This window comes from Roseateles sp. 22389, from assembly GCF_052044995.1.
In the GTDB taxonomy this organism is placed as follows: domain Bacteria; phylum Pseudomonadota; class Gammaproteobacteria; order Burkholderiales; family Burkholderiaceae_C; genus Roseateles.
Genome location: NZ_JBQEOF010000004.1, coordinates 55,271 through 105,592, shown reverse-complemented (window position 1 = coordinate 105,592; position 50,322 = coordinate 55,271). Strand labels below are relative to the sequence as shown.

At 70.2% G+C, this 50,322-nt stretch carries 48 protein-coding genes and 3 tRNA genes (2 of these 51 only partly in view); 10 read left to right on the top strand and 41 right to left on the bottom strand.

What is annotated here, in order from left to right; translation table 11 throughout:
• From ACTJKJ_RS07345 to ACTJKJ_RS07250, 20 genes are all read right to left on the bottom strand, one after another.
• Positions 1-46, bottom strand: a tRNA-Asp gene (locus tag ACTJKJ_RS07345); it reaches 105 nt to the left of the window's first position.
• Between the two features lie 190 nt (positions 47-236).
• Positions 237-312: transfer RNA gene (locus ACTJKJ_RS07340), tRNA-Glu, on the bottom strand.
• Between the two features lie 42 nt (positions 313-354).
• Positions 355-430 (bottom strand) — tRNA-Ala (locus tag ACTJKJ_RS07335).
• A gap of 145 nt (positions 431-575) precedes the next feature.
• Positions 576-1,967, bottom strand: coding sequence for a glutamate--tRNA ligase (gene gltX / locus ACTJKJ_RS07330; protein ID WP_297382787.1), 1,392 nt, complete (start codon positions 1,965-1,967; stop codon positions 576-578).
• Positions 1,964-3,208, bottom strand: coding sequence for an O-succinylhomoserine sulfhydrylase (locus ACTJKJ_RS07325; protein WP_091724327.1), 1,245 nt, complete (start codon positions 3,206-3,208; stop codon positions 1,964-1,966). The genes gltX and ACTJKJ_RS07325 overlap by 4 nt, the downstream gene beginning before the upstream one ends.
• Complete coding sequence (gene purF, locus ACTJKJ_RS07320) at positions 3,208-4,719, bottom strand: amidophosphoribosyltransferase (RefSeq protein ID WP_297382788.1); 1,512 nt, start codon at positions 4,717-4,719, stop codon at positions 3,208-3,210. The genes ACTJKJ_RS07325 and purF overlap by 1 nt, the downstream gene beginning before the upstream one ends.
• A 60-nt stretch (positions 4,720-4,779) precedes the next feature.
• The gene (locus ACTJKJ_RS07315; protein WP_297382789.1) at positions 4,780-5,268 is read right to left on the bottom strand and encodes a CvpA family protein; all 489 of its coding nucleotides are present in this window, start codon (positions 5,266-5,268) and stop codon (positions 4,780-4,782) included.
• A gap of 83 nt (positions 5,269-5,351) precedes the next feature.
• Positions 5,352-6,338, bottom strand: a complete 987-nt coding sequence (locus ACTJKJ_RS07310; protein ID WP_297382790.1) for an SPOR domain-containing protein — start codon at positions 6,336-6,338, stop codon at positions 5,352-5,354.
• Positions 6,339-6,490: 152 nt separating this feature from the next.
• A complete protein-coding gene (gene folC, locus ACTJKJ_RS07305; protein WP_440820017.1) occupies positions 6,491-7,870 on the bottom strand; it encodes a bifunctional tetrahydrofolate synthase/dihydrofolate synthase in 1,380 nt (459 codons plus the stop codon).
• 95 nt (positions 7,871-7,965) lie between these two features.
• Positions 7,966-8,838, bottom strand: coding sequence for an acetyl-CoA carboxylase, carboxyltransferase subunit beta (gene accD, locus ACTJKJ_RS07300; RefSeq protein ID WP_297382792.1), 873 nt, complete (start codon positions 8,836-8,838; stop codon positions 7,966-7,968).
• Positions 8,839-8,890: 52 nt separating this feature from the next.
• Positions 8,891-9,688, bottom strand: a complete 798-nt coding sequence (trpA, locus tag ACTJKJ_RS07295) for a tryptophan synthase subunit alpha (protein WP_440820016.1) — start codon at positions 9,686-9,688, stop codon at positions 8,891-8,893.
• The gene (gene trpB, locus ACTJKJ_RS07290) at positions 9,688-10,959 is read right to left on the bottom strand and encodes a tryptophan synthase subunit beta (protein ID WP_440820169.1); all 1,272 of its coding nucleotides are present in this window, start codon (positions 10,957-10,959) and stop codon (positions 9,688-9,690) included. Before trpB ends, trpA begins: the two co-directional genes overlap by 1 nt.
• 89 nt (positions 10,960-11,048) lie before the next feature.
• Complete coding sequence (locus tag ACTJKJ_RS07285; protein WP_440820015.1) at positions 11,049-11,684, bottom strand: phosphoribosylanthranilate isomerase; 636 nt, start codon at positions 11,682-11,684, stop codon at positions 11,049-11,051.
• Between the two features lie 43 nt (positions 11,685-11,727).
• Positions 11,728-12,510, bottom strand: coding sequence for a tRNA pseudouridine(38-40) synthase TruA (gene truA / locus ACTJKJ_RS07280; protein WP_091724318.1), 783 nt, complete (start codon positions 12,508-12,510; stop codon positions 11,728-11,730).
• An 84-nt stretch (positions 12,511-12,594) separates the two neighbouring features.
• On the bottom strand, positions 12,595-15,297 hold the full coding sequence (locus ACTJKJ_RS07275) for a FimV/HubP family polar landmark protein (protein WP_440820014.1): 2,703 nt from the start codon (positions 15,295-15,297) through the stop codon (positions 12,595-12,597).
• A gap of 295 nt (positions 15,298-15,592) precedes the next feature.
• Positions 15,593-16,723, bottom strand: a complete 1,131-nt coding sequence (gene asd / locus ACTJKJ_RS07270) for an aspartate-semialdehyde dehydrogenase (protein WP_440820013.1) — start codon at positions 16,721-16,723, stop codon at positions 15,593-15,595.
• A gap of 128 nt (positions 16,724-16,851) precedes the next feature.
• Entirely contained in the window at positions 16,852-17,970 is a 1,119-nt protein-coding gene (gene leuB / locus ACTJKJ_RS07265) for a 3-isopropylmalate dehydrogenase (RefSeq protein ID WP_440820012.1), read from the bottom strand.
• A gap of 7 nt (positions 17,971-17,977) precedes the next feature.
• On the bottom strand, positions 17,978-18,628 hold the full coding sequence (gene leuD / locus ACTJKJ_RS07260; RefSeq protein WP_183479104.1) for a 3-isopropylmalate dehydratase small subunit: 651 nt from the start codon (positions 18,626-18,628) through the stop codon (positions 17,978-17,980).
• 23 nt (positions 18,629-18,651) lie between these two features.
• The gene (gene leuC / locus ACTJKJ_RS07255; protein WP_147241613.1) at positions 18,652-20,088 is read right to left on the bottom strand and encodes a 3-isopropylmalate dehydratase large subunit; all 1,437 of its coding nucleotides are present in this window, start codon (positions 20,086-20,088) and stop codon (positions 18,652-18,654) included.
• Positions 20,089-20,121: 33 nt separating this feature from the next.
• Entirely contained in the window at positions 20,122-21,096 is a 975-nt protein-coding gene (locus tag ACTJKJ_RS07250; RefSeq protein WP_440820011.1) for a LysR family transcriptional regulator, read from the bottom strand.
• Between the two features lie 224 nt (positions 21,097-21,320).
• Here ACTJKJ_RS07250 and ACTJKJ_RS07245 point away from each other — a divergent pair, with 224 nt between their 5' ends.
• Positions 21,321-22,478 carry a lytic polysaccharide monooxygenase gene (locus ACTJKJ_RS07245; RefSeq protein ID WP_440820010.1) on the top strand — a complete coding sequence of 386 codons (1,158 nt, stop codon included), beginning with the start codon at positions 21,321-21,323 and terminating at the stop codon, positions 22,476-22,478.
• 78 nt (positions 22,479-22,556) lie between these two features.
• Here the strand turns inward: ACTJKJ_RS07245 and ACTJKJ_RS07240 are convergent, their stop codons facing one another.
• From ACTJKJ_RS07240 to ACTJKJ_RS07220, 5 genes are all read right to left on the bottom strand, one after another.
• A complete protein-coding gene (locus tag ACTJKJ_RS07240; RefSeq protein WP_440820009.1) occupies positions 22,557-23,246 on the bottom strand; it encodes a toxin in 690 nt (229 codons plus the stop codon).
• Between the two features lie 65 nt (positions 23,247-23,311).
• Entirely contained in the window at positions 23,312-23,686 is a 375-nt protein-coding gene (locus ACTJKJ_RS07235; RefSeq protein WP_297382801.1) for a hypothetical protein, read from the bottom strand.
• Positions 23,687-23,751: 65 nt separating this feature from the next.
• Complete coding sequence (locus tag ACTJKJ_RS07230) at positions 23,752-25,428, bottom strand: NAD(P)/FAD-dependent oxidoreductase (RefSeq protein WP_440820008.1); 1,677 nt, start codon at positions 25,426-25,428, stop codon at positions 23,752-23,754.
• Between the two features lie 123 nt (positions 25,429-25,551).
• The gene (locus ACTJKJ_RS07225; RefSeq protein WP_175538227.1) at positions 25,552-25,716 is read right to left on the bottom strand and encodes a hypothetical protein; all 165 of its coding nucleotides are present in this window, start codon (positions 25,714-25,716) and stop codon (positions 25,552-25,554) included.
• Positions 25,717-25,880: 164 nt separating this feature from the next.
• Positions 25,881-26,102 carry a hypothetical protein gene (locus ACTJKJ_RS07220; protein WP_440820007.1) on the bottom strand — a complete coding sequence of 74 codons (222 nt, stop codon included), beginning with the start codon at positions 26,100-26,102 and terminating at the stop codon, positions 25,881-25,883.
• 227 nt (positions 26,103-26,329) lie between these two features.
• Here ACTJKJ_RS07220 and ACTJKJ_RS07215 point away from each other — a divergent pair, with 227 nt between their 5' ends.
• Both ACTJKJ_RS07215 and ACTJKJ_RS07210 read left to right on the top strand, forming a co-directional pair.
• Positions 26,330-26,710, top strand: a complete 381-nt coding sequence (locus ACTJKJ_RS07215) for a hypothetical protein (protein ID WP_440820006.1) — start codon at positions 26,330-26,332, stop codon at positions 26,708-26,710.
• A gap of 230 nt (positions 26,711-26,940) precedes the next feature.
• Entirely contained in the window at positions 26,941-27,381 is a 441-nt protein-coding gene (locus tag ACTJKJ_RS07210) for a hypothetical protein (protein ID WP_254783400.1), read from the top strand.
• Between the two features lie 49 nt (positions 27,382-27,430).
• On the opposite strand, the gene ACTJKJ_RS07205 is transcribed toward ACTJKJ_RS07210, so the two are convergent.
• The 4 genes from ACTJKJ_RS07205 to ACTJKJ_RS07190 form a co-directional block, all read right to left on the bottom strand.
• The gene (locus tag ACTJKJ_RS07205; RefSeq protein WP_091724306.1) at positions 27,431-28,027 is read right to left on the bottom strand and encodes a GAF domain-containing protein; all 597 of its coding nucleotides are present in this window, start codon (positions 28,025-28,027) and stop codon (positions 27,431-27,433) included.
• Positions 28,028-28,093: 66 nt separating this feature from the next.
• A complete protein-coding gene (locus tag ACTJKJ_RS07200) occupies positions 28,094-29,398 on the bottom strand; it encodes a class I SAM-dependent methyltransferase (RefSeq protein WP_440820005.1) in 1,305 nt (434 codons plus the stop codon).
• 32 nt (positions 29,399-29,430) lie between these two features.
• Positions 29,431-30,267, bottom strand: coding sequence for a DUF1365 domain-containing protein (locus ACTJKJ_RS07195; RefSeq protein ID WP_440820004.1), 837 nt, complete (start codon positions 30,265-30,267; stop codon positions 29,431-29,433).
• Positions 30,264-31,673: an NAD(P)/FAD-dependent oxidoreductase gene (locus ACTJKJ_RS07190; protein ID WP_440820003.1), complete on the bottom strand. Its 1,410-nt coding sequence runs from the start codon at positions 31,671-31,673 to the stop codon at positions 30,264-30,266. Before ACTJKJ_RS07190 ends, ACTJKJ_RS07195 begins: the two co-directional genes overlap by 4 nt.
• Positions 31,674-31,935: 262 nt before the next feature.
• Between ACTJKJ_RS07190 and ACTJKJ_RS07185 the strand changes: the two genes are divergently transcribed.
• Entirely contained in the window at positions 31,936-32,529 is a 594-nt protein-coding gene (locus ACTJKJ_RS07185) for a sigma-70 family RNA polymerase sigma factor (protein ID WP_440820002.1), read from the top strand.
• Positions 32,530-32,628: 99 nt separating this feature from the next.
• Complete coding sequence (locus tag ACTJKJ_RS07180; protein ID WP_091724302.1) at positions 32,629-33,318, top strand: ChrR family anti-sigma-E factor; 690 nt, start codon at positions 32,629-32,631, stop codon at positions 33,316-33,318.
• Here ACTJKJ_RS07180 and ACTJKJ_RS07175 read toward each other — a convergent pair.
• The 4 genes from ACTJKJ_RS07175 to ACTJKJ_RS07160 are packed head-to-tail and all read right to left on the bottom strand — an operon-like array spanning position 33,281 to position 36,483.
• On the bottom strand, positions 33,281-33,760 hold the full coding sequence (locus tag ACTJKJ_RS07175) for a DUF2177 family protein (RefSeq protein WP_440820001.1): 480 nt from the start codon (positions 33,758-33,760) through the stop codon (positions 33,281-33,283). The two genes, ACTJKJ_RS07180 and ACTJKJ_RS07175, sit on opposite strands and share 38 nt — an antisense overlap.
• A gap of 22 nt (positions 33,761-33,782) precedes the next feature.
• Positions 33,783-34,601, bottom strand: a complete 819-nt coding sequence (locus ACTJKJ_RS07170; protein ID WP_440820000.1) for a DUF6134 family protein — start codon at positions 34,599-34,601, stop codon at positions 33,783-33,785.
• Positions 34,598-35,407, bottom strand: coding sequence for a DUF1295 domain-containing protein (locus tag ACTJKJ_RS07165; protein WP_440819999.1), 810 nt, complete (start codon positions 35,405-35,407; stop codon positions 34,598-34,600). The genes ACTJKJ_RS07170 and ACTJKJ_RS07165 overlap by 4 nt, the downstream gene beginning before the upstream one ends.
• Positions 35,408-35,421: 14 nt before the next feature.
• Complete coding sequence (locus ACTJKJ_RS07160) at positions 35,422-36,483, bottom strand: SAM-dependent methyltransferase (protein WP_440819998.1); 1,062 nt, start codon at positions 36,481-36,483, stop codon at positions 35,422-35,424.
• A 142-nt stretch (positions 36,484-36,625) separates the two neighbouring features.
• Between ACTJKJ_RS07160 and ACTJKJ_RS07155 the strand changes: the two genes are divergently transcribed.
• Positions 36,626-37,003 (top strand): nuclear transport factor 2 family protein, encoded by a 378-nt coding sequence (locus ACTJKJ_RS07155; protein WP_343603430.1) that lies wholly within the window; start codon positions 36,626-36,628, stop codon positions 37,001-37,003.
• Between the two features lie 38 nt (positions 37,004-37,041).
• Here ACTJKJ_RS07155 and ACTJKJ_RS07150 read toward each other — a convergent pair whose 3' ends face one another.
• Both ACTJKJ_RS07150 and ACTJKJ_RS07145 read right to left on the bottom strand, forming a co-directional pair.
• Positions 37,042-38,979 (bottom strand): diguanylate cyclase domain-containing protein, encoded by a 1,938-nt coding sequence (locus ACTJKJ_RS07150; RefSeq protein WP_440820168.1) that lies wholly within the window; start codon positions 38,977-38,979, stop codon positions 37,042-37,044.
• Between the two features lie 429 nt (positions 38,980-39,408).
• Complete coding sequence (locus tag ACTJKJ_RS07145; protein ID WP_440819997.1) at positions 39,409-39,837, bottom strand: hypothetical protein; 429 nt, start codon at positions 39,835-39,837, stop codon at positions 39,409-39,411.
• Between the two features lie 435 nt (positions 39,838-40,272).
• Here ACTJKJ_RS07145 and chrA point away from each other — a divergent pair, with 435 nt between their 5' ends.
• Positions 40,273-41,646 carry a chromate efflux transporter gene (gene chrA / locus ACTJKJ_RS07140; protein WP_440819996.1) on the top strand — a complete coding sequence of 458 codons (1,374 nt, stop codon included), beginning with the start codon at positions 40,273-40,275 and terminating at the stop codon, positions 41,644-41,646.
• Here the strand turns inward: chrA and ACTJKJ_RS07135 are convergent.
• On the bottom strand, positions 41,591-42,064 hold the full coding sequence (locus tag ACTJKJ_RS07135) for a MerR family transcriptional regulator (RefSeq protein ID WP_440819995.1): 474 nt from the start codon (positions 42,062-42,064) through the stop codon (positions 41,591-41,593). The two genes, chrA and ACTJKJ_RS07135, sit on opposite strands and share 56 nt — an antisense overlap.
• 92 nt (positions 42,065-42,156) lie before the next feature.
• Here ACTJKJ_RS07135 and ACTJKJ_RS07130 point away from each other — a divergent pair, with 92 nt between their 5' ends.
• From ACTJKJ_RS07130 to ACTJKJ_RS07120, 3 genes are all read left to right on the top strand, one after another.
• Positions 42,157-43,413 carry an NADH:flavin oxidoreductase/NADH oxidase family protein gene (locus ACTJKJ_RS07130; protein ID WP_440819994.1) on the top strand — a complete coding sequence of 419 codons (1,257 nt, stop codon included), beginning with the start codon at positions 42,157-42,159 and terminating at the stop codon, positions 43,411-43,413.
• A 228-nt stretch (positions 43,414-43,641) separates the two neighbouring features.
• Positions 43,642-44,982 carry a 3-deoxy-D-arabino-heptulosonate 7-phosphate synthase gene (locus ACTJKJ_RS07125; RefSeq protein ID WP_440819993.1) on the top strand — a complete coding sequence of 447 codons (1,341 nt, stop codon included), beginning with the start codon at positions 43,642-43,644 and terminating at the stop codon, positions 44,980-44,982.
• A 151-nt stretch (positions 44,983-45,133) separates the two neighbouring features.
• A complete protein-coding gene (locus ACTJKJ_RS07120; RefSeq protein ID WP_440819992.1) occupies positions 45,134-46,150 on the top strand; it encodes a 5'-nucleotidase, lipoprotein e(P4) family in 1,017 nt (338 codons plus the stop codon).
• Between the two features lie 58 nt (positions 46,151-46,208).
• Here ACTJKJ_RS07120 and ggt read toward each other — a convergent pair whose 3' ends face one another.
• The 5 genes from ggt to nuoN form a co-directional block, all read right to left on the bottom strand.
• On the bottom strand, positions 46,209-47,828 hold the full coding sequence (ggt, locus tag ACTJKJ_RS07115; protein WP_440820167.1) for a gamma-glutamyltransferase: 1,620 nt from the start codon (positions 47,826-47,828) through the stop codon (positions 46,209-46,211).
• A 196-nt stretch (positions 47,829-48,024) separates the two neighbouring features.
• The gene (locus ACTJKJ_RS07110; RefSeq protein WP_440819991.1) at positions 48,025-48,513 is read right to left on the bottom strand and encodes a DUF1178 family protein; all 489 of its coding nucleotides are present in this window, start codon (positions 48,511-48,513) and stop codon (positions 48,025-48,027) included.
• A gap of 12 nt (positions 48,514-48,525) precedes the next feature.
• Positions 48,526-49,185, bottom strand: a complete 660-nt coding sequence (locus ACTJKJ_RS07105) for an NUDIX domain-containing protein (RefSeq protein ID WP_440819990.1) — start codon at positions 49,183-49,185, stop codon at positions 48,526-48,528.
• The gene (locus tag ACTJKJ_RS07100) at positions 49,166-49,501 is read right to left on the bottom strand and encodes a DUF2818 family protein (protein ID WP_091724290.1); all 336 of its coding nucleotides are present in this window, start codon (positions 49,499-49,501) and stop codon (positions 49,166-49,168) included. Before ACTJKJ_RS07100 ends, ACTJKJ_RS07105 begins: the two co-directional genes overlap by 20 nt.
• 22 nt (positions 49,502-49,523) lie before the next feature.
• Positions 49,524-50,322, bottom strand: partial view of an NADH-quinone oxidoreductase subunit NuoN gene (gene nuoN / locus ACTJKJ_RS07095; RefSeq protein WP_147240855.1) — the 3' portion only. The gene runs 683 nt beyond the window's last position; only the last 799 of its 1,482 coding nucleotides appear in the window; its start codon lies off the right edge, out of view; its stop codon occupies positions 49,524-49,526.

The window sequence follows — 50,322 nt, the reverse complement described above, 5'->3', positions numbered from 1 at the left end:
CCCGCGACCCCCGGCGTGACAGGCCGGTATTCTAACCAACTGAACTACCACTCCAGATACTCAGAATCTTTCGATTCCTTCGCATCAAACTGGTCTCGCTTTGATTCGATCAATGACTTGATCGCTTCTCCGCGTCGATTTCGTTACTATACCTGATTTTGACAACGCTTAAATCGAGTTCCGAAGAATTTTCGATTTTCACGTTCAATCTCGGTCAGTAACCAAGCTCGAAAACTTGGCGTCCCCTAGGGGATTCGAACCCCTGTAATCACCGTGAAAGGGTGGTGTCCTAGGCCTCTAGACGAAGGGGACTGAACCTTCTTCCTTGAACCGCGCGCCACGCAAACCGAAGTTTGGTGGAGGTAAGCGGGATCGAACCGCTGACCTCTTGCATGCCATGCAAGCGCTCTCCCAGCTGAGCTATACCCCCTTTGGGGATTCGAACCGATTCGTTTCAGCGGCTTTTGAATCTCATCGGGGAGCTCGCGCTCCCCGTTTTGATTCGCCATCTGCTGCTTCGAAGTTCGTTTCGAACAACGCGCTGTTCAAGCGAGAACGAGAGTATAGAACGAGTTTTAAACGGAACGCAAGCGGTTCAACAAAATTTCTTTGTCGAAGAGTTCCAGCACCGCATCGACCGACGGCGTCTGCGCGCGGCCGCAGGCCAGCACGCGTACCGGGATGGCCAGTTGCGGCATCTTCAGGCCGTGCGCCGCGATCGTTTCCTTGATGGCGGCGCTGATGGAAGCCTTGTCCCAGCTGGCCAGCGCCTCGAGCTTGTCGGCGAACGCGAGCACGGCCGGCTTGACCGCATCGGTCAGGTGCTGCGCGCGGTCGGCCTCGCTGGGCGTCACCGGCGACACATACATCGCCAGCCAGTCGGCCAACGCGATGGTCGTGCTGCAGCGGTCCTTGAACAGGCCGCACATCGCCTCCAGCCGCTGCGGCGCGCTCAGGCCGCGCTTGGCCAGTTGAGCGCTCACCAGTTCCGCAAGGCGGGCGTCATCGGCCAGCTTGATGTAGTGCGCATTGACCCATTCCAGCTTGGCCGGGTCCCACTGCGCAGGGCTCTTGGAAATGTGGCTGCCGTCGAACCACGACACCAGCTGCTCGCGCGAGAACAGCTCGTCGTCACCGTGGCTCCAGCCCAGGCGCGACAGGTAGTTCAGCATCGCCTCGGGCAGATAACCGTTGTCCTCGTAGGCGGTCACGCTGACCGCGCCGCGGCGCTTGGACAGCTTCAGGCCGTCGTCGCCCAGGATCACCGGGATGTGCCCGAAGGCCGGCAAGGGCGCGCCCAGCGCATTGAACAGGTTGATCTGCCAGGGCGTGTTGTTGATGTGCTCGTCACCGCGGAAGACATGGGTGATCTTCATGTCCCAGTCGTCGACCACCACCGCGAAGTTGTAGGTCGGCACACCGTCCGGACGCAGCAGGATCAGGTCGTCGATCTCGCGGTTGTTGATGGTGATGGTGCCCTTGACCAAGTCGTCCCAGCTCACGTCGCCGTCGATCGGATTCTTGAATCGGACCACCGGCGACACGCCGGCCGGGATCGCCGGCAGCGTCTTGCCCGGCTCCGGGCGCCAGGTGCCGTCGTAGCGGCGCTTCTCGCCGCGCCCTTCCTGGCCGGCCTTCATCGCGGCCAGCTCCTCGGGCGAGCAGTAGCAGCGGTAGGCGGTGCCCGCGGCGATCATCTGCTCGATCACCGCGTGGTAGCGCTCCAGGCGCTGCATCTGGTAGACCGGACCCTCGTCGTAGTCGAGCCCCAGCCACTTCATCGACGCCAGGATCTGGTCGACCGAATCCTGCGTCGAACGCGCGACATCGGTGTCCTCGATGCGCAGCACGAATTCGCCACCGTGGTGACGCGCATAGGCCCACGAGAACAGCGCGGTGCGGGCCGTGCCCAGGTGCAGGAAGCCCGTCGGCGACGGCGCGATGCGGGTGCGGATGGGAGAGGTCATAGCGAGTTCAAACCACGGGCCAGGTCGGCCTTGATGTCTTCGATGTCTTCGAGGCCCACCGCGACGCGGATCAGCCCCTGCGTGATGCCGGCCGCCTGGCGTTGCGGCTCGGTGAGCCGGCCGTGCGAGGTGCTGGCCGGATGGGTGATGGTGGTCTTGGTGTCGCCGAGGTTGGCGGTGATGGAGCAGATGCGTGTCTGGTCGATCACGTGGAAGGCGGCGGCGCGACCGCCGTCCTCGGCCGCCCGGGCGCCGCCCTTGACGATGAAGGACACCACCGCCCCGCCCTGCCCGCCTTGCTGGCGCATCGCAAGCTCATGCTGCGGGTGCGACTTCAGGCCCGGGTAATAGACACGCTCGACGCCGGGATGGGCCTCCAGCCATTCGGCCAGCCGCGCGGCGCTGGCGGTCTGCGCCTTCATGCGCACCGACAGCGTCTCCATGCCCTTGAGCACGACCCAGGCGTTGAACGGCGAGAGCGACATGCCCACCGAGCGCATCACCGGCGTGAACACCTCGTCCACATGTTTCGACGACGCGCAGATCGCGCCGGCGATCACGCGGCCCTGGCCATCGAGGTACTTGGTGCCGGAATGGATGATGAAGTCCGCGCCCATCTTCGCCGGCTGCTGCAGCGCGGGGGATGCGAAGCAGTTGTCGACCGCGAGCAGCGCACCGTGGCCGTGCGCGATGTCCGCCAGCGCGGCGACGTCGCAGACCTCGGTCAGCGGATTGGTCGGGGTCTCGGCGAACAGCAGCCTGGTGTTGGGCTGCAGCGCGTTCTTCCATTCCGTCAGGTCGGTCTGCGAGACGAAGGTCGTCTGGACGCCGAACTTGCCGAACTCGCCCTGCAGCAGCTTGATCGTCGAGCCGAAGACCGAGCGCGAGCACACGACGTGATCGCCGGCCTTCAGCAGGCCCATCACGAGCAGCATGATCGCGGACATGCCCGAGGACGTCGCGATGCAGGCCTCGGTGCCCTCCAGCGCCGCGAGCCGGCGCTCCATCATCATCACCGTCGGGTTGGAGAAGCGGCTGTAGACGAAGGCCTCCTCCTCGTTGGCGAAGCGGCGCGCGGCGGTGGCCGCGTCCGGATGCACGAAGGAGCTGGTCAGGTACAGCGCCTCGGAGTTCTCGCCCCAGGGCGACGGCGGCAGCCCCTCGCGGACCGCGAGCGTGTCCAGGCGCGCGTCGGCCGGCAGGTCCACGCGCGGGATGCCCCCTTGCTTTTCGTTGGCCATCACTGGTCTCCACCGCTCTGCAGCGCGAGGCGGCTGCGCGCCGGCAGGTCCTCCTCCTCGGGCTGCGACTTGCGCTGCGCCTGCAGCGTCGCGAAGTCCTCGGCCGACACGTCGCCGGTGATGTACTGGCCGTCGAAGCAGGAGGCCTCGAAGCCGTTCAGACCCGGACGCAGCTGGGCGACGACGCGTTTCATCGCGTCGACGTCCTGGTAGATCAGCGCATCGGCGCCGATGAACTGGCGGATCTCCTCGATCGAGCGGCCATGGGCGATCAGCTCCTCCTTGGTCGGCATGTCGATGCCGTAGACGTTGGGGAAGCGCACCGGCGGCGCGGCCGAGGCCAGGTAGACCTTGTTGGCGCCGGCCTCGCGGGCCATCTGGACGATCTCCTTGGAGGTCGTGCCGCGCACGATGGAATCGTCGACCAGCAGCACGTTGCGGCCCTTGAACTCCAGGCCGATCGCGTTGAGCTTCTGGCGCACCGACTTCTTGCGCGTGGACTGGCCCGGCATGATGAAGGTCCGGCCGACGTAGCGGTTCTTGACGAAGCCCTCGCGGTACGGCTTGCCGATGCGGTGCGCGAGCTGCATCGCCGACGGGCGGCTCGATTCCGGGATCGGGATGACGACGTCGATCTCGCTGGGCGGGATCGTCGAGATCAGGCGCTGGGCCAGCGTCTCGCCCATGTTCAGGCGCGCCTGGTAGACCGAGATGCCGTCCATCACCGAGTCCGGGCGCGCCAGGTAGACGAACTCGAACATGCAGGGATTCAGCGTCGGATGCTCGGCGCACTGCTGCGTGTGGAGGGTGCCGCTGGTGTCGATGAACAGGGCCTCGCCGGGCGCGAGGTCGCGCGTCAACGTGTGGCCGGTGCCCTCGAGCGCGACGCTCTCGCTGGCCACCATCACCTCGCCGTCGCCCGACTGGCCGAAGCACAACGGCCGGATGCCGTAGGGATCGCGGAAGGCGAGCAGGCCATGACCGGCGATCAGCGCGATCACGCCGTAGGAGCCCTTGATGCGCTTGTGCACCGTGCCCACGGCCTTGAAGATCTGTGCCGGCGTCAGCGGCAGGTCGCGGCCGGCCATCTCCAGCTCATGGGCCAGCACGTTGATCAGCACCTCGGTGTCGCTCTCGGTGTTGATGTGGCGGCGATCGACCTCGAACAGCTCGTCCTTCAGCGCATGCGCGTTGGTCAGGTTGCCGTTGTGGACCAGCACGATGCCGTAGGGGGCGTTGACGTAGAACGGCTGGGCCTCTTCCTCGGAGTAGGCATTGCCGGCGGTCGGGTAGCGGACCTGGCCCAGGCCCACGTTGCCGGGCAGCGCGCGCATGTTGCGAGTGCGGAAGACATCGCGCACCATGCCGCGCGCCTTGTGCATGAAGCACTTGTGGCCCTGCATCGTGACGATGCCGGCCGCGTCCTGGCCGCGGTGCTGCAGCAGCAGCAGCGCGTCATAGATCAGCTGGTTGACCGGCGCCTTGGAAATCACACCGACGATGCCGCACATGGGAGGTCCTTCAATGCTCTGGAAACGGGAGGAAAGCGAAGACCCGGGCGCTCGTGACGCTCAGGCCGGAATGTAGTCGTGCAGCGCCGCCGGCAACAGCGGCCGCAGCTGCGTCAGCGCCGCCTGCAGCCAGGGCGCGGCCTGCGATTCGGTCCAGGCTTGCGAGCGCACCGCCGGTGTCATGCCGACGATGACGGTGGCCAGCAGCGCCAGCAGCACCGCGCGCAGCACGCCGAAGGCCGCGCCGCCGAGCCGGTCGATCACGCCCAGCGGCGTCGCGTGAATCAGCGCCCGGACCAGCTTCGCGCCCAGGCCCCACACCAGCAGGACGAGGATGAAGCCCAGCACCAGTCCCAGCGCATGGATCAGCGCCGGGCCGACCTTCTCCGGCGGGATGAAGCGCTCGATGAACGGGGCGACGAAGGGCGAGGCCAGGTAGGCCACGCCCCAGCCGGCGATCGTCATCAGCTCGAACACCAGGCCGCGCCAAGCGCCCAGCAGCACCGAGATCGCCAGCAGGCTCAGCAGCGCGATGTCGATCCAGTTCATCGCGGTGCTCCGCGACGGGCAACTGGCGATCGGGGCGCGAGGCGTTCATGGCCGGGCATCGTCCTGGTCTCCGTGCCGGCCCGTCAGAGCGTCAGCACGGCCGAGGAGAGGCCACCGCCGCGCACCTTCGCCGCGACCTTGTCCGCCTCGTCCCGCGAATTGAACGGCCCCACCCGCACGCGGATGCGCTTGCCGTCGGCGGTCTCGACCGCCTGCGTGTAGGTCTTCAGTCCGAGCCGCTCGACCTTGGCGCGCACGTCCTGCGCGGCCTTGCCATCGGCGTAGGCGCCGACCTGGACGATGAAGCGCCCGCCGCCGGCGGCGGCGTCGGGCTTGCGGTCCGACGCGGACCGGCCTTCCAGCAAGGCCTGCGCGCGAGCGGCGTCGGCCGACCGGGTGTCGGGCTTCGATTCGGGCTTGGCTTCCGGTTTGCGCTCCGGCTTGGCCTCGGGTTTCGGCTCGGGCTTGCGTTCCGGCTTGCTGCTTTCGGGCTTGCTGCTTTCAGGCTTGGACTCGGCCCGGGTGTCGGGTCTGGACTCCGGCTTGGGCTCGACGCGCGCCGGGCGTGCCGGTTCGGCCATCGTGGCGCGCTCGTCGGGCTGCGTCGCCATGCGCGTCGGCGGCATCGCCTGCGCGACCTGCTGCTCCGGCGTCGCGGTCTGGGGTGGCGGCACCGCGCGGTCGGCGGCGGCCTGCTCGGCGGACTCGGTGATGATGCCGCGACCGGCATCGCCATCGGCGGCCGGGGGACGCGAAGTCTGGGCGGTCGGCGCCGGGATGTTCAGCGGCGCGGCGCCGTCCTTGCGCGGGATGTCGATCGGCAGGTCCACCGGGATGGGACGGGGCTGGGTCTCGAACAGCAGCGGGAACACGATCACCGCCACCCCCACCAGCACCGCCGCGCCGATCAGGCGCCGCCGGGCCCGCAGGCGCAGTTGCTGGACGTCGTCCACCGCCTCGGCGCCACCGCGGGCACGGCCACGGCCGCCGTCGCCGGAGCGACCCCGCTCGGCACCGCGATCGCCGGCCTCATTCGCTTCGCCGCGCTTCAGGAAGGAAAGAAATCCCATGTACTCGGAAGACCTGGTTGGTGCCGCGCCGCCCCGGAGCGGAAAGCGGCCCTGGCGCATCTGCGGACAGGGCCGCCGACTTCAATCGCGACAGATTCGAATGCAGCGTTGCGATGCGTTCAACGCGCGGTTGGCGCGGCATGGGCGGTAGTTCAGGGCCCGGCTTCCGGCTGGACGCCGCCGCCCAATCTCGGGATGCCGTGCTTGAGGATGCCGCCCACGGTGAAGAACGAACCAAAGACCAAAATTCTATCAGCGGGGTCCGCCTCGGCCGCCGCGGCGGCCAGCGCCGACGCGGGGTCCGGATGCAGAGAACTGCCCACTTCCTTCGGCGTCTGCAGCGCGCCGGCGGCGCGGGCCTCGTCGAAGCGCTGCTGGAGCGCCTGGGCGGTCGCCGCACGGGCGATCGGCAGGTCGCAGAAGTGCCAGTGATCGATCAGCGGCGAGATCCGCGCCAGGATGTTGGCCAGGTCCTTGTCGGCCATCGCGCCGAGCACCGCGCGGGTGCGCGGGTAGAAGCCCATCTGGTCCAGGTTCTGCGCCAGCGCCGCCACCGCGTGCGGGTTGTGCGCCACGTCCAGCACCAGCATCGGCGAGCCCGGGATCACCTGGAAGCGCCCCGGCAGCTCCACCAAAGCCAGGCCGGCGCGCACCGCCTGGGCGGAGATCGGCAGCCGCTCGTACAGCGCCTCGAACACGGCCAGCACGCCGGAGGCATTCAGCAGCTGGTTCACGCCACGCAGCGCCGGATACGACATGCCGCTGTAGCGGCGCGAGCGCCCCGCCCACTGCCACTGCTGCCGGTCGCCCGAATAGGTGAAATCGTGGCCCAGCTGGCGCAGGTCGGCCCCGATCGAGGCCGCATGCGCGGCGATCGAGGCGGGCGGCATCGGGTCGGAGACGATCACCGGCTTGCCCGGCCGCATGATGTGCGCCTTCTCGCGGCCGACCGATTCGCGGTCCGGACCCAGGTACTCGGTGTGGTCCAGGTCGATGCTGGTGATGACGCTGCAGTCAGCATCGATCGCGTTGACCGCGTCCAGCCGCCCGCCCAGGCCGACCTCCAGGATCACCAGGTCCAGCGGCTCCGCGGCCAGGCGATGCAGGATCGCGAGCGTCGTGAACTCGAAATAGGTCAGGGTCAGCTCGCCGCGCGCGCGCTCGACGGCCTCGAAATGCGGCAGCAGCGACGCGGCATCCACCGGCGCCCCGCCGACGCGGCAGCGCTCCTGGAAGTGCACCAGGTGCGGCTTGATGTAGAGGCCGACGCGGTAGCCGGCCTGCAGCGCGATGCTCTCCAGCATCGCGCAGGTCGAGCCCTTGCCGTTCGTGCCGGCGACCATGACGACGGGCGTGTCCGCGCCGAAGCGCAGGCCCAGGCGGTCGCGCACCTCGGCGACCCGGGCCAGCGTCATGTCGATCTCCTTGGGATGCAGCCGCTCGCAGCGCGACAGCCACGCCTCCAGCACCGGCTGGGCGTCGCCGCCCGGGGCCAGTTGCGGGATCGACAGGTCGTTCGGGGAAGAAGTCATCGGAATGTCCAAGGCTCAAATGAAGACGGCCAGACCGGGAGGGGTCTGGCCGTGCTGAGGACCGGAACCGCCGCGGGCGGTTCGGCGGCGCGCCGTCAGGCGACCGCGTCGGCGCTCTGGCGCTGCAGGATGGCCAGGTTGCGGGCGATGACCTCGCGCAGCTTGCGGCGGTCGACGATCATGTCGATCGCGCCCTTCTCCATCAGGAACTCGGCGCGCTGGAAGCCCGGGGGCAGCTTCTCGCGCACGGTGTTCTCGATCACGCGCGGGCCCGCGAAGCCGATCAGCGCCTTGGGCTCGGCGATGACCAGGTCGCCGACGAAGGCGAAGCTGGCCGAGACACCGCCCATCGTCGGGTCGGTCAGCACGCTAACGTAGGGCAGCTTCGCCTTGGCCAGACGCGTCAGCGCGGCATTGGACTTGGCCATCTGCATCAGCGAGAGCAGGCCTTCCTGCATCCGCGCGCCGCCGGTGGCGGTGAAGCAGATGAAGGGGGTCTTCTGCTCCAGCGCGGTCTCGACGCCGCGCGCGAAGCGCTCGCCGACCACGGAGCCCATCGAGCCGCCCATGAAGTCGAACTCGAAGCAGGCGGCGACGACCGGGATGCTCATCACCGCGCCGCCCATCACGACCAGCGCGTCGGTCTCGCCGGTGTTCTCCAGCGCTTCCTTGAGGCGGTCGGGATACTTCTTGCTGTCCTTGAACTTCAGCGCGTCGACCGGCAGCACCTCCTGACCGACCTCGTAGCGCCCTTCCCCGTCCAGGAACGCGTCCAGACGGGCGCGGGCGCCGATGCGGTGGTGGTGGCCGCACTTCGGGCAGACGTTGACGTTCTGCTCGAGGTCGGTCTTGTAGAGCACCGTCTCGCAGGACGGGCACTTGATCCACAAGCCTTCCGGCACCGTGCGGCGCTGGTCGGGGTCGGTCTGCTGGATCTTGGGCGGAAGAAGTTTCTCAAGCCAACTCATGGCGGGCTCCTATGTCTGTCGCGAAACGCGAAAGCGGGGCAGATTGCCCCGCTCAGGCGTCCAGCGCGGCGCGGATGTCTCGGATGAAGGCCGCTGCCTGGATCGCGACATTATCCCTGGATTGCAGCTCGATCAGCTGAACCAGGGCCGAACCGATCACCACCGCGTCCGCATGCCGGGCCACGGCGGCGGCCGTCGCCCCGTCACGGATGCCGAAACCCACGCCCAGCGGCACCTTCACGTGCCGGCGCAGGCGCGGCATGGCATCGGCGACGGCGCCGGTGTCCAGGTGGCCGGCGCCGGTCACGCCCTTGAGCGAGACGTAATAGACATAGCCGCTGGCCAGCCGGCCCAGACGCTCGACGCGCTCGTCGGTGGAAGTCGGCGCCAGCAGGAAGATCGGATCCAGCCCCTTGGCCTTGAGCGCGGTGGCGAAGGCCTCGCACTCCTCGGGCGGATAGTCGACGACCAGCACGCCGTCGACGCCGGCGGCCTGGGCCTCGGTGACGAAGCGCTCCAGGCCGAAGCGCTCGACCGGATTCGCGTAGCCCATCAGCACGACCGGCGTGTCCGCATCCTGCTGGCGGAAGGCGCGCACCATCTCCAGCACATGGGTCAGCGTGATGCCCTTCTGCAGCGCGCGCTCGCTGGCGCGCTGGATGACGGGGCCGTCGGCCATCGGATCGGAGAACGGCACCCCCAGCTCGATGACGTCGGCGCCGGCCTGGGCCATCGCCAGCATCAACTCGACCGTCACGTCGGCATAGGGATCGCCCGCGGTGACGTAAGGGATCAGCGCCTTGCGGCCCGCGGCGGCCAGCCGCGCGAACGTGGCCTGGATGCGGCTCATTAGGCACCTCCCTTCACGGCGTGGCCGGCCATCGAGGGCCGGTCGAAATACTCGGCGCCCGACAGGTCGGCGACGGTGCCGATGTCCTTGTCGCCGCGGCCGGACAGGTTCACCAGCAGGTGCTGGTCGGGGCGCATCGTCGGCGCGAGCTTGATCGCATGCGCGAGCGCGTGACTCGATTCCAGCGCCGGGATGATGCCCTCGGTGCGGCACAGCCGGTGGAAGGCGGCGAGCGCCTCGGCATCGGTGGCGCCGACGTACTCGGCGCGGCCGATGTCCTTCAGATAGGCGTGCTCGGGGCCGACACCCGGATAGTCCAAGCCGGCGGAGATCGAGTGGGTCTCGATGATCTGGCCGGCCTCGTCCTGCAGCAGGTAGGTGCGGTTGCCGTGCAGCACGCCCGGCGAACCGGCGCTCAGCGTGGCCGCGTGCTTGGGCGTGTCGACGCCCTGCCCCGCCGCCTCGACGCCGATCAGGCGCACGTCCTGGTGCGGGATGTAGGGATAGAAGATGCCGATCGCGTTGCTGCCGCCGCCGACGCAGGCGATGACCGCATCGGGTTGCTTGCCGATCATCTGCGGCATCTGGACCAGGCATTCGTCGCCGATGATGCGCTGGAAGTCCCGGACCATCATCGGATACGGATGCGGACCGGCCACGGTGCCGATGATGTAGAAGGTCGACTCGATGTGGGTGACCCAGTCGCGCATCGCCTCGTTGAGCGCGTCCTTGAGCGTCTTGGAGCCGGATTCCACCGGGACGACCTTCGCCCCAAGCAGGTTCATCCGGTAGACGTTGGGCGACTGGCGCTTCACGTCCTCCGAGCCCATGTAGACGACGCATTCCATCCCGTAGCGGGCGCAGATGGTGGCGGTGGCCACGCCGTGCTGGCCGGCGCCGGTCTCGGCGATGACGCGCTTCTTGCCCATGCGGCGCGCCAGCAGCGCCTGGCCGATGGTGTTGTTGACCTTGTGCGCGCCGGTGTGGTTCAGGTCCTCCCGCTTGAGGAAGATCTGCGCGCCGCCCAGCTCGCTGCTCAGGCGCCGGGCGTGATAGATCGGGCTCGGGCGGCCGACGAAATGGGCCAGCTCGTACTGGAATTCGCGGATGAACTCCGGATCCTGGCTGTAGCGGGCGTAGGCCTCATTCAGCTCGTCGAGCGCATGGATCAGCGTCTCGGCGACGAAGCGGCCACCGTAGTAGCCATGGGCGTTGGCCGTCGGCACGGGGCCGAAACGGCCTTGCGCGTCGGGCTGCGCATAGCCGGCCAGCGGTCCCGTGACGAACGGGATCGAATCGGGGATGGTCTTGGACATGAGGGGTCCTCTATGAGGATGCCCGCGCGCGCTTCGAAGCGGAATCAGGCCGACTCCAGGCGGTCGGCCTCGCGCACGGCATCGCAGAACTGGCGGATCTTCACGGCGTCCTTGAGGCCCTTGGCGGCCTCCACGCCGGAGCTGACGTCAACGGCCCAGGGCCGGACCTGCCGCACGCCATCGATCACGTTGGCTGCACTCAACCCACCAGACAAAACGACCGGAGAGGGAACGCTTGGAGGCAGCAGTGACCAATCGAAGACCTTTCCGCCTCCACCGTAACCGTCGACGAAGGCGTCGAGCAGCACGGCCTGGGCGCGGGAGAAACGAGTCGCGAAGTCTAGCAAATCGAAGCCCGGCGCCATGCGCGCCGCGCGCAGATAGGGGCGCGACCAGCGGTCGCAGTCCTCGGGCGACTCGTCGCCGTGGAACTGCAGCGTCAGCGTCGGGATCGCGGCCAGCGCCGCCTCGATCGCTGCCGGCGCGGCGTTGACGAACAGGCCCACCGGCGTCACGAACGGCGGCAGGCGCCACGCCAGCTCGGCGGCGCGCGCGACGCTCACCGCGCGCGGGCTCTTCTCGTAGAACACCAGGCCGATCGCGTCGGCGCCGGCCTCGACGGCGGCATCGACATCGGCTTCGCGGGTCAGGCCGCAGATCTTGATTCGGGTTCGGCTCATGGGACGCCAGTCTAGGCAGGTTCTCGGACGGCGAGGCCTCCGCTCACGGCAACCAGTCCATCGCGGCGGTGTGCCGCGGCAGGTTCAGGTGATCGTCGTAGGTCGGGCCGACGAAGTACAGCCCGTCCGGCGGGAAGGTCGGCGCCGCCGCGTCGCGCGAGCGCGCCGCCAGCACCTCGTCCATCCACGCGGGCGGCTTCTGTCCGGCACCGACCGCGACCAGGCAGCCCATGATGTTGCGGATCATGTGATGCAGGAAGGCGATGCCGTCGAATTCGAAGCGCCAGTAGGCACCGCGCTTCTCGATGCGGATGCCGTGCAGGATCTTCACCGGCGAGGCGGCCTGGCACTCCGACGAGCGGAAGGAGCTGAAGTCATGCTCGCCGACCAGGCGCGAGGCCGCGTCGCGCATCGCCTCGCCATCCAGCGGGCGGAAGGTCCACCCCACCCCGCCGGCCTGGATGGACGGACGCACGTTGGACTCCAGCAGCAGGAACCAGTAGCGGCGGCCGCGCGCCCAGTTGCGCGCATGGAAGTCCTCGCCGGGAAAGGCGGCCCATTGGATCGCGATGTCGCGCGGCAGGTAGCGGTTGACGCCACGCACCCAGGAGAAGGCTTCGCGCGCCACCGGCGAATCGAAGTGGACCACCTGGTTGAGCCCATGGACGCCGGTGTCGGTGCGGCCGGCGCAGATGGTGCGGATCGGTTGCGCGACGAACTGCGCCAGCGCCGCTTCCAGCGCGTCCTGCACCGTGCCGCCGCCGGGCTGGCTCTGCCAGCCCTTGTAGGCCTCGCCGCGATAACTCACGCCCAGCGCCACGCGCATGCAGGTCTCCGAACTCGAAAGGAAGCCGCCAAAAAGAAAAGGCGCCCGGCCAGGCCGAGCGCCTTGTCGTGAACCGGCCGCAGTTTAGCGAAGCTGGTCCAGCATCTGCTGAGCGCGGTCGCGCACCGGACCGGAGGCCTTGCCGACCAGCTCCTGCAGCACGTCGCGCGCGCCTTCGGTATCGCCGATCTGGCGGAATTCCTCGGCCAGTTCCAGCTGACGCTGCAGCGCCTCGTCGTCGTTCGGGTCGATGCTGTCCAGGTCGACGCCCAGGTCGTCCAGGCTCATCGTGTCCGGGGTCGACCGGATGTCCGGCAGCGCACCCAGGTCCGGCAGGTCGATCGAGGCGACGTCCTGGGTCTCGAACGACTGGCCCGCCTTCCCAGGGCTCGCCGGCGCGTCGGACGGCAGGTCCAGGTCGATGCTCGACAGGTCGAAGTCCAGCGACGACGGATCCTGCGCGGGCGCCGGGGCCGGCGCGCCACCCAGGTCGTCCAGGTCGCCGAGGTCGAACTCCAGCTCGCGGGCATGGGACGGGGCCGGCGCCGCCGGCGGCGTGCTCAGGTCCAGGTCCATGCTCATCGGCGCCTGGCTGGCGGACGACGGCAGCGCCTGCGTGGCGGCCATGGCCGGTGCCGGTGCGGGCGGCGACGCCAGGTCCAGGTCGAGGTCCAGGTCCATCGGGCTGGACGGACCGCTGTCGCGCGGCGCGGCGGCGGCAGCAGCGGTCGCCGCGGCACGGGCGATCGCACCGCTGCCCGGGTGCGCGAGGCCCGCGGCGGGCAGCGTGCTGGCGTTCATCGGCTCGGGGCGCTCATCGTCGCTCTCGAACATCGTCGGCGCGCCACCGGGCTGGTACAGCGGATTCTCCGGATCGACCTGGCGGCCGAGCTCCTGCACCTTGGCCCAGTCCTCGCCCTGCCCCTTGGTCTCGGCGTAGAGCTGCACGGCCAGTTGCTCGAAGCCCTTGATGTCGCGGCGCTTGCCGTAGACCTCGAGCAGCTTCAGGCGGATGGCCAGGCGTTCGGGATTGGCGCGCAGCGCTTCCTTCAGGATTTCCTCGGCCTGCAGGTCGCGGCCATAGGCCAGGTAGACATCGGCCTCGGCGACCGGGTCCACGTCGCCGATCGCGTCGAGCTGGCTCAGCGAGTAGCTCATCGACGACTGGCCGGTGGTCGACGCGTCACGGGTGTCGACGCGCTGGCCGCCGCTATGGCCGAAAAAAGAATCCGGCGCCAGACGGCTCTCGGCGAAGGCGGTCTCCGAGCGGGAAGCCGCGTCGCGGCGGGCGCGCCAGCGGTTGTAGCCGATGCCGCCGGCGATCACAGCCAGTGCCGCGACCAGCGCGGGCAGGTAGTCGCCGAGCGAGTCCAGGAAGCCGGGCTCCTCCGGTTCCGCGTGCGGCGCGGGCACGGCGCGCGGCGCCGACGCGGCGACCGGACGCGAGGCCGGTGCCTCGGCGACGGCGGCCGAGGCCGGCGCGGACGCGGCGGCAGGCGCTTCCGAAGCGGGCGGCACGTTCGCGGCCACGCTCACCGGCGGCGTCACCACCGGGGCGGGTGCTGGCGCGGGAGCGGGGGCAGGCGCCGGAGCGGGCGCGGGGGCCGGTGCGGCGGCGGTCGCCGTCGGCGCGGACGGCTTCGCGGCGGCGGAGAGCTTCTTCAGCTCCTCGACGTTGCGGGTCAGCTCGGCGACGCGCGCCGCAGAGTCCTTCTTCTCGGTGTCCTTGGACACCTTGGCCTCGCCGCCGGTGGCGACGTTGGGCTTGCTCAAGGTCAGCTTGTCGGGCGTGGCCGAGGTCGCCGGCTTGCGGTCCTCGACGGCCGCCTGCACCGAGCCCTTGGCCTGGCGGGCGTTCTCGTCGGGCTTGAGCGTCGGCGCGGCTTCGGCCAGGCGCTGGCGGTAACCGCCGAAGTCACTGCTCTGCGCCTGGATGACGCGGCGCGCCTCCTGCGGCGTGATCGACTGGACCGACTCGCTGCCCGGCACCGACAGCACCGCGCCGGACTTCAGCCGGTTCATGTTCTGGCCGATGAACGCGTCGGGGTTGCTGCGGTACAGGCCGACCAGCATCTGGTCCAGCGACACGCCCGCGGGCTGGGTGCGCGAGGCGATGCGCGACAGCGTGTCGCCCGGCTTGACGGTGTATTCGGAATCGCCCGTGGCCGGCGCCGGAACGGCCGGTGCAGCGGACGGGGCCGGTGCGGGACGCGGCGTGCGCGCGGTCACGGCCGGCGCGGGCGGCTGGCTGACCGGGGTGGCCGGCGCGGAGGACACCGGCGCCTGCGTGCGCGCGGTCGCCGGCGACGGCGCGGGCGCCGAGATCACCGGCGAGGTGGTCGGTTCGGCCGGACGCGCGACGTTGTTGCTCGGCGGATCGAACAGCAGCGTGAACTCGCGGGTCAGGCGGCCGCTGGACCAGTTCACCTCGAGGATGACGTCGACGAAGGGCTCCTGCACCGCGCGGTCGCTGGACAGGCGCAGATAGGGGCGTCCGTCGGAACGGCGGGCCAGTTGCACCTGCGTGTTGGCCAGCACCGCGTTGTAGTCCAGGCCCGAGGCGCGATAGGACTCCGGCGGCGCGACGCGCAGCTTCAGCGAACTCGCCTCTTCAGGGCTCAGGCTGCTGACGTCGATCTCGGCGCGCAGCGTTTCGCCGAGCGCCGACTGGACCGTCAGTTTCCCCAGTCCCAGACCCCAGGCGGAGCCCGCCGCCAGTCCCAACGCGGTGACCGCGGCCACCTGGCTCAGCGCAAAACGCGCATATGCGCTCGCATGTTTTTTCAAGGCGTCCCCCAAAGCAACAAAGCGGCCCACCCGGAGGACCGCTCGTCATGACGTATTGTTGTTGTGCGACTCATGCGCCGCGCAGGCTCCCTGCCCATCCCGCGGTAGAAAATCACAACGGTGGCAAGCATATACGCATCGTTGCTGAGGTAGCTCATGAATAACATCCATGAGCCAGCCTCGATTCACAGGTGGTTACGGCCTTGTCGCTAGAAGGCAACGCGGGCGCCGTGCTCGCTTTCCCTCATCGGAGCGAAAAAAAGCGGTGGCACGCCACCGCTTCCCGACCCCTGGCTCAGCGATCCAGCAGGATCCTCAGCATCCGGCGCAGCGGCTCCGCCGCGCCCCACAGCAACTGGTCACCGATCGTGAACGCGCCGAGGTAGTCCGGGCCCATCGCCAGCTTGCGCAGGCGGCCCACCGGGATGGTCATCGTGCCGGTCACGGCCACGGGCGTCAGGTCCTTGATCGTGGCCTCGCGGGTGTTGGGGACGACCTTCACCCACTCGTTGTCGGCGGCGATCATGGCCTCGATGTCGGCCAGCGGCACGTCCTTCTTCAGCTTGAAGGTCAGCGCCTGCGAGTGGCAGCGCATCGCGCCCACGCGCACGCAGAAGCCGTCGACCGGCACGGCCGGCGAGCCGAAGCCCTCGCCCTGGCCGAGGATCTTGTTGGTCTCGGCCATGCCCTTCCACTCTTCCTTGGAGGTGCCGTTGCCCAGGTCCTTGTCGATCCACGGGATCAGCGAGCCGCCCAGCGGCACGCCGAAATTGGCGGTTTCCTCGGCCGACAGCGAACGCTGCTTGGCGATGACCTGGCGGTCGATCTCGAGGATCGCGCTCTTGGGGTCGTCCAGCAGCGGACGCACGGCGGCGTTGAGCGTGCCGTACTGGGTCAGCAGCTCGCGCATGTGCTGCGCGCCGCCGCCCGAAGCCGCCTGGTAGGTCTGCGTGGACATCCACTCGACCAGGCCCGCCTTGTACAGCGCGCCCACGCCCATCAGCATGCAGCTGACGGTGCAGTTGCCGCCGATCCAGTCCTTGCCGCCCTTGGCCAGCGCGTTCTTGATCACCGGCATGTTGACCGGGTCCAGCACGATCACGGCGTTGTCGGCCATGCGCAGCGAGGACGCGGCGTCGATCCAGTGGCCGTTCCAGCCCGCGGCGCGCAGCTTGGGATAGACCTCGTTCGTGTAGTCGCCACCCTGGCAGGTGATGATGATCTCGCAGCGCTTGAGCTGCTCGATGTCGAAGGCGCTCTGCAGCGCGGTCTCGTTCTTCGCGAACGACGGGGCGGCGCCGCCGGCGTTCGAGGTGCTGAAGAACAGCGGCTCGATCAGGTCGAAATCGCGCTCCTGCGCCATGCGGTCCATCAGCACGGAGCCGACCATGCCGCGCCAACCCACCAGTCCAACCAAAGTCGTCATTTGCGTTCCTTGAAGAGGCCCGGCACTGCTGGCCGGGCATGTCGCCCAAACACCGTCACAAACCCTGGGGAGCCTGCCCGGCTCGCTTCGCCGGGTTTGTGAGTGGGGGCGAGACGAACCGGAGCGGACTAGCTCTTGATGGTTTTGGTCGTGGTAATGGTGGTCGTGCCCTTGCTGGACGCAATGGCGGCGACGACGGCATCACCCATCTCGCGCGTGCTCACCTTCTGGGTGCCCTCGCTCCAGATGTCCGCGGTACGCAGACCCTGGGCCAGCACGGACTGAACCGCCGACTCGATGCGAGCGGCGGCTTCGGGCTGGTTGAGGGAGAACTTGAGCATCATGGCAGCGGACAGGATTGTAGCCAGCGGATTGGCAATCCCCTTTCCTGCGATGTCTGGCGCGCTGCCATGACTCGGTTCGTACAGGCCTTTGTTGTTCTTGTCCAACGAGGCACTGGGCAGCATGCCGATCGAGCCGGTCAGCATGGCCGCCTCGTCCGACAGGATGTCGCCGAACATGTTGCCGGTGACGACGACGTCGAACTTCTTGGGCGCCTTGACCAGCTGCATCGCGGCGTTGTCGACGTACATGTGCTCGAGCTCGACGTCCGGGTACTGCTGATGGACCTCGGTCACGACGTCCTTCCAGAACTGGAAGGTCTCCAGCACGTTGGCCTTGTCGACCGAAGTCACCTTGCGGTTGCGCTTGCGCGCGGCCTGGAAGGCGACGTGGGCGATGCGCTCGATCTCGGGACGCGAGTAGCGCATCGTGTCGAAGGCTTCCTCGCTGCCGGGGAAGTGGCCGTCGACGGCGGTGCGGCGGCCGCGCGGCTGACCGAAGTAGATGTCGCCGGTGAGCTCGCGGATGATCAGGATGTCCAGGCCCGCGACGAGTTCCGGCTTGAGGCTGGACGCATGGGTCAGCTGCTCATAGCAGATCGCGGGACGGAAGTTGGCGAACAGGCCCAGCGCCTTGCGCAGGCCCAGGATCGCCTGCTCGGGGCGCAGCGCGCGCTCGAGCTTGTCGTACTTCCAGTCGCCGACGGCGCCGAACAGCACGGCGTCCGCGTCCTGCGCCAGCTTGAGCGTGGCCTCGGGCAGCGGATGGCCGGCGGCCTCATAGGCGGCGCCACCGACGGGCGCGGTCTCCATCTCGAGCGGCAGCTCGAGCACGTTCAGGACCTTGACGGCCTCCGCGACGATTTCGGTGCCGATGCCATCACCGGGCAGGACTGCGATCTTCATGGGGTCCTCAGCGAGTAATTCGGTTGTTGAGCCACGGCTTGGTGGCGATGCGTTCGGCCTCGAAGGCCTTGATCTTGTCGGCGTGACGCAGCGTCAGGCCGATGTCGTCGAAGCCGTTGAGCAGACAGTACTTGCGGAATGGCTGGACGTCGAAGGGCAGTTCCTCGCCATCGGGCTTGACGACGACCTGGCGCTCCAGGTCCACGGTCAGCTGATAGCCCGGGAAGGCGAAGACCTCGTCGAACAGGCGCGCAACCTGGCTCTCGGGGAGCACGATCGGCAGCACGCCGTTCTTGAAGGTGTTGTTGAAGAAGATGTCGGCGAAGCTGGGCGCGATCAGTGCGCGGAAGCCGTACTGCTGCAGCGCCCAGGGCGCGTGCTCGCGGCTGGAGCCGCAGCCGAAGTTGCCGCGCGCGATCAGGATCGAAGCGCCCTGGTAGCGCGGCTGGTTCAGCACGAAGTCCGGGTTGGGCTTGCGCGAGGCCGGATCCTGACCCGGCTCGCCGTGATCGAGGTAGCGCCACTCGTCGAAGAGATTCGGGCCGAAGCCGCTGCGCTTGATCGACTTCAGGAATTGCTTGGGGATGATCGCGTCGGTGTCGACGTTCTCGCGATCCATCGGGGCCACGAGGCCCTTGTGCACGGTGAACTTGTCCATGTGTTGCTCCTGCATTCGGGCGCTCAAGCCAGACGTCGCACGTCGACGAAGTGCCCTTCCATCGCGGCGGCCGCGGCCATCGCGGGGCTGACGAGGTGGGTGCGACCGCCGGCGCCCTGACGACCTTCGAAGTTGCGGTTGCTCGTGGAAGCGCAGCGCTCGCCCGGCTCGAGGCGGTCCGCGTTCATCGCCAGGCACATCGAGCAGCCCGGCTCGCGCCATTCGAAGCCGGCAGCCTTGAAGATCTGGTCCAGCCCTTCAGCCTCGGCCTGCGCCTTCACCAGGCCGGAGCCCGGCACCACCAGCGCCAGCTTGACGTTGCTGGCCACGCGGCCGCCCAGGCGCTTGACCACGGCCGCGGCCTCGCGCATGTCTTCGATGCGGCTGTTGGTGCAGCTGCCGATGAAGACCTTGTCGATGCGGATGTCGTTGATCGCCTTGTTGGGCTCCAGCGCCATGTACTGCAGCGCGCGCTCGATGGCGCCGCGCTTGACGGCGTCCTTCTCCTTCTCGGGATCGGGCACGCGATCCTCGATGGACAGGACCATCTCGGGCGAGGTGCCCCAGGTCACCTGCGGGCGGATCTGCGTCGCGTCCAGCTCGACGACCGCATCGAAGGTCGCGCCCGGATCGGAATGCAGCGTGCGCCAGTACTGCACGGCCTGGTCCCATTCGACGCCGGTGGGCGTGAACGGGCGGCCCTTGACGTACTGGATCGTCGTGTCGTCGACGGCGATCAGGCCGGCGCGCGCGCCCGCCTCGATCGCCATGTTGCAGACGGTCATGCGGCCTTCCATCGACAGCGCGCGGATGGCGCTGCCGGCGAACTCGATGGTGTAGCCCGTGCCGCCGGCGGTGCCGATGCGGCCGATGATGGCCAGCACGATGTCCTTGGCGCCGACGCCGGGCATGACCTGGCCCTCGACCTTGATCAGCAGGTTCTTGGCCTTCTTGGCCAGCAGCGTCTGCGTGGCCAGCACGTGCTCGACCTCGGAGGTGCCGATGCCATGCGCCAGCGCGCCGAAGGCGCCGTGCGTCGAAGTGTGGCTGTCGCCGCAGACGACGGTCATGCCGGGCAGCGTGGCGCCCTGCTCCGGGCCGATCACGTGGACGATGCCCTGGCGCTTGTCGCTCATCTTGAACTGCGTGATGCCGAAGCGGTCGCAGTTCTTGTCCAGCGTGTCGACCTGCAGCCGCGACACCGGATCGGCGATGCCCTGGCTACGGTCCGTGGTGGGGACGTTGTGGTCGCTGACGGCCAGGTTGGCCGACAGGCGCCAGACCTTGCGGCCGGCCAGATCGAGGCCCTCGAAGGCCTGCGGGCTGGTGACTTCGTGGACCAGGTGGCGGTCGATGTACAGGACGGCGGTGCCGTCCTCCTCGGTGTGCACCACGTGCTCGTCCCAGAGCTTGTCGTAGAGGGTGCGTGGCGCACCAGCGTTGGCGATGTTGGCGGTCATGGGATGGCTCTCCATCACTTCAGGAATGGCGCTTCACCGGGAAGCGCCCTTGGAAACGGGGGGCGACGAGGTCGCGGGCGAGGCCGGGGTAGAGGCCGAGGTAGAGGCGGACGCCTCGCCCTTGGCCGCCGGGCACAGCGCGTCGACGAAGCGCTGCACGACGGTGGGCAGCCGCTCCTGGCGGGCCACGCCCAGCACGTAGTCGCGCTGGGCCCAGGCTTCATCGAGCGCCAGCCGGCGGACATCGAAGACCTGGGCGAAACGGCGCGCCGGCGCGTCCGGCAGCACCGCGACGCCCATGCCGGCCTCGACCAGCTGGGCGATCGCATCGAAGCCGCGCACCTGCAGCCGCGCCTTCAGCGTGCGGCCGCGGGTCATGGCCTCCTGCATCATGAGTTCCTGCGCCGCGGCGCCGCTGTGCAGGCCGACGAGGTCGTGATCCAGCAGGTCGTCGAAGCTGACCGACTCGCGCCCCGCCAGCTCGTGCGCCGCCGGCACCAGCACCGCCAGCCGGCCGGTGCGGTAGGACCAGGTCTGCAGCCGGTTGTCCAGCAGCGGCGTCGTGAAGACGCCCACGTCGGCGCGGCCTTCGGCCACGGCGGCCTGGACTTCGGCGCTGGTCTGGTCCTCGAGGCTGATGCGGATCTGCGGATGGGCCTGGGAGAACGCGGCCAGGTCGGGCGGCAGCGCCTCGGCGATCGCGCCGGCGTTGGCGGCGATGCGCAGGTGGCCCTTGATGCCGCGGGCGAATTCGACGACCTCGCTCTCCAGCGCGTGCAGCGATGCATGCAGCGAGCGGATGTGGCGGACCAGCGCCCGGCAGGCCTCGGTGGGCTCGACGCCGCGGGCGCGGCGCTCGAAGAGCTGCACGCCCAGCCGGGTTTCCAGGTCGGAGATCCGCTTACTGGCCGCGGCCAGCGCCAGATGTTCGCGCTCGGCCCCGCGGGTGATGGAGCGGGTCTGTTCGATCGCCAACACGAGGTTCAGGGTGGTGAGGTCGAGGCGCATGGTGGGGCGGCGGCTGGGTTGCACTGTAGCCTTCGCTCAGAGAGCAAGACTCTGGGCGTTCATGATAATTCCTTCGCCCGAAACGAAAGCTCAAAAATTTTCAGCCACGGCCGTTACCGTTGTTCAGCTTGCATTGGTCTGCATCGGGTCCTATGGTGGTCCTGCTTTGGTGTTGTGTCGGGCCACTTCATCCAGGCATTCCACTTCTCAATCAGGAGACTTGCATGCAATCCCGAGCCCGAAACGCTGGCGCCTGGTCGCTGGCCGCGCTGTCGACCGCCGTGACCGCGCTGACCGCGATCGTCGCCCCGAGCACCGCGTCCGCCCATGGCGCGCCGGAATTCCCGATCTCGCGCCAGTACAACTGCTTCAAGAACCCCTCGCTGCCGGCGTGCCAGGCGGCGATCGCCCATGGCGGTGAACAGGCCATCTACGACTGGAACGGCGTCAACCAGGCCGCCGCCAACGGCAATCACAAGGCGGTGGTGCCGGACCTGAAGATCTGCGCCGGTGGGCAGGAGAAGTTCAAGGGCTTCGACCTGGCCCGGGCGGACTGGCCCGCCACGGCCTACTCGCCGGGCGCGGATGGCAAGTACGAATACCGCTACAACGCAACCGCGCCGCATCGCTCGCTGAACTGGACCTTCTTCCTCACGCGCGACGGCTGGAACCCGGCGACATCGCCGCTGCGCTGGTCGGACCTGGAGCAGGTGCAGCAACTCGGGCCGGACCAGATCGTCACCAGCGGCAAGACGATCTACACGATGAAGCTCACGCTGCCCAAGCGCACCGGCCGGCATGTGCTGTTCTCGGCCTGGCAGCGCTCCGACAGCACCGAAGCCTTCTATGCCTGCTCCGACGTCGACTTCGGCGGCGGCACGACGCCTCCAGGCACGCCCTCGGACCTGAAGCAGATCGGCCAGGTCTCGGCGGCGCAGGACCTGCCGTCGGGAAGCACGGTGAAGCTGCGAGTGTTCAACGGCGCAGGCAACGACCTGGAGACGACCGCGATCACGCTGACCGCGGCGGCGACGAAGTCGGCGTGGCTCGGCCAGATCGCGACGAAGGTCAACCAGAGCTCCGCCTATCTCAAGATCGGCACGCTGCAGGGCGGCGCCGTGATCGTGCCCGGCGGCGCGACGGTGATGGACGTGTACCTGCAGAACGCCAATTCGGGCGCGAGCTACGCGATGGACGTCCTCCTGCCGACGACGCCCCCGACCACGCCGCCCGGCACGACCTGGACGGAGGGCGCGAGCTACACGGTCGGCCAGGTGGTGAGCTACCAGGGACGCTCCTACCGCTGCCTGCAGGCGCACACGGCCTACGTGGGTGCGGGCTGGACGCCGGCGGCGGCGCCGACGCTGTGGCAGGCGATGTGAGGACGTCCGCCGGGGCCAAACCTGGCGGCGCCTAGGAGTCGCCCATGCGACGGCCCAAGGCCGACCATGGGCGCTCGCTCAGCGCTCCTCGCTCGACGCCGCCGGACACACGACATCCAGCCAGCCGCCAGCAAGCTTGCGAATGTGCGGATGCACCCGGGCGTTCTCGCGCCTCACGTCGAACAGGACGTCACGCCGACGCTGCACTCGAGCCAGGGAGAAACCCAGTTGCCCACCCAGGCTGTTGTCGAACATCAGCGTGGCATCGGCGATCGGAGCGGCATGGCCGATGGCTAAGCGCGTACGGCCGAACCGCGCCAACAGCCGGTTCAATGGCACGTCGTGACCGCCTTGCTCGACGCGCTGCGCCACGCGGGTCACGGACAGACTGACGTGCGCCAGGCCAACGAAGACCAGGACAACAAAGTAGCCCTCGTGCTGCATCTCGAGGATGTCATCGGCCTTGGACTCGATCCGACCGCCGGGGTGCTCGATGTAGTGGGAGAAGACGGTCTCGAACGCGAAGGGCAGGCCCTCACGCATCACCAAGGTCTTGAAGGCGCGAACGCCCTCTTGCGACAGGCGAGCCCACCGATCGTCGTCGTTGCGCAGCTTCTGCGCCCAGGACGGCAACGGCGATTGCGCGGGAAGAATGGAAGATGTCAGGTTATCCGCGTTGAGCAGCGGCATCTGCAACGTCGGTCCGAGTTTGTCCCGCCACAGCGTGGATTTCCCCGATCCGTTGTGCCCGGCAAGCACGATCGCCATGGGCTTCTTCTGGCCCTTTCCCAACCCCCGGAGAAGGCCAGACAGCGCCGGTGCCCGCAAGGCGGTCATTTGTCGGAGAGCGGCTCGAAACGACCATGGACCAGACGTCCACGCTGTTGCTTGCCTTGCGCGGAACGGCGCACCAGGATCGACGGATCCTCCGGGTCAACGGCGTAGGCGAAGCTGATCTTCGCACCGGGAGGGAAAACGCTCTTGCGGGAGACGCCAGGCCGTTCAAGCGCCGCCCCCACTTTCCTGATCAGGCTGTTGGTCTGTTCGTCGCGCTTGACGCGCTTGACGGGTGCGGACGTGCTTCCCGACGTATCGACCAGCGCCATGCCGCCCGAGAACACAGCGACCGCCGTGCCTTTCAACGTCATCGGCCTGGACCGGGCGGTCTTGCTGGTATCGATCTTCTTGAGGGCGTTGCTGGAAGCCATGATCTGCGGCGAAGTAGGCTGGAATTGTGCCACCGGCCCCGAAGGTGCGCACCGAGGCGAAAGGCTCAAAGGCCCAGCATGCTACGGCCCACCGCCTCCGCCACCTCGATGCCATCCACGCCGGCGGACATGATGCCGCCGGCATAACCGGCGCCCTCGCCGGCAGGGAACAGGCCGCGCACGTTCAGGCTCTGGTAGTCCTTGCCGCGCGTGATGCGCAGCGGCGAGGACGTGCGCGTCTCCACGCCGGTCAGCACCGCGTCGTTCATCGAGAAGCCGCGGATCTGGCGCTCGAAGGCGGGCAGCGCCTCGCGGATCGCGTCGAGCGCGTACTCGGGCAGGCTGCCGAAGCCCTTCTGCTGCAGGTCGGTCATCGTGACGCCCGGCTTGTAGCTCGGCTCGACGCCGCCCAGCGCGGTGCTGCGCTGGCGCTTGATGAAGTCGCCGACCAGGCCGGCCGGCGCCCTGTAACCGCCCTCGCCCAGTTCGTAGGCGCGCGACTCCCAATAACGCTGGAACGCGAAGCCATCCAGCGGATTGACGGTGCTGCCGTCCTTCTTGCCGTCCTGGCGGTAGTCCTCGGGCGAGATGCCGACGACGATGCCGGCATTGGCATTGCGCTCGGCGCGGGAGTACTGGCTCATGCCGTTGGTGACGACGCGGTCCGGCTCCGAGGTCGCCGCCACCACCGTGCCGCCCGGGCACATGCAGAAGCTGTAGACCGAGCGGCCGTTCTTCGCGTGATGGACCAGTTTGTAGTCCGCGGCGCCCAGGAGGGGATGGCCGGCGTTGGGGCCGAAGCGCGCCTTGTCGATGATCGACTGCGGATGCTCGATGCGGTAGCCGATCGAGAACGGCTTGGCCTCCATGTAGACGCCGCGGGCGTGCAGCATCGTGAAGGTGTCGCGCGCGCTGTGGCCGAGCGCGACGACGACATGGTCCGCGCGGATCTGCTCGCCCGAGGCCAGCGTCACGCCGCGCACCTGGCGCTGGCCATCGGCGCCGGGCTCGATCAGCAGGTCGGTGACCTTCTGCTGGAAGCGGATCTCGCCGCCCAGGCGCTCGATCTCGGCCCGGATCTTGATGACCATGCTCACCAGGCGGAAGGTGCCGATGTGCGGCTTGCTGACGTAGAGGATCTCCTCGGGCGCGCCGGCCTTGACGAACTCCGTCAGCACCTTGCGGGTGAGGAAGCGCGGGTCGGAGATCTGGCTGTAGAGCTTGCCGTCGGAAAAGGTGCCGGCGCCGCCTTCGCCGAACTGGACGTTCGATTCCGGGTCCAGGACGCTCTCGCGCCACAGGCCCCAGGTGTCCTTGGTCCGTTCGCGGACCTGCTTGCCGCGCTCCAGCACGATCGGCCGCAGGCCCATCTGGGCCAGGATCAGCGCGACGAAGATGCCGCAGGGGCCGAAGCCGATGACCACCGGACGCGGCCGTTCGCCGGCGTGGAAGTCGGCGGGCGCATGGCCGACGAACTGGTAGCGGGTGTCCGGCGACGGCTTGATGTGGGCGTCACCGCCGTGGCGCTGCAGCAGCGCGGCCTCGGCGGCGGCGTCGCCGACCTCGCAGTCGACGGAATAGATCAGGACCATCGCGGTCTTCTTGCGCGCGTCATAGCTGCGCTTGAAGACGGTGAAGGCAGTGAGTTGCGCGTCGGGGATGCCGAGCCGCTCCAGGACGGCGGCGCGCAGGGCCTCCTCGGGGTGGTCGAGGGGCAGGCGGAGTTCGTTGATGCGGATCATGGCGATTGATCGGGCAGCAGGGCGAGGTCGCGGCGGGCGGCTGGACGTCGCAGAAAACAAAACAGGCCCCGCCGGGAGGCATGGGCCTGTTGTCGAGTCGCCGGGGTCTTGCTCCCCGCGACCTCAACCCGAGTGCGGACGCTTGCCCGGGTTCTTCTTCGAGCGGGTGTGCGAGCCGCGCTCGAGGCTGCTCTTCTGGCCGCGGTGCGTGGTGACGGTCACGCCCTTGGGCGCGGCGGGACGGGGGGAAGCCTTGCGGTCGGCTTCGGTGACGATCTTGTTGCCCATGTTGGCTCCGGTAATGAACGAGAGACACCTGCCCGAAGTCACAGACTCGCCGGCCTCGGGCCCGAGCGGGCGACCGGTTGCCTTGAGCAGCGTCGGAAATACGGTGAAGGGCGGGAGTTTACACGCGTCGCGCGCGGCTCGGCGCGGCGGCGCGGGTGCCCGGCTCAATCCAGCCCGTGACCACCGCCGGCATCCAGGGCGGGCGGGCGCAGCAGGTCGGCGTCCACGCCCATGACCTCGCTGGCGCGCTCGACCGCCTGCCAGAGCGCGGCGGGCATCGCCAGGATGTCCTCCGGCGTGTCGGAGCGGGCGATCCATGCATCGATTTCCTGATGCTGTTCCAGCGTGATCAGGTCGAGGTTCAACATCTCGTCGATGGTCTTCACGGCGGCCTCCTTCAGTCGTGCGGGTCTCAACGGCGAGTCCGGCGAGTCGCTCGCGCCAGGGTACCAGCCTCCCGCGACGCCCAAGCGGCAGTCGATCACGCATATCGCCCTGTCCATGCGCGTCCAGGCCCGTCCGTGCGCCGATCCCGCGCCCAGTCCACCGCCGTGCCGGGTCCGCCGATTGCCAGTGTTCCGACCCGCGAACGAAAAGTCGAAGGGATACGGCCATGAAACACCTCCGCATCGCCCTCATCACGGCGTCGGTGACCGTCGTCGCCGCGGCGGCCATCGCCCAGACGCAGGAACCGCCGCCCTCCTCGGCCGCGAGCCGCAAGCAGTCCGGCGTCGTGGGCCCACCGCTGGACGCGGCGCAGATCCAGCAACCGGCGGCGTCGACAGCCACGCCCGCTCCCACGCCCGCCCCTGCGGTCGCGCCGGCTCCTGTGGCTCCTCCGCCCGCCGTCGACACGCCCGAGCCCCGGCCTGAGGCCGCGGCCCCGTCCCGCGCCGAGCGCCCGACCGCGCCCTCCAGCCGCCGGGCCAGCGGTCGCGTCACCGAGGCCGCCGAACCCGCCGGCGCGCTGCCGATCCGGCCCGACCGGAACTGACCGGCCGGCGCGTCGCCCTCGACGCCCCATCCCTCGCCGCACCTAACCGCATCCGCCGTCTCCCCGCCCCCATCCGACGCATGAAGCCAGCCGCGCCCTCCTCCGATTCGCAAGCTCCCGCGCCGCCCACCCCTCCACGGGACCCTCGGCCCTCCGACGAGGACGCCGTCCCGCTGCTGCTGCGCGGCTTCTCGGTGGTGCATGCCGCGCTGGCGCTGCTGTTCACCGTCATGGCCTTGCTGCTGCTGGCCATCGCGGCGAAGGAAACCTGGATGGCGCTGCACCTGGACTGGAACGACGAGGCCGCGCAGCTGGTGATCGAGGCGATGGGCGTGCTGGCGGCCGCCGTGGTGGCGCTGCAGATCGCGCAGACCATCACCGAGGAAGAGGTGATCCGCAGCGCCCACATCAGCGCGCCCACGCGGGTGCGGCGCTTCCTGTCGCGCTTCATGGTGGTGATCGTGGTCGCGCTCGCGATCGAGGCGCTGGTGGCGACTTTCCGCTCGGCGCATTCGGACTCGACGCTGCTGCTGCACGCGGCGGCGATGGTGCTGGCGGTGGGTGCGCTGCTGACGGGCTGGGGGCTGTTCATCCGCCTGAACCGCGCCGCCGAGGAACTCGAGCCCGAGGCGATGCAGGAGGCCAAGCGGGAGGATCACAAGCTCAAGTGAGCGGGTCGCCCACCGGGCCGCCTGCCCGGCCGCCCCGAGGCCCAGTTGCTCAATCGTTCTCGAACGGCATCGTGTCCAGGAAGTCCTGCGCCTCGACCTTGCGGGCAACCAGGCGCGCGCAGCCCTTCAGCCGGGACAGGTCCTCGGTCTGCAGGCCCGGGTTCGGGTGCGCGCTGAAGCAGCACACGGTGCCGAAGATGCGGCCGTCGGACAGCACGACCGGCGCGCTCAGGTGGGCGCCGATCGGGATCGGCGTCGGCGGCAGCTGCAGCGCCTCGGCCAGCGCCGACGCGTTCGTCATCAGCTGCGGCGCGCGTCCCTCGACGATGCGCTGGCAGTAGCTCTGCTCCAGCGGCGCCGAATCGCCTACCTGCACGCCGATCTCGGACTCGCCGTCGACGAAGCGGAACACCCGCTCGCCCTCCAGGAACTCGGACACGAACACCACGTCCATGCCCAGTTGCTCGCGCAGGCCGCGCAGCACCTGGGTGATGCGCGCGTCGAGCTCCGGATCGAAGCCGTCCGAGGTGGCGGCGAGCAGCTCGGAGATGGCGACATCGAGGGACTGGGCGGTGAACGGACGGTCGTACATCGGAGCGAAGGGCTGGAAGGAGGACGGCGGAGACAGGCGGTCGATGCTACTCATCCACCGCTCGGCGTCCCCGTGGCGCCAAGGCGCGCAGGTTACCGCGTGTAGCAGGACCTCGCGGCCTCAGGTGCCGCGTGTCAGGCGATAGAGCCCCACGTCGACGCGTCCGGCCAGGAATCCCGCCTCGCAGTAGCTCAGGTAGTAGGTCCACAGCCGCTGGAACGGCAGGTCGAAGCCTTGCGCCTCGATCGCCGGCCACTCGGCCAGGAAGCGCCGGCGCCATTCCGCCAGCGTCCTCGCGTAGTCGCGGCCGAAGCGGGCCTCGGTGTGGAAATCCAGCCCGGCGCGCGCCCCCTCCCGGGCCATGCGCTCGGGCGTGGGCAGCATGCCGCCGGGGAAGATGCAGCGCTGGATGAAGTCCGGACTGGCGCGGTAGCGCTCGAAGTGCGCCTCGTCGATCGTGATGGCCTGCAGCACCGCCCGGCCGCCCGGCTTCAGCCGGTCCCGCAGGGTGGCGAAGTAGGTCGGCCAGTAGGCTTCGCCGACCGCCTCGATCATCTCGATGGAGACGATCCGATCGAAGCGCCCCTCGATGTCGCGGTAATCCTGCAGGCGCAGATCGACCTGCGCGGCGACGCCCCATTCGGCCGCGCGCTGCTGCGCGAAGGCGAGTTGCTCGGTCGACAAGGTCACGCCGACGACCTCCACGCCGCAGCGCCGGGCGAGCGTCGCGGCCAGCGTGCCCCAGCCGCAACCGATCTCGAGCACCCGTTGACCCGCGCGCAGGTCCAGCAGCTCGACGATGCGGTCGAGCCGCCGCGCCTGCGCGGCCTCCAGCGATCCGTCGGATGGCGTCGCAGCCGGGCCTGCGCAGGACGCGTCCGCCGCGGCGAGCTCGTCCACGTCGTACATCGCGCTCGAGTAGAGCATCGAGTCGTCCAGCCACTTCGCGTAGAACCGGTTGCCCAGGTCGTAATGGGCGGCGATGTTGTGGCGGCTGCCGCGCCGCGTATTCGCATTGGCGCGATGGCGCCACCGCGAGAGCCAGCGCGCCGGGCCGCGCGTCGCGGTCACGCCGCCCAGCGCCGCCTCGTTGGCGACGCCGAACATCAGCAGCGCGGTCAGGTCGGGCGAGCTCCAGTCGTCGTCGCGGTAGGAGAACGCCAGCCCCAGGTCGCCCTCCATCAGCAGGCGCAGCACCGGCCGCCACCGATGCAGACGGAGTTCCGCGCGCGGTCCCGGCATGGGGCCGGTGACCTCGAGCCGCCGGCCATCGGGCCAGGTCAGCGTCAGGCGGCCATGCCGGACCCGCACCAGCCACCGCCGCAGCGGCGCCTGCCACGCCGGGAGCGGATCGCCCGCCAGCGTGGCCGCCGACGACGGCACGTCGCGGGGCGCGGTCAGGATCGAACTGGTGTCGTGATGCATGAGGGTCTCGTGGGTCGGTCTCGGGAAGTCGGTCATGGCAAGGACGAAGGAACGTCGTCCCGCCGCACCACGGTCAGCGGCGAGGCCGGCGCGGCGGGCCGTTCATGCAGCCGCGCGCCCTTGAGCCACAGCCGCAGCGCCTCCCAATGGATGCCGGCGACGACCTTCAGCGTCAGCAGCGGATAGGCGACGAGCAGCCGCAGCAGCCGGGCGTCGGTCAGCGGCGCGCGGTGCGCGTCGAGCCGGGCATGCAGCACCGCGGCGCCGTCGGCCTCGTGCACGCTGACGCCGATGGACATCGACTCGCGCGGCGGCTCGATGCGGAAGCGGTAGTGCAGCGCCATGCCGAGGAAGGGCGACACGTACAGCCGCTTGTCGCTGCGCTGCTCGATCAGCGGCGCGGCGCGCTGGGCCGGATCGACTTCGATCAGGTAGCTGTGCCGTTGGCCGAAGGTGTTGTTGACCTCGTAGAGGATCGCCAGCGGCGTGCCATCCGGCGCGTCGCAGAACCACACGCTCAGCGGATTGAAGGCGTAGCCGAGCAGGCGCGGCATCGTCAGCAGCCGCACCGCGCCACCGGCGGGCAGGCCGGCCGCCGCGAGTTGCGCGTCGATCCACGCGCGCAGCCCGGCCACGTCGCCGGCGCGGCCGTCGCCGTGGTCCGACGGACGGAAGCTGAAGAGGTTGAACCGCCCCAGCGAGAACCAGCGCAGCCGCGCATCGAGCGCCGGCAACTCGTCCAGGTCCAGCAGCAGCGAGAACATCCGGTAGCTCAGCCGATGACGCAGCGGTCGCAGCCGCTGGTGCATCACCCGGCCGAGGTAGAGCGCGGAGGCGCCCGGGGCGCTCGCGCCGTCTAGTGCGCTCATGCCACCACCCCGGCCCGGTCGGCCAGCCCGGCCGCGCCGCGCGGCAGGTGGATGCGGCCGGATTCGTCGGGCACCAACCAGGGCCGGCGCACGCCGCCCAGCGCCTCGGCCACCGCCAAGCCCGCCTGCAGGCCGTCCTCGTGGAAGCCCGATCCGAACCAGGCACCGCAGAACCAGGTGCGCTGCCGCCCCTGCAGCGACCAGAGCTCGCGCTGCGCGGCGATGCCGGCCGCGTCGAAGCGCGGATGCTCGTAGACCTCGGTGCGCAGCAGGTGGTCGGGATGCGGCGGGACGGCCGGGTTGAGCGTCACGAACAGCGGTTGCGCATCCGGCCCCTGCGGCAGGTGCGGCTGCAGCCGGTTCATCCAGTAGGTCACCGTCGGCGCCACCTGCCCGCTTTCACCCTGGCGCGAGGCGAGGTAGTTCCAACTCGACCAGACCGCGCGGCGGCGCGGCATCAGCGCCGGATCGCGGTGCAGCACGGCCAGGTTGCGCGTGTAGGGAATGGCCCCGAGCAGGCGCCGCTCGGCGGCGCTGGGGGCGAGCAGCATGCGCAGCGCCTGGTCCGCGTGGGTGGCCAGCACGACGTGGTCGAAGGGCGCGGTCCAGGCGCCACGACGGGTGCGCAGGCGCACGCCGTCCGGCTCGCGCGCGACGGCGATGACCGGCTCGTCGCGGTGGATGCGGTCGGCGAAGGACTGCGTCAGGCGTCGCACGTACTCGCGGCTGCCGCCCTCGACGGTGCGCCACACCGGCCGCCCGCTGACCCGCAGCAGGCCATGGTTCTCGCAGAAGCGGACGAAGGCGGCGACCGGATAACGGCCGATGTCGGCGGCCGTCGAGGACCAGATCGCGGCGCCCATCGGGTACAGGTGGTCGTCGCGGAAGGCGCGGCCATAGCCGCGCGCGTCGAGGTAGTCGTCCAGCGCCAGGTCGCCACTGGCCTGGGCGTCGCGCGGGGCTTCCCGATAGAAGCGCAGCAGGTCGCGCAGCATCGACCAGAAGCGCGGGCGCAGCAGGTTGGCGCGCTGGGCGAAGAGGCCATTCAGGTCGGTGCCGGCGTATTCCAGCGCGCCGCCGTCCAGGCTCACCGCGAAGGACATGTCCGACGCGCGCGTCGGCACCGCCAGGTGGCGGAACAGCGCGCTCAGGTTGGGATAGGCCGGCTCGTTGTAGACGATGAAGCCGGTGTCCACCGGCACGCTCACGCCCCGGTCCGGCGCGTCGACCGTGTGGCTGTGGCCGCCGATGCGGCCGTCCGCCTCGAAGACCTGGACGTCGTGGCGCCCGGACAGCAGCCAGGCGCAGGACAGCCCCGAGATGCCGGCGCCGACGACGGCGATGCGCAGCGGACGGCCGTCCGGGGGGCTGGGGAAGTCGGGCGGGAGGGTGTCTGGGCCGGGCATCGTCGCGTCCTGGGGTTTGGCGCTTCTACGCGAGCCGATCGGATTTGGATCGCCGGCCGCGAACCGGCGAGCCGGCCCCGGCTTTCCCTTGGGGCGAGGGTCGCCCGCATGGCGGTAGTGGCTCGGCCCGGCGATGATCCGATCCGCCGTCCGTCGCGTATCAGGACCCATGGGTACCCCGCATCGCGACGATCCGACCTCCGCCCCGGCCTCCCCGCCGGGCGAGGCGGCGTCCCCGTCCGCCTTGCCGAAAGCCCGCCACTTGAAGATCGTCCCGCTCGATCCGGACCGCCGGTCCGCGCCCCCGCCGTCCGAGCCGGACTGGGCGGCGCTGATGCGTCGCGTCGCCGAGCAGCACGATCGGGAGGCCTTCGGCCGGCTGTTCTCGCATTTCGCGCCGCGGCTCAAGAGCTACCTGATGCGCACCGGCAGCAGCGACGCCGCCGCCGAGGAACTGGCGCAGGACACGCTGGTGACGGTGTGGCGCAAGGCGGCGATGTTCGATCCGGCGCAGGCGGCGGTGTCGACCTGGATCTTCACCATCGGGCGCCGGCTGCGCATCGATGCCGCGCGGCGCCACCTGCTGGACGGCGCCGGCGACGAGTGTTTCGAGTTCGACCACCTGCAGGCCGATCAACCCGACGTGGCCGACCACGCCGACGCCTCGCGCCAGGGCCAGCGGATCCGGGAGGCGCTGTCGCGCCTGCCGCCGGAGCAGGCGCAGGTGCTGCGGCTGTCCTTCTACGAGGACGAGCCGCATGCGCGGATCGCCTCGGAACTGGGATTGCCGCTGGGCACGGTGAAGTCGCGCATCCGGCTGGCGGTGGCGCACCTGCGCCGGCTGCTGGATCCCTGAGCCGGCCGCACGATCGCCTCGCCCCATCAATCACGCCATACCGTTCCCATCACGCCAGCCATCACCAATCACCGCCCTTCCCCTTCTGACCGCCTGACCATGCGCCCGCCCGACATCCACCATCACCCCGCCGACGAGCTGTTGCTGTCGCTGGCCGCGGGCACGCTGCCCACGGGCATCCGGCTGGTGACGGAAATCCATCTGGAGCTGTGCGCCGCCTGCCGCGAGCGGGTGGCGATGCTGCGGGCGGTGGGCGGGGCGCTGATCGAGGAGGAAGCGGCCGCGCCGATGCGGGACGACGCGCTGGCGCAGGCGTTCGCGCGGATCGACGCGATGGACGCGATCGAGGCCGTGGCCGGCGCGGACGGGGCGGCCATTCCCCGCAAGGTGCCGGCGCCGCCGCCGCTGCCGACCGGCGCGGTGTGGCCGCGGGCGCTGGCCGACTGCAGCGCGACGCGCTGGCGCTGGATCGGCCCGGGCATGCGCTGGAGCAAGGTCAGCGTGCCCGGCGCGCCGCAGGCCAATGTCTTCCTGCTGCGTATCGGGCCCGGCAAGTACCTGCCGCCGCACACGCACCGCGGGACCGAGCTGACGCAGGTCATCTACGGCCGGTTCCACGACGGGCGCGCGCTGTTCGGCCCGGGCGACTTCGACCTGGCCGACGGCGAGGTCCACCATCAGCCGGTGGTGCAGGAAGGCAGCGAATGCATCTGCGTGGCCGCCGTCGACGGCCGGCTGCATTTCGACGGCTTCATCGCCCGGTGGTTCGGGTCGCTCGTCGGGATGTGAGCGCGGCCGTCACCAGGGCGGCGACGCCGGACGACAGGCCGCTGACGACGGCGCCCCACGCCAGGTCGATGACGGTGATGAACCAGGGCCAGTCGCGCAGCGTGGCCTGATTGGTGAAGTCATAGGTCGCGTAGGCCAGGAAGCCGAAGCAGGCGCCCTGCGTGAACGCGAGCCGCGGACGGCCGCCCCGCAGCGCGGGCGCGACCGCGAAATGCACCAACCCGGCGACGAACAGCGGATAGAAGATCGCCACCGCGCGCCAGTCGACGGTGGCGGCCATCAGGTGACCGATGGCCGGCTGGTAGAGCGCGGCAGTCATGGTGCCGAGCCAGACGGCATCCATCGCCAGGAAGACGACCAGCGTCGCGAGGTAGGCCAGCGGCCAGCGCCAGGCGGGCGCGGCGGCAGGCAGTGGGCGAGTCGTCGTGGTGGATGCGTTCATCGCGATCTCCTGGAGTGTTGATTCACGGCAGCCGATAGCTCAGCACCCGTCCGCCCTTGACCACCGCATCGAGCCCGATCCAGCGGCCATCGGACCGGTCTCGCCACAGCGTCAGCTGCTGGCGCTGCGCGGGCTTGCCGGCGGCGGCGGGCGGCGTGGCAGTGAGGCGCCAGCGCATCGCCTCGACCTCGCGGCCGGCCACCGCAAGCGAGGCATCGGCCAGGCGCTCGATGCGGACCTCGTCGACCTCGCCGGTCTGCGGATTCAGCAGCCGCTGCTGCCGCACCAGCGCCGGATGCCAGTAGGCGTAGCTCATCAGGCAGTCCGTCTCGGCGACGGCTGATGCCGATGCCGATGCCGATGCAGATGCCGACGGAGCCTGCGGCGATGGCGATGCGGTCGACGGCCCTCGCACATTGAAGGTCTTGTTGACCTCCACCGGCTTGCCGTCATCGTCGGTGCGGCTCTGGATCGCCTGCAGGCAGTCGCCGCGCCAGCGCTCGCTGGCCTCGTGGCGGTAGCGGAAGACCGTGAGGCCGAGCAGCTTCACGTCGAAGCGGGCGAGGCTCCGCACGGCACGGCCCCCCGGCTCGCCCTCGACGACGAAGCGATGGGTGCCGATCGGCTTGCCATCGAGGCGGACTTCAAAGTCCCAGGCGGCGCTCGCGATCGTGCGCGCGTCGGCCCCTCGAGGCGCGGGCGTCGCGACAGCGCCCGACGCCGACGCGCTGTCTGCACCGGGCGCGCCATCCGCGCCGATAGCAGCGCCGCCAATCCAGGCGGCCGCAAGGACGGCGACGCGCAGGCCGAGCCTCGGCATGAGCGTTCGGCCGGCCCTCATCGAGCGCCGCTCCGTTTCGGCGGCCACGGGATGAACGCGCTGGTGCGGGCGATGTAGTCGCGATAGGCGGGACGCCGCTGGCCGATGTCCTGCTCGAGCAGCGCCACGCCGCTGACCTTGAGCAGCAGCACCGTCATCAGGACCGGCGACGCGAGGCACCAGGCCGCGGTGGGCCCTCCCGCTGACACGGCCATCAGCCCCAGCCCCCACCACACGCAGCTTTCGCCGAAGTAATTGGGATGCCGCGAATAGCGCCACAGCCCCCTGTCGAGCACACGGTCGCGGTGCCCCGGCGCGCGGCGGAAGCGGCTGAGCTGCGCGTCGGCGATCGTCTCGATGAGCAGGCCGCCCCCGGCCAACATGGCGCCGACGGTGTCCCAGGCGGACCACACCGACCGGCCGCCGCCGCTGGCCGCGAGCATCGGCCAGGACACGACCCAGCCGAGCACCGCCTGCAGCAGGAACACCAGCCACAGGCTCTTGAGCCCGAAGCCGGGCTGGTTGCGCGCGCGGATGGCCTGGTAGCGCGGGTCCTCGCCATGGCCCCAGTTGCGCACGGTGACATGGACGCCGAGCCGCAACGCCCAGGCGAGCGTGATCGCGAGCATCACCTGCGCCCGCGCGTCACCGCCGAGGCTGACGACATAGAAAGCCGCCGGCGCGGCGATGAAAGCCGACCACACGCGGTCGGCCAGGCTCGCGTCGCGCCGCGTGAGGCTCACCAGCCAGGTGGGCAGCGCGATGGCGACGGCGATCGACAGGCCGATGCCGGCCGCGACGGCGAGTTCGACAGCGGAAGGCGCCATGTCCATCCCCGCCCTCAGCGCCGAGGCGCGAAGAGGTAGTGGCTGACCCACCACTGCTGCCCCTGGTCGTAGGCGAACAGTTCCTCGACCGAGAGCAGGAAGAGCCGCCAGCGCTGCCACCACATGGAGGCGTCGGCGGGGCCGTAGACGCGCTCGAAGAGCGGCATCAGCTCGCCCCGGTGCGCATCCAGGCGCTCCAGCCAGGCCGCCGCGGTGCGCGCGTAATGGCGGCCGTCCCAGCGCCAGCGCTGCTGCAGCGCCAGGTCGTCCTGGCAGAGCAAGGCCAGGTCGTCGCTGGGCATCATGCCGCCGGAGAAGAAGTGGCGGCTCATCCAGTCGGTGTCATCGCGGACCTCGAAGGCATAGGGCGCCTCGCGATGCGCGAAGACATGCAGGAAGAAGCGGCCATCGTCGCGCAACCAGTTCGACACCTTGCGGAAGGCGCGCGGCCAGTTGCGCAGGTGCTCGAACATCTCGACCGACACGATCCGGTCGAAGCGCCGGTCGAACTGGCCGTCCTCGCCCCAGGACGAGAAGTCGGCCGTCTGCACCTGCAGGTTGCGCAGGCCCAGCCGCAGCGCCTGCGCTTCGATGAAGGCCCGCTGCGAGGCCGAGTTCGACACCGCCAGGATCTGCGCCGCTGGCAGGTGCTGCGCCATCCACAGGCTCAGCGAGCCCCAGCCGCAGCCCAGCTCGAGGATCGCCTGTCCATCGGCCAGCCCGGCGCGCGCCGCGGTTTCCGCCAGCGCCGCCTCCTCGGCCGCCGCCAGCGTGTCGACGCCTTCAGGCCACCAGCAGCAGCTGTACTTGCGCCGCGGTCCCAGCATGGCCTCGAACAGCGCGGGCGGCAGCTCGTAATGCTGCGCGTTGGCCTGCTCCGGCAGCACCGCCAGCGGCGCGGCGCGCAGCCCGGCCAGGAAGTCCTGCGTCAGCGCGGCCGCCGCCTCGGGGTCCTGGTGATGCGCCTCGTCGAGCCGCAGGCGCAGCAGGCGCCGGATGCCCAGCCGCACCGCGGCCTCAGGCAGCAAGCCGCGCTCGGCGAGCCGGACGGCGATCGAGGAAATTGCAGGCGCCATGGCATGCCCTTCGGGGATTGGTCTGCCGCTTGTACGCCAGGCCGGGCGACTTGGATCTCCGGTGCGCGCGGGCGCGACGCCCGGTCGCGGGGGCCGCCGCGCGGCTGGCGACCGCGACGCTCGCGCATTAGCATCGCGCCGCATGACTGCCACCGCCGACCCGCTGGACCTTTTCCTCGCGCTGGAAACCCGCCGCACGCGCGCCATCGTCGACCGTGACCTGGCCACGATCGAGGCGCTGCACGCGCCCGGGTACGAATTGATCACGCCCGCCGGCCGGGTCTTCCCGCGGGCTGAGTACCTCGCCCGCATCGCCGAGGCGCCGTTCTACACGGGCTGGGAGATGGACGACCTGCAGGTGCGTGCCTCGGCGGACCTGGCGGTGCTGCGCTATCGCGCCCGCCTGAGCTTTCCTTCCGGCAAGGTCGTCGACTGCTGGCACATGGACGTCTACGAGCGCCACGAGGCCGGTTGGCGGGCCGTGTGGTCCAAGGCGACGGCCATCCCGCCGCCGGCCTGAGGCGCGGCGCCCACCACCGCCCGCTGGCCCTCCCCGCCTCAGCCCGCCACCACCCGTCCCTTGCCGTCGCGCTTGCCGCGCAGCATCTCGTGGTCCGCGCGCTCGATGAGTTCCTGCGCGCCGGTCGTGTCGTCGGGCGAGAACACCGCGACGCCGACGGTCGCGCCCACCGCGACGATCGCGCCGGAACTCAGCGTCACCGGCTCGCCGATGGCGTCGACGACGCGCGCCAGCACCGGCCGCCAGTCGTCGCCGTCCACACAGGTCAGCACCAGCACGAACTCGTCCCCGCCCAGGCGCGCCGCCGTGTCCAGCGGCCGGATGTGGGCCAGCAGCCGCCTCGCCACGGTCTCCAGCAACTGGTCGCCGGCGTCGTGCCCGTGCTCGTCGTTGACGGCCTTGAAGCCGTCCAGGTCCAGGTAGCAGATCGCCACCCGCTTGCGTTCCCGCCGCGCCACCCCCAGCGCCTGCTCGATCCGGTCGTGCAGCAGCACGCGGTTGGGCAGCTGCGTCAGCGCGTCGTGGAAGGCCGCGTGCGCCAGGTGCTCATGCGCCGCCTTCATCGGCGTGATGTCCACCGCCATCGCGAAGATCTCGGTGACCGACAGCGGCGCCGCGCCGAAGTCCACCCACACCGCCTCGCCGCCCTTGCTGCGCATCCGGATCTGCGACCGGTAGTGGCCGTGCTCAGCCAGCGCCGAATACACCTGCCGCCCGACCTCCTCGTACTGCGCGTCGTCCCAGTAAAAGACCCGCGCCGGCGCGCCCTGCAGCTCGCCGGGCCCGTAGCCGAGGATGCGTTCCAGCGCGCGATTGCGCCAGGTGATGGTGCGGTGCTCGATCTTGGCCATGGCCACCAGGTCGCTGTCGAGCATCGCCGCCTGCTCGCGCTGCAGACGCCGCGCCTGGGTGACGTCGCGCCCCGACGAGAACACGTAAAGCTCTCCACGAATCTCGGTGACGCTGAGCTGCAGTTCGACGTCGATCACCTGGCCGTCGTCCCGGCGATGCTGCACGTCCACGCGCTGCCGGTCTCCCGCCTTGATCTTCGCCAGCCAGGCATTGATCGCGGTCTCGTCCTGGTTGACGTCCCAGCTGCCGACGTGGCGCCCCATCAGCGAGGCGCGGCTGGACTTGAGCATCTCCGCGAAGGAGTCGCTCATCTCCACCAGCCGCCCTCGCCCGTCGATGATGTGGATCCCATCCGCCGAGACCCGCATCAGCGCCTGGATGCGCTTGCCCTGCTCGGCCAGCGCCGTCATGGCCTGCTCCTCGCGGCGGTTGGCGCGCCGCACATGCCAGGTGGCCAGCGCCACCAGCAGCCAGGCCAGCGCCGCCAGGGACGCCACCGTCCAGGCCTGTTCCCGCCAGGGCTTGAAGAAGCGCTCGTTGTTCACGCCCGCATAAACGACGAAGGGCCAGTGGTCGAGCGCCCGATAGGCGCTGGTGCGGTCGCGGCCGTCGATGCTCACCGTGGTGACCACGCTGCCCTGGCGGGGATTCGCCGCCAGCATCTCGCGCATCCGCGCCGAGACCTTCGTGTCGCCGACCTCGCCCTGCACCGGACTGCCCGGCGCGATGCGCGCGACCAGCCGCAGGTCGTCGCGGCGCAGCGTCATCGCGTCCAGCGGCGCCAGCTCGTAGCGCTCGAAGAGATGGCGGAAGTGGTCGACGCCGACGCTCACGTAGAGGACGCCCGCGAAGCGGCCCCGCACGACCAGCGGCCGCACGAACGCCACCACCCAGTTGCCGGACACCCGCGAGACCAGCGGACCGGTCACCAGCGTCTTGGGCTCGGCCAGCGCGCGCGCCTGGAGGAAGTAGTCGCGGTCATGGACGNCGGGCAGGCGCGTGCCCCAGCGGACCTCGCCGCTGGCGTCGGCGGCGCGGAAGGCCTCGATGCCGTGCAGCAGGCCGAAGCGCGCATGCAGCACCTCGTTGAGCACCGCGTCGGGGGCGCCGCCGGGCGCGGCCATCAGCCGTTCGAGCTCGGCGCCGGTGGCGCGCAGCACCGCGTCCACGCGGCCGATCTCGGCCTCGACGTTGAGCTGCGCGACGGCGGCCAGGCCTTCGGCGACATCGCGCGCCTGCGTCGCGTAGGTGCGATGGGACGCGTCCAGCACATGCCAGACCAGCGCCGCGAGCACGAGCGCGACGGTCAGGTTGGCACCGACGAGCCAGGCCGTCATGCGACGCCGGCGTTTGGCGGCACCGTCGACAAGGAGTTGCGGATCGGTCAGCGGCATGGCTTGCGAAGCATCGGCTCCGGCGCGCCGGGCGGGCGCTGAGCCCTGTCCCGGCTGGTCTCCCTGCGAGGTGGCCGGTCCCGTGGCCGGCCTCAGGGCCAGTCTACTGAGCCCCGGCCCTGTGACGCGATGCCCGTAAACCCGGGAATGCGGGGGGTGTCACAGCCCCTCCATCGCCCGTTCCTGGGCCTTGTCCTTGAGCGTGCCGCCCTTGGGCGCGAGCAACTCCCGCGCATTGGGGATGCCGGAGCCGGCCTGCTCGGGCGGCGGCGGGGCCTTGTAGGCCGGCATCACCGACACCGTGCCGCCCTTGACCTTCTGCTCGGCGCTGCCGCGCGGGCAGGCCTCGTTGGTGTAGAGCACCTGGCCGTCGACGACGCAGCGGCGCACACCGCCCGGGGACGGCGCCGAACCGCCACTGGGCCCCGCCGGCGTGTCGTTGCCGGTGTGCAGCGTCGGCAGCTCGACCTTGCCGGCCTGGCGCTCCAGCTGGCGCGTGGCATCGCGCAGGAACGGGATCTCGTCGCGCTTCTTCCAGCCGATGACGCCGAGCACCACGACGATGATGATGAGCAGCACTGCCCGCATGAAATCTTCTCCCTGATGTCGCGCACTGCGGCGCGTTGGTTGGCGGCCGGTCCGCGCGGGACCGGCATGGCGGCCCGCCCACGCGGTCCGGCGGCTGCGCATGATATCGACGGCCCCGGTCAGCCGGCAGTCCGCACGATGCGCTGAACGGACGCTACGGCCGCCCACCGCAACGCCGCTTGCAGCGCCGAGGCGCAGCGCGGACGCCTATCGTCCGGGTTCCAGGCCGCGACGGGATCGCGGTCGACAACACGCTGCCCTACCCCGCGCGACTGCCTCAAGAGACCCCCTCGCCCCCTTCGGTTGGGGGTGAGGGGGCATCGAAGTACACCGGTGGTGTCCTTCGCCGAGCCCCCTCACCCTCCCCTCTCCCCGAGGGGAGAGGGAATGCCGGTGAGATGGCAAGGTGGGTGCAGAGAATGGCATCCTCCGCGCATGACTCATCCGGCTGATCCCACCAGCGTGCCTGATTCCTCCCCGGACCGCCCCGCCCCCGTCTCCTTCCGGGAAGCCTTCCTCTTCTGGCTGAAGCTGGGCTTCATCAGCTTCGGTGGCCCGGCCGGGCAGATCGCGATCATGCATGCCGAGCTGGTCGAGCGTCGCCGCTGGATCAGCGAGCGGCGCTTCCTGCATGCGCTCAACTACTGCATGCTGCTGCCCGGCCCCGAGGCCCAGCAGCTCGCCACCTACATCGGCTGGCTGATGCACCGTGGCTGGGGCGGCATCGTCGCCGGCGGACTCTTCGTGCTGCCGTCTCTGTTCATCCTCGTCGCGCTGTCGTGGATCTACGTCGCCTTCGGCGCGCTGCCGGCGGTCGCGGGGATCTTCTACGGGATCAAGCCCGCGGTCACCGCGCTCGTGCTGCACGCGGCCCACCGCATCGGCCGTCGCGTGCTGCGCAACGGCTGGCTGTGGAGCATCGCGGTCGCGGCGCTGGTGGCGATCCTCCTGGACCTGCCCTTCCCGCTCATCGTGCTGGGCGCCGGGATCGCCGGCGCGATCGGCGCGCGCTTCGCGCCGCAGGTGTTCTCGCCCGGCGCCGCGCACGCCGCCGCGCAGGCCGGCTACGGCCCGGCGCTGATCGACGACGACACCCCGACGCCCCCGCACGCCCGCTTCACCCGCGCTCGCCTCGCCCGGGTGCTGATCGTGGGCCTGGGGCTGTGGCTCGCCGCGATGGGCGCCTTGATCGCCGTGTATGGGCTCGACGGCGCGTTCACGCAGATGGGGCTGTTCTTCACCAAGGCCGCGCTGATGACCTTCGGCGGCGCCTACGCGGTGCTGCCCTACGTCGTGCAGGGCGCCGTCGAGCACCACCACTGGGCCACCGGGCCGCAGATGATCGATGGCCTGGCGCTGGGCGAGACCACGCCGGGGCCGCTCATCATGGTGGTCGCCTTCGTCGGATTCCTGGGCGGATGGAAAGAACAGGTCTTCGGACCGGACGCGCTCTTCGCCGCCGGTGCCGCGGCGGCGACGCTGGTCACCTGCTTCACCTTCCTCCCCTCCTTCGTCTTCGTGCTGGCCGGCGGCCCGGTCATCGAGGCGACCCACGGCGACCTGCGCCTGACCGCGCCGCTGACCGCGATCACCGCGGCCGTGGTGGGCGTGATCGTCAACCTGGCGCTGTTCTTCGCGAGCCACGTGTTCTGGCCGCAGGGGCTGGGCGGCCCCTTCGACGCCACGTCCGCGCTGATCGCTGCCGGCGCGGCGATCGCGCTGTTCCGCTTCAAGTGGGGCGTGATCCCGCTGCTCAGCGCATGCGGCGCGATCGGGCTCGCGCTGGCGCTGGCGATGCCGGCGGCGTGACGGCGGCGGCCTCGAGCGCCTCGCCCATCGACGCCAGGAAGCCTTCCCGGTCGAAGCACTGCCCCTGGGCCCAGTTCTCCTCGCAGGTCCGGCCCAGCCGCTCCAGCTCCGCATCCTGCGCGTCGAGTTCGGCGCGCATGCGGGCGATCTCCTCGCGCCGCCGCTTCAGGCTGGCCTGCACCAGTTCATGCGGCAGCCGGCCATCCACTTCCTGCGCCAGCGCCTGCCGGATGCCGTCGAGCGAGAAACCCAGCCGCTGCGACAGCTGGATGAACTGCAGCCGCTGCAGCGTCTCCGGGCCGTACTCGCGATAACCGTTCAAGCCGCGCTCGCCCTCCGGCAGCAGCCCGCTCGCTTCATAGAACCGGATCGCCGAGGGCTTGATCCCGAGCTGTTTCGCCAGTTCCCCAATCCGCATTCAAAACCCCTTGACCTTCAACTCGGCTTGAAGCTTACGCTGGCGGGCTTCTCCCTTTCAAACCGCCCCTTTCTCCGGGCGAGTCCATGTCCATGTCGATCGCTGCCTCCTCCGCCCTGCACCTGCCGCTGGTCCTGCCGAACGGCCAGACCTTGAAGAACCGCATCGCGAAGGCCGCGATGGAAGAGATGCTGGCGGAGCCCGGCCAAGTGCCCGGCGCCCACAGCCAGGCGCTCTACCGCCGCTGGGCCGAAGGCGGCGCCGGGCTGCTGATCACCGGCAACGTCATGGTCGCGCCCGACGCGCTGACCAGCCCCGGCGGCCTGGTGCTCGAGGCCGGCACGCCGCTGGACGCCTACCGGGCCTGGGCCCGCGCCGCGCAGGCCGGCGGCACCAAGGTCTGGATGCAGATCAACCACCCAGGTCGACAGGTGTTCGCGGCACTGGGCAATCCGGGCTACGCGCCGTCCGAGGTCGCGCTCGAGATGGGCAAGCACGGCAAGCTGTTCGCACCGGTCCGCGCGCTGACCGCCGCCGAGATCGGCGCCATCGTGCACCGCTTCGCCGACACCGCCCGCGCCGCGCGCGAGGCCGGCTTCAACGGCGTGCAGGTCCATGCCGCCCATGGCTACCTGCTGTCGCAGTTCCTGTCGCCGCTGGCCAACCGCCGCGACGATGGCTACGGCGGCCCGATCGCCCACCGCGCCCGCCTGCTCATCGAGGTCGTGCGGGCCGTCAAGGCCGCCGGTGGCCCCGGCTTCGCCATCTCGGTGAAGCTCAACAGCGCCGACTTCCAGCGCGGCGGCTTCGACGAGGCCGACGCCCGCGCGGTCGTGGAGATGCTGAACGCCGAAGGCATCGACCTGCTCGAACTGTCCGGCGGCAGCTACGAGAGCCCCGCGATGCAGGGCCGCACCGCCGACGGTCGCACGCTGGCGCGCGAGGCCTATTTCCTGGAGTTCGCGCAAGACCTGGCCCGGCACGCAGGCATGCCGGTGATGACGACCGGCGGCATCCGCCGGCGCGCCGTCGCCGAACGCGTGCTGGCGGGCGGGATCGCGGTGGTCGGGCTGGGCACCGCGCTCGCGTACGAGCCGGACCTGCCGACGCGCTGGATCAGCGCCGAGGCGGTCGCCGAGCCCGTCGCCGTGACCTGGAAGAACAAGGTGCTGGGCAGCCTCGCGACGATGGCGCTGGCACGGCGGCAGCTGGCGCGCATGGCCTCGGGCGCATCACCGTCGCGGCGCCTGTCGCCGCTGGTGACCTTGCTGATGGACCAGTGGCGCGCCTCGCGGCTCACGCGGCGCTATCGCGCCTGGCGGGCGGCCACGGCCGTGCCGCAGCGCTGATCGGAGCGACGGGGCCAGGCGCCCCCCCACGGACCCGCAAGAGCCCGCACGGGTCCGCACAGGGAAGCATCGCGGCGCGCGAGCCGTACACAATGGCGGCCTCGACCTCCTTCGCCGCCTGTTCGGCGCCTGCTCGTCGCCATGTCGTCTCCTTCGCCCCCTGTCCCTCCGACGCTCTCCCCGTCGCGCCCGGATCCGGCGCCACTCCCTCGGGAAATCGCGGACCGGTTGCAGCGCGCCGCCCGCCGCTTCCGCACGCCAGCGTTGCTGGAATCGCTCGACGAGGCCCGCGCCTGCGACAGCGCGACCGCACTCGCCACCGCGATCGAGCGCGCGCGGCAGGCCCTGGACGCCGGCTCGGCACCAGGCGGCGATGTTCGCGCACTGTTCCTCGACGCCCTTGCGCGGCACATCGCCGAGGCCATGCGGCCGGAGCACGGCGATGCCGCGCTCCAGGCGATGGTGCTGCGCCATCGCTCGCCCGCCGTGCGGGAGTTCGCCTCGCTCAATGCGCATGCGGAGGCGGACCGGCGGCAGATCCGTTCGGCGGCCAATGCGCTGGCCCATCCGGCGAAGCTGCAGGACCAGCCCGCCGGCGAGATCCGGGATGGCCTGCAACGCATGCGGCAGGCGAGCGCCGCGGCGGACTGGTCCGACGTCGACGACGCGATCATGGACCTCCTGGGCTTGCCCGAGGTGCAGGACGAGCCGGTGCTGTTTCGCAACCTGGAGCGGATCGTCAGCGATGACGCGCTCAGGCGCCTGTGCCGGATCGAGGCGTTGGCCCAGCAGGACGAGGTGCAGCGATATCGCGCGCTATGGGCACGGCAAGGCCCCGCGGCGGGCACCGGGCAGGCCACCTCGGCCGGCAGCGACGCGCAGCGCCGCGGCGACGCCGTGGAAGCGCTTGCCGCGCAGGCGCTCGAGGTCCTGGCCGCGCGTCTGAATGCGGAAGAGGACCCGCCGCGCTATCGCGTGGCGACTTCCTTGAAGGTGCCGTCGTCCATCCCCGGCGATCCGCGGCGCGCCAAGAGCGAGTGGGATGTCGCCCTGCTGCGGCGCCACGACGCCGGTACCTGGGACCTGCTCCTGCTGGTCGAGGCCAAGGCCTCGGCCGATGCCGCGACCACCGACCTGCCCCGGCTCCTGCGCGGCCTGCGACTGCTGGCGCAGGCGGACCCGCAGTCGACCTATGCCTTCGCCTCGCATCAAGGCGAGATCCCCCTGCGGGGCGCCTCGCTGCGCGCCCTGCCGACCGAGGAGGACGACCTGGCCCGCGCGGTGCTCTATTGCAGCGACTCGCCGGCCGAGCAGGCGCCGCGGCTGCTCAGCGCCGCGAGCCGCATGCAGTTGCTGTCGACACCGGCGAGCCTGGACTTCGCCGACCGGCTCGAGCGCGGCGTCCCGGTGGAACCCCGCCAGCTCAAGGCGGTCTGGGACCAACTGCTGACGGCGCCCGCCTTCAAGCCAGTGCTGCGCCAGCATGCGACGCTGCGGACCGTGCGCGAGCTCATGCTCCATCCGAGCGACCTGATGGCGGTGGCCCAGGACACGCCGGACTCGACCTAGTCCACCGACCGTGCAGCCCCGGACTGCGAAACAATCCCGCGATCCCGCGATCCCGCGATCCCGCAGCCCCGCCCTGCACCTCCGCACCTCCGCACCTCCGCACTTCCGCGATCCCGCGATCCCGCGTTTCCAACCGAGAGAACGACCCGCCATGCCCCGCGCCTTCCTGCCCTCCTTCGCCCGGCGACTGCCGAGCCGGTCGACCTGCCTGGCCGCCTTGGCCGGCCTCACCTGCCTGACCGGCCTGGCCGTGTCGCCCGCCGCCGTCGCCCAGCCGGTGATGGCGCGCGAGAACCTCAACGCCACGCTCTGGTTCCAGACCGCGGTCGAACGCCAGGCCGCCACGCTGGCGGTCTACCGCGCCGCGACCGCCCGCCTGGGCGCGGCGCGTCGGGCCACGCGCGAGACGGCCTCGCTGGAACAGGCGGCGCAGGGCGGCTTCTCGCGCAAGCCGCCGGCCATCGTGCTGGACGTGGACGAGACCGTGCTCGACAACTCGCCCTATGAGGCCTGGCAGATCCGCGACGGGCGCAGCTACGAGGAAAGCAGCTGGGCCGCCTGGGTGGCCAGCGCCCAGGCCGCCGCCATTCCCGGCGCGCCCGAGTTCATCGCACGGGCGCGCGCGACCGGCTTCCGGGTCGTCTTCATCACCAACCGGCGTTGCCCGGCCGACGGCCCCTTCGGCCCGGACGGCCTCCACGCCGCCTGCCCGCAGAAGGCGCAGACGATCGCCAACCTGAGCCGCGTGCTCGGCCATGCGGTCGCGCCCGCCGACGTGATGCTGCGCGGCGAGCGCGCGGAATGGGCGGCCTCGGACAAGACGCCGCGCCGGGAGGCCGTCGCGCGCACGCACCGCATCGCGATGCTGGTCGGTGACGACCTGAACGACTTCGTCCCGCGCGCCCGCTACGTCGAGCAGGACCACGCCGCGCGCTGGGGCACGACCTGGGTCCCGATTCCCAATCCGACCTATGGCTCCTGGGGCGATGCGCTGTCGCTCACCCAGCGTTACGCGGCCTTGAAGCCGTGGGCCGGTCCCGCGGCCGCCGAGCCCGCTACGGCGGGCTCAATGGGCACAACGGGCTCAGCGGGCTCAGCGGGCACGGCAAACTCAGCGGGTACCGCGGCCGCGGCAGCCGCGGCGGCTTCCGCCGCCTCGGCTCAATAGCCGGATTCGATCCCCGGGCTCGATGCCCGGGTTCGATGCCCGGCCTCGACAACCGCGCTCAATAACCGGCGGCCAGCCCGGTGTTGCGGCGCGGATCGTTCGCGCCGTAGAACCGGTTGTTCCCGACCGGCTTCCCGTTCAGCGACGGCGCGCCGACGATGATCGCCGCCAGGTGGTTCGCCGGATGCGGCGCGCCCAGCTTGTGGCCCATGCCCTCGAGGATCCGGCGCGTGTCCGGCGACAGCGCGTAGGGCTCCACGTTCGTCAGGTCCGGCATCCACTGGTGGTGGAAGCGCGGCGCGTCCACCGCCTCCTGGACGGTCATGTCGTAGTCGATCGCATTGATCATCGTCTGCAGCACCGCCGTGATGATGCGGCTGCCGCCCGGCGTGCCCACCACCATCACCGGCTTGCCGTCCTTGGTCACGATGGTCGGGCTCATCGACGACAGCGGCCGCTTGCCCGGAGCGATCGCATTGGCCTCGCCCTGCACCAGGCCGTACATGTTGGGCACGCCCACCTTGGAGGTGAAGTCGTCCATCTCGTTGTTGAGCAGCACGCCGGTCTTCGCGGCGGTGACCTTGGCGCCGAACCAGTCGTTCAGCGTGTAGGTCACCGACACCGCGTTGCCCCACTTGTCGGCGATGGAGTAATGCGTGGTGTTGCTGCCCTCATGCGGCGGCACGCCCGGCTTGAGGTCCTGCGACACCCCGGCCTTGGCCGGATCGATCGCGGCGCGGATCTTGGCCGCGTAGTCCTTGTCCAGCAGCCGCTGCAGCGGGTTCTTCACGAAGTCCGGATCGCCGAGGGTGCTGTTGCGATCGACGTAGGCATGCCGCATCGCCTCGATCTGGTAATGCACGCCCTGCGCCGAGCCCCAGCCCAGCTGCCGCAGCGGATAGCCCTCCAGGATGTTGAGCATCTCGCAGATGATCACGCCGCCCGAACTCGGCGGCGGCGCCGACACGACGTGGTAGCCGCGGTAGTCGCACTCGACCGGCGCCAGCTCGCGCGTGCGGTACTGGTCCAGGTCGGCCTGCGTCAGGATGCCCTTGCCGGCCTGGCTCGACTCGACCAGCGCCTTCGCCACCCAGCCCTTGTAGAAGCCGTCGGTGCCCCTGGCCGAGACCTCACGCAGCGTCTTCGCCAGGTCCTTCTGCACCAGCTTGTCGCCGGGCTGGAAGGCCTTGCCCTTGTTCAGGAAGATCGCCGCGGACGCGGGATCGGCCTCGAAGTCCTTGGTCGCCGTCTGGAACATGTCGACGTCGCCCTGGTCCAGCGCGAAGCCGCGGTCCGCCAGCGCGACCGCCGGCGCGATCAGCGTCTGGCGCTTCATCGTCCCGTACTTCTCGCGCGCGTACTCGAGGCCCGACACCGTGCCCGGCACGCCCACCGCCAGGTGGCCGTGCGTGCTCAGGCCCTTGACGACGTTGCCGTCCTTGTCCAGGTACATGTTGGCCGTGGCGGCCAGCGGCGCCTTCTCGCGGAAGTCCAGGAAGGTCTTGCGACCGTCGGCGAGCTGGATGGTCATGAAGCCGCCACCCCCCAGGTTGCCCGCGGCCGGGTACACCACCGCCAGCGCATACCCCACCGCCACCGCGGCGTCGATGGCATTGCCACCGTCCTTCAGCACGTCGACGCCGACGCGCGTGGCCAGGTGCTGCGCCGTCACCACCATCCCGTTGGGCGCGGCCACCGGCGCGGCGGAGGCCGCATACGACGGCGCGACCGGCGCGAACGCGAACGACGCGGTCGCCGCCGCGGCGCAGACAAGCAATCGGAAAGTCTTCATGAACCTGATTCCTCAACAGATGCGACCGCGCGATTCGACACCGGCCCCGGCATCGCCCGCAATCCCACGAGGCGTCAGGTCGTTACTGGAGAGGGTCTTTCAGCGCGTCGGGCACCGGCAGTGCGACGATGTCGATGCCTTCGTCCGCCAGTTCACGCGCCTCGTCGGGCGTGGCGCGACCGCGGATGCCGCGCTCCTGGGCCTCGCCGTAATGGATGCGGCGAGCCTCGGTGGCGAAGCGGTCACCGACGTCCTCGGTGTTGGCCATCAGCGTGCGCACCGCCTGGATCACCTGCTTCTGCAGTTCGGCGGCGATCACCGGCGCGCCAGGCGGCAGCGCCGGTGCGGTGGGCTCGGGGGACGGCGCCGCCGGCGCGCGCGGCCGGGCCGGCGCGGGCTCGGCGGCGGAGAGGTTCAGCCGCGGGGCGCTCGGCATCTTGTGCACCTTGGCGCTGTTGCACAGCGGGCAGCTCAGCAGACCACGCTGCTGCTGCGATTCGAAGTCGTTGGCCGACGCGAACCAGCCTTCGAAGGAATGGCCTGTCTCGCAGGCCAGGTTCAGGACCAGCATGATGGGCCGATGCTAGCGGCTCGCCGCCTCGGCCGCCGGCATCCAGTCCAAAGGCCACGCGCCGGCACGCCAGCGCTGCAGCCACAGCAGGCAGGTCAGGGTCTTGGCGTCGGTGACGCGGCCGTCGAAGGCCATGCGGTCCAGCTCGTCCTCGCCCACGGCCAGCAGGTCGAGGAACTCCTCGTCGTCCAGGCGGCGCTCGCCGGCAACCAGCCCGCGCGCGAAGAAGACCTCGATGCGCTCGTCCGAATAGGCGATCGCGTTGTGCATCACGCCGGCGTAGGCCCACTCGCGCGCGCTGTAGCCGGTCTCCTCGACCAGCTCGCGCATCGCGCAGCGCAGCGGCGGTTCCAGCGGATCCAGCTTGCCGGCGGGGAACTCCAGCACCACGCGGCCCATCGGGTAGCGGTACTGGCGCTCGAGCAGCACGCGGCCGTCGTCCAGCAGCGGCACGATCACGGCGGCGCCGGGGTGGCGGATGTACTCGCGCGTCGCTTCGCGGCCGTTGGGCAGCGCGATGCGGTCGCGCTTGGCATGAAGGAAGTTGCCCCGCAGGATCCAGTCGGAACTCAGCGGGGTCTCGCGCAGATGGGGATCGGCATCGGCCGCCGGGGGAATGCCGACCACGCCGTCGGCATCGGGGCGAAGGGCCTCAGGCAGCTTCTTCGTCATCGAACTCTCGCACCTTGGACCGCGAGCGGCGCAGGTAGCGCCACACGAAGCCCGGGAAGCCCAGCGTCACGAACAGCGCCAGCGCCGCCGCGTAGAACTCCCAGCCCTGCGGCGCGCGCTGGCCCAGCCGGGCCTCGAGCCCGAAGCCGACGGCCAGCGTCGCCAGCGCCAGCAGGAAGAGTTCCAGCAGCCGCCAGCCGGCGGCCTTGGGATCGCGGCGCGGCCCGACGAGCAGGATGCGCGAACTGAGGTAAGGCAGGTTGGCCGCGACCAGCGCGACCACCAGCACCACCCACACCGAAGCGCCCTGCTCCATCCCGGGTCCGCTCAGCGCGCGCTCAGTGCGCCAGCGCGCGGGTCACGGCCTGGCCGCACAGCGCCAGCAGGCCGCCGGGCAGCAGGCCGAAGGCCAGCACCGCGATGCCGTTGAGCGACATCACCAGGCGCGCGTCGGCCGGGGCGTTCAGCGGGGCATGGTCGGTCGGTTCATCGAAGAACATGACCTTCACGACACGCAGGTAGTAGAACGCGCCGATCAGCGACAGCACCACCGCCACCACCGCCAGCCACAGGTAGAGCGACTGGCCGGTCGTGACCATCGCCTGCAGCACGGCCAGCTTGCCGTAGAAGCCCACCGTCGGCGGGATGCCGGTCAGCGAGAACATGTAGATCGCCATCACCAGCGCATACCAGGGGCTGCGCTTGAACAGGCCGGCCAGGTCGCTGATCTGCTCGGACTCGAAGCCCTGGCGCGCCAGCAGCATGATCAGGCCGAAGCTGCCCAGCGTCGTCAGCACGTAGGTGATCGCGTAGAACATCGCCGAGCTGTAGGCATTCAGCGCATGGTTGTCCGGCTGGCCGTTCACCACGCCCGAGGCCAGACCCAGCACGACGAAGCCCATCTGCGAGATCGTCGAGTACGCCAGCATCCGCTTCAGGTTGCTCTGCGCAATCGCGGCCAGGTTGCCCACCACCAGCGAGGCCACCGCCATCACCAGCAGCATCTGCTGCCAGTCCGTGGCCAGCGGCAGCATGCCCTCCACCAGCAGGCGCAGCGCGATGCCCAGCGCGGCCAGCTTGGGCGCGCCGCCGATCAGCAGCGTCGCGGCGGTCGGCGCGCCCTGGTAGACGTCAGGC

Coding starts and splice junctions, on each gene's coding strand:
- gltX (WP_297382787.1), bottom strand. CDS start 1,967: ATGACCTCTCCCATCCGCACCCGCATCGCGCCGTCGCCGACGGGCTTC.
- ACTJKJ_RS07325 (WP_091724327.1), bottom strand. CDS start 3,208: ATGGCCAACGAAAAGCAAGGGGGCATCCCGCGCGTGGACCTGCCGGCC.
- purF (WP_297382788.1), bottom strand. CDS start 4,719: ATGTGCGGCATCGTCGGTGTGATTTCCAAGGCGCCGGTCAACCAGCTG.
- ACTJKJ_RS07315 (WP_297382789.1), bottom strand. CDS start 5,268: ATGAACTGGATCGACATCGCGCTGCTGAGCCTGCTGGCGATCTCGGTG.
- ACTJKJ_RS07310 (WP_297382790.1), bottom strand. CDS start 6,338: ATGGGATTTCTTTCCTTCCTGAAGCGCGGCGAAGCGAATGAGGCCGGC.
- folC (WP_440820017.1), bottom strand. CDS start 7,870: ATGACTTCTTCCCCGAACGACCTGTCGATCCCGCAACTGGCCCCGGGC.
- accD (WP_297382792.1), bottom strand. CDS start 8,838: ATGAGTTGGCTTGAGAAACTTCTTCCGCCCAAGATCCAGCAGACCGAC.
- trpA (WP_440820016.1), bottom strand. CDS start 9,688: ATGAGCCGCATCCAGGCCACGTTCGCGCGGCTGGCCGCCGCGGGCCGC.
- ACTJKJ_RS07285 (WP_440820015.1), bottom strand. CDS start 11,684: ATGAGCCGAACCCGAATCAAGATCTGCGGCCTGACCCGCGAAGCCGAT.
- truA (WP_091724318.1), bottom strand. CDS start 12,510: ATGCGCGTGGCGCTGGGCGTGAGTTATCGCGGCGAGGCCTACAAGGGC.
- asd (WP_440820013.1), bottom strand. CDS start 16,723: ATGACGACTTTGGTTGGACTGGTGGGTTGGCGCGGCATGGTCGGCTCC.
- leuB (WP_440820012.1), bottom strand. CDS start 17,970: ATGAAGATCGCAGTCCTGCCCGGTGATGGCATCGGCACCGAAATCGTC.
- leuD (WP_183479104.1), bottom strand. CDS start 18,628: ATGGACAAGTTCACCGTGCACAAGGGCCTCGTGGCCCCGATGGATCGC.
- leuC (WP_147241613.1), bottom strand. CDS start 20,088: ATGACCGCCAACATCGCCAACGCTGGTGCGCCACGCACCCTCTACGAC.
- ACTJKJ_RS07250 (WP_440820011.1), bottom strand. CDS start 21,096: ATGCGCCTCGACCTCACCACCCTGAACCTCGTGTTGGCGATCGAACAG.
- ACTJKJ_RS07245 (WP_440820010.1), top strand. CDS start 21,321: ATGCAATCCCGAGCCCGAAACGCTGGCGCCTGGTCGCTGGCCGCGCTG.
- ACTJKJ_RS07240 (WP_440820009.1), bottom strand. CDS start 23,246: ATGGCGATCGTGCTTGCCGGGCACAACGGATCGGGGAAATCCACGCTG.
- ACTJKJ_RS07235 (WP_297382801.1), bottom strand. CDS start 23,686: ATGGCTTCCAGCAACGCCCTCAAGAAGATCGATACCAGCAAGACCGCC.
- ACTJKJ_RS07230 (WP_440820008.1), bottom strand. CDS start 25,428: ATGATCCGCATCAACGAACTCCGCCTGCCCCTCGACCACCCCGAGGAG.
- ACTJKJ_RS07225 (WP_175538227.1), bottom strand. CDS start 25,716: ATGGGCAACAAGATCGTCACCGAAGCCGACCGCAAGGCTTCCCCCCGT.
- ACTJKJ_RS07215 (WP_440820006.1), top strand. CDS start 26,330: ATGAAACACCTCCGCATCGCCCTCATCACGGCGTCGGTGACCGTCGTC.
- ACTJKJ_RS07210 (WP_254783400.1), top strand. CDS start 26,941: ATGGCCTTGCTGCTGCTGGCCATCGCGGCGAAGGAAACCTGGATGGCG.
- ACTJKJ_RS07205 (WP_091724306.1), bottom strand. CDS start 28,027: ATGAGTAGCATCGACCGCCTGTCTCCGCCGTCCTCCTTCCAGCCCTTC.
- ACTJKJ_RS07200 (WP_440820005.1), bottom strand. CDS start 29,398: ATGCATCACGACACCAGTTCGATCCTGACCGCGCCCCGCGACGTGCCG.
- ACTJKJ_RS07195 (WP_440820004.1), bottom strand. CDS start 30,267: ATGAGCGCACTAGACGGCGCGAGCGCCCCGGGCGCCTCCGCGCTCTAC.
- ACTJKJ_RS07190 (WP_440820003.1), bottom strand. CDS start 31,673: ATGCCCGGCCCAGACACCCTCCCGCCCGACTTCCCCAGCCCCCCGGAC.
- ACTJKJ_RS07180 (WP_091724302.1), top strand. CDS start 32,629: ATGCGCCCGCCCGACATCCACCATCACCCCGCCGACGAGCTGTTGCTG.
- ACTJKJ_RS07175 (WP_440820001.1), bottom strand. CDS start 33,760: ATGAACGCATCCACCACGACGACTCGCCCACTGCCTGCCGCCGCGCCC.
- ACTJKJ_RS07170 (WP_440820000.1), bottom strand. CDS start 34,601: ATGAGGGCCGGCCGAACGCTCATGCCGAGGCTCGGCCTGCGCGTCGCC.
- ACTJKJ_RS07165 (WP_440819999.1), bottom strand. CDS start 35,407: ATGGCGCCTTCCGCTGTCGAACTCGCCGTCGCGGCCGGCATCGGCCTG.
- ACTJKJ_RS07160 (WP_440819998.1), bottom strand. CDS start 36,483: ATGGCGCCTGCAATTTCCTCGATCGCCGTCCGGCTCGCCGAGCGCGGC.
- ACTJKJ_RS07155 (WP_343603430.1), top strand. CDS start 36,626: ATGACTGCCACCGCCGACCCGCTGGACCTTTTCCTCGCGCTGGAAACC.
- ACTJKJ_RS07145 (WP_440819997.1), bottom strand. CDS start 39,837: ATGCGGGCAGTGCTGCTCATCATCATCGTCGTGGTGCTCGGCGTCATC.
- chrA (WP_440819996.1), top strand. CDS start 40,273: ATGACTCATCCGGCTGATCCCACCAGCGTGCCTGATTCCTCCCCGGAC.
- ACTJKJ_RS07135 (WP_440819995.1), bottom strand. CDS start 42,064: ATGCGGATTGGGGAACTGGCGAAACAGCTCGGGATCAAGCCCTCGGCG.
- ACTJKJ_RS07130 (WP_440819994.1), top strand. CDS start 42,157: ATGTCGATCGCTGCCTCCTCCGCCCTGCACCTGCCGCTGGTCCTGCCG.
- ACTJKJ_RS07120 (WP_440819992.1), top strand. CDS start 45,134: ATGCCCCGCGCCTTCCTGCCCTCCTTCGCCCGGCGACTGCCGAGCCGG.
- ggt (WP_440820167.1), bottom strand. CDS start 47,828: ATGGTGGTGACGGCGCAGCACCTGGCCACGCGCGTCGGCGTCGACGTG.
- ACTJKJ_RS07110 (WP_440819991.1), bottom strand. CDS start 48,513: ATGCTGGTCCTGAACCTGGCCTGCGAGACAGGCCATTCCTTCGAAGGC.
- ACTJKJ_RS07105 (WP_440819990.1), bottom strand. CDS start 49,185: ATGACGAAGAAGCTGCCTGAGGCCCTTCGCCCCGATGCCGACGGCGTG.
- ACTJKJ_RS07100 (WP_091724290.1), bottom strand. CDS start 49,501: ATGGAGCAGGGCGCTTCGGTGTGGGTGGTGCTGGTGGTCGCGCTGGTC.